The 56896-nt window shown below is 66.4% G+C and carries 53 protein-coding genes (1 of these 53 running past the window's edge); 23 read left to right on the top strand and 30 right to left on the bottom strand.

All coding sequences use genetic code 11. The features are described from left to right. The first annotated feature begins 72 nt into the window (after window positions 1–72). The 5 genes from M2282_RS24835 to M2282_RS24810 all read left to right on the top strand — a co-directional run bounded on the left by M2282_RS24835 (window position 73) and on the right by M2282_RS24810 (window position 9980). Window positions 73–636 carry a putative glycolipid-binding domain-containing protein gene (locus M2282_RS24835; RefSeq protein WP_280811435.1) on the top strand — a complete coding sequence of 188 codons (564 nt, stop codon included), beginning with the start codon at window positions 73–75 and terminating at the stop codon, window positions 634–636. A 257-nt stretch (window positions 637–893) separates the two neighbouring features. Continuing rightward, window positions 894–3770, top strand: coding sequence for a type VI secretion system Vgr family protein (tssI, locus tag M2282_RS24830; RefSeq protein WP_280811434.1), 2877 nt, complete (start codon window positions 894–896; stop codon window positions 3768–3770). A gap of 1155 nt (window positions 3771–4925) precedes the next feature. Next, window positions 4926–8927 carry an RHS repeat-associated core domain-containing protein gene (locus M2282_RS24820; RefSeq protein ID WP_432422939.1) on the top strand — a complete coding sequence of 1334 codons (4002 nt, stop codon included), beginning with the start codon at window positions 4926–4928 and terminating at the stop codon, window positions 8925–8927. Next, on the top strand, window positions 8924–9418 hold the full coding sequence (locus tag M2282_RS24815; protein ID WP_280811432.1) for a hypothetical protein: 495 nt from the start codon (window positions 8924–8926) through the stop codon (window positions 9416–9418). Before M2282_RS24820 ends, M2282_RS24815 begins: the two co-directional genes overlap by 4 nt. A 244-nt stretch (window positions 9419–9662) precedes the next feature. Further along, a complete protein-coding gene (locus M2282_RS24810) occupies window positions 9663–9980 on the top strand; it encodes a hypothetical protein (protein WP_280811431.1) in 318 nt (105 codons plus the stop codon). Between the two features lie 190 nt (window positions 9981–10170). Here M2282_RS24810 and M2282_RS24805 read toward each other — a convergent pair whose 3' ends face one another. Together M2282_RS24805 and M2282_RS24800 are read right to left on the bottom strand one after the other, a co-directional pair. Next, window positions 10171–11178, bottom strand: a complete 1008-nt coding sequence (locus M2282_RS24805; protein WP_280811430.1) for a Bug family tripartite tricarboxylate transporter substrate binding protein — start codon at window positions 11176–11178, stop codon at window positions 10171–10173. Then, the gene (locus M2282_RS24800) at window positions 11175–12095 is read right to left on the bottom strand and encodes a LysR substrate-binding domain-containing protein (protein WP_280811429.1); all 921 of its coding nucleotides are present in this window, start codon (window positions 12093–12095) and stop codon (window positions 11175–11177) included. Before M2282_RS24800 ends, M2282_RS24805 begins: the two co-directional genes overlap by 4 nt. Window positions 12096–12259: 164 nt before the next feature. Here M2282_RS24800 and M2282_RS24795 point away from each other — a divergent pair, with 164 nt between their 5' ends. Then, window positions 12260–14980, top strand: a complete 2721-nt coding sequence (locus tag M2282_RS24795; protein WP_280811428.1) for a tannase/feruloyl esterase family alpha/beta hydrolase — start codon at window positions 12260–12262, stop codon at window positions 14978–14980. Further along, window positions 14977–16323, top strand: a complete 1347-nt coding sequence (locus tag M2282_RS24790) for a hypothetical protein (protein ID WP_280811427.1) — start codon at window positions 14977–14979, stop codon at window positions 16321–16323. Before M2282_RS24795 ends, M2282_RS24790 begins: the two co-directional genes overlap by 4 nt. A 31-nt stretch (window positions 16324–16354) precedes the next feature. Here M2282_RS24790 and M2282_RS24785 read toward each other — a convergent pair whose 3' ends face one another. After that, on the bottom strand, window positions 16355–17068 hold the full coding sequence (locus M2282_RS24785; protein ID WP_280811426.1) for a FadR/GntR family transcriptional regulator: 714 nt from the start codon (window positions 17066–17068) through the stop codon (window positions 16355–16357). Window positions 17069–17307: 239 nt separating this feature from the next. On the opposite strand from M2282_RS24785, the gene M2282_RS24780 reads away from it, so the two are divergent. From M2282_RS24780 to M2282_RS24735, 10 genes are all read left to right on the top strand, one after another. After that, a complete protein-coding gene (locus M2282_RS24780) occupies window positions 17308–18381 on the top strand; it encodes a porin (protein ID WP_432422938.1) in 1074 nt (357 codons plus the stop codon). Window positions 18382–18417: 36 nt separating this feature from the next. Then, window positions 18418–19185 (top strand): SDR family oxidoreductase, encoded by a 768-nt coding sequence (locus M2282_RS24775; protein WP_280811425.1) that lies wholly within the window; start codon window positions 18418–18420, stop codon window positions 19183–19185. Window positions 19186–19210: 25 nt separating this feature from the next. Next, window positions 19211–20086, top strand: coding sequence for an amidohydrolase family protein (locus tag M2282_RS24770; protein ID WP_280811424.1), 876 nt, complete (start codon window positions 19211–19213; stop codon window positions 20084–20086). A gap of 7 nt (window positions 20087–20093) precedes the next feature. Next, window positions 20094–21605: a sugar ABC transporter ATP-binding protein gene (locus M2282_RS24765; protein WP_280811423.1), complete on the top strand. Its 1512-nt coding sequence runs from the start codon at window positions 20094–20096 to the stop codon at window positions 21603–21605. Window positions 21606–21622: 17 nt separating this feature from the next. Continuing rightward, window positions 21623–22651 carry an ABC transporter permease gene (locus M2282_RS24760; RefSeq protein ID WP_280811422.1) on the top strand — a complete coding sequence of 343 codons (1029 nt, stop codon included), beginning with the start codon at window positions 21623–21625 and terminating at the stop codon, window positions 22649–22651. Window positions 22652–22689: 38 nt separating this feature from the next. Beyond that, entirely contained in the window at window positions 22690–23643 is a 954-nt protein-coding gene (locus M2282_RS24755; RefSeq protein WP_280811420.1) for an ABC transporter substrate-binding protein, read from the top strand. A 24-nt stretch (window positions 23644–23667) separates the two neighbouring features. Continuing rightward, on the top strand, window positions 23668–24948 hold the full coding sequence (locus tag M2282_RS24750; RefSeq protein ID WP_280811419.1) for an L-fuconate dehydratase: 1281 nt from the start codon (window positions 23668–23670) through the stop codon (window positions 24946–24948). Window positions 24949–24983: 35 nt separating this feature from the next. Next, on the top strand, window positions 24984–25763 hold the full coding sequence (locus M2282_RS24745; protein ID WP_280811418.1) for an SDR family oxidoreductase: 780 nt from the start codon (window positions 24984–24986) through the stop codon (window positions 25761–25763). Between the two features lie 34 nt (window positions 25764–25797). Next, complete coding sequence (locus M2282_RS24740) at window positions 25798–26127, top strand: L-rhamnose mutarotase (protein WP_280811417.1); 330 nt, start codon at window positions 25798–25800, stop codon at window positions 26125–26127. A 137-nt stretch (window positions 26128–26264) separates the two neighbouring features. Next, window positions 26265–26606, top strand: coding sequence for a hypothetical protein (locus M2282_RS24735; RefSeq protein WP_280811415.1), 342 nt, complete (start codon window positions 26265–26267; stop codon window positions 26604–26606). On the opposite strand, the gene M2282_RS24730 is transcribed toward M2282_RS24735, so the two are convergent. The 3 genes from M2282_RS24730 to M2282_RS24720 form a co-directional block, all read right to left on the bottom strand. Beyond that, window positions 26600–27934, bottom strand: coding sequence for an MFS family transporter (locus M2282_RS24730; RefSeq protein WP_280811414.1), 1335 nt, complete (start codon window positions 27932–27934; stop codon window positions 26600–26602). The two genes, M2282_RS24735 and M2282_RS24730, sit on opposite strands and share 7 nt — an antisense overlap. A gap of 125 nt (window positions 27935–28059) precedes the next feature. Then, window positions 28060–29217, bottom strand: a complete 1158-nt coding sequence (locus M2282_RS24725; protein WP_280811413.1) for an alpha-hydroxy acid oxidase — start codon at window positions 29215–29217, stop codon at window positions 28060–28062. 138 nt (window positions 29218–29355) lie between these two features. Then, window positions 29356–30231 carry a LysR substrate-binding domain-containing protein gene (locus M2282_RS24720; protein WP_280811411.1) on the bottom strand — a complete coding sequence of 292 codons (876 nt, stop codon included), beginning with the start codon at window positions 30229–30231 and terminating at the stop codon, window positions 29356–29358. Window positions 30232–30364: 133 nt separating this feature from the next. On the opposite strand from M2282_RS24720, the gene M2282_RS24715 reads away from it, so the two are divergent. Beyond that, entirely contained in the window at window positions 30365–32026 is a 1662-nt protein-coding gene (locus tag M2282_RS24715; RefSeq protein ID WP_280811410.1) for an L-lactate permease, read from the top strand. On the opposite strand, the gene M2282_RS24710 is transcribed toward M2282_RS24715, so the two are convergent. After that, on the bottom strand, window positions 32004–32615 hold the full coding sequence (locus M2282_RS24710) for a TetR/AcrR family transcriptional regulator (RefSeq protein WP_280811409.1): 612 nt from the start codon (window positions 32613–32615) through the stop codon (window positions 32004–32006). The two genes, M2282_RS24715 and M2282_RS24710, sit on opposite strands and share 23 nt — an antisense overlap. An 87-nt stretch (window positions 32616–32702) precedes the next feature. Between M2282_RS24710 and M2282_RS24705 the strand changes: the two genes are divergently transcribed. Continuing rightward, complete coding sequence (locus M2282_RS24705; RefSeq protein WP_280811408.1) at window positions 32703–33125, top strand: nuclear transport factor 2 family protein; 423 nt, start codon at window positions 32703–32705, stop codon at window positions 33123–33125. 186 nt (window positions 33126–33311) lie between these two features. Beyond that, window positions 33312–33755 carry a cyanase gene (gene cynS / locus M2282_RS24700; protein ID WP_280811407.1) on the top strand — a complete coding sequence of 148 codons (444 nt, stop codon included), beginning with the start codon at window positions 33312–33314 and terminating at the stop codon, window positions 33753–33755. A gap of 22 nt (window positions 33756–33777) precedes the next feature. On the opposite strand, the gene M2282_RS24695 is transcribed toward cynS, so the two are convergent. Then, the gene (locus M2282_RS24695; protein ID WP_280811406.1) at window positions 33778–34527 is read right to left on the bottom strand and encodes an SDR family oxidoreductase; all 750 of its coding nucleotides are present in this window, start codon (window positions 34525–34527) and stop codon (window positions 33778–33780) included. 154 nt (window positions 34528–34681) lie between these two features. Next, window positions 34682–35047, bottom strand: coding sequence for a glutaredoxin domain-containing protein (locus M2282_RS24690; RefSeq protein WP_280811405.1), 366 nt, complete (start codon window positions 35045–35047; stop codon window positions 34682–34684). A gap of 179 nt (window positions 35048–35226) precedes the next feature. On the opposite strand from M2282_RS24690, the gene M2282_RS24685 reads away from it, so the two are divergent. Beyond that, window positions 35227–35622 carry a YbaN family protein gene (locus tag M2282_RS24685; protein ID WP_280811404.1) on the top strand — a complete coding sequence of 132 codons (396 nt, stop codon included), beginning with the start codon at window positions 35227–35229 and terminating at the stop codon, window positions 35620–35622. A 66-nt stretch (window positions 35623–35688) separates the two neighbouring features. Further along, complete coding sequence (locus M2282_RS24680) at window positions 35689–36231, top strand: nucleoside 2-deoxyribosyltransferase (protein ID WP_280811403.1); 543 nt, start codon at window positions 35689–35691, stop codon at window positions 36229–36231. Here M2282_RS24680 and M2282_RS24675 read toward each other — a convergent pair. The 9 genes from M2282_RS24675 to pbpC form a co-directional block, all read right to left on the bottom strand. Then, entirely contained in the window at window positions 36225–36815 is a 591-nt protein-coding gene (locus tag M2282_RS24675) for an NADPH-dependent FMN reductase (protein ID WP_280811402.1), read from the bottom strand. The two genes, M2282_RS24680 and M2282_RS24675, sit on opposite strands and share 7 nt — an antisense overlap. A 19-nt stretch (window positions 36816–36834) precedes the next feature. Next, on the bottom strand, window positions 36835–37170 hold the full coding sequence (locus M2282_RS24670) for a DUF1161 domain-containing protein (RefSeq protein ID WP_280811401.1): 336 nt from the start codon (window positions 37168–37170) through the stop codon (window positions 36835–36837). A gap of 159 nt (window positions 37171–37329) precedes the next feature. Further along, entirely contained in the window at window positions 37330–39567 is a 2238-nt protein-coding gene (locus tag M2282_RS24665; protein WP_280811400.1) for an NADP-dependent isocitrate dehydrogenase, read from the bottom strand. Between the two features lie 137 nt (window positions 39568–39704). Further along, entirely contained in the window at window positions 39705–40349 is a 645-nt protein-coding gene (locus tag M2282_RS24660; protein WP_280811399.1) for an ABC transporter ATP-binding protein, read from the bottom strand. A 37-nt stretch (window positions 40350–40386) separates the two neighbouring features. Next, complete coding sequence (locus M2282_RS24655; RefSeq protein WP_280811398.1) at window positions 40387–41703, bottom strand: CynX/NimT family MFS transporter; 1317 nt, start codon at window positions 41701–41703, stop codon at window positions 40387–40389. After that, window positions 41700–42380, bottom strand: coding sequence for a FadR/GntR family transcriptional regulator (locus tag M2282_RS24650; protein ID WP_280811397.1), 681 nt, complete (start codon window positions 42378–42380; stop codon window positions 41700–41702). Before M2282_RS24650 ends, M2282_RS24655 begins: the two co-directional genes overlap by 4 nt. Before the next feature lie 102 nt (window positions 42381–42482). Then, a complete protein-coding gene (locus M2282_RS24645) occupies window positions 42483–43403 on the bottom strand; it encodes a hypothetical protein (protein WP_280811396.1) in 921 nt (306 codons plus the stop codon). 87 nt (window positions 43404–43490) lie between these two features. Then, window positions 43491–44960 carry a TPM domain-containing protein gene (locus M2282_RS24640; protein ID WP_280811395.1) on the bottom strand — a complete coding sequence of 490 codons (1470 nt, stop codon included), beginning with the start codon at window positions 44958–44960 and terminating at the stop codon, window positions 43491–43493. 50 nt (window positions 44961–45010) lie between these two features. After that, window positions 45011–47254 (bottom strand): penicillin-binding protein 1C, encoded by a 2244-nt coding sequence (pbpC, locus tag M2282_RS24635; RefSeq protein WP_280811394.1) that lies wholly within the window; start codon window positions 47252–47254, stop codon window positions 45011–45013. A gap of 262 nt (window positions 47255–47516) precedes the next feature. On the opposite strand from pbpC, the gene M2282_RS24630 reads away from it, so the two are divergent. Then, window positions 47517–47720, top strand: a complete 204-nt coding sequence (locus M2282_RS24630; RefSeq protein WP_374684683.1) for a thrombospondin type 3 repeat-containing protein — start codon at window positions 47517–47519, stop codon at window positions 47718–47720. 258 nt (window positions 47721–47978) lie between these two features. On the opposite strand, the gene M2282_RS24620 is transcribed toward M2282_RS24630, so the two are convergent. From M2282_RS24620 to M2282_RS24565, 12 genes are all read right to left on the bottom strand, one after another. Then, on the bottom strand, window positions 47979–48380 hold the full coding sequence (locus M2282_RS24620) for a GFA family protein (protein ID WP_280811393.1): 402 nt from the start codon (window positions 48378–48380) through the stop codon (window positions 47979–47981). Window positions 48381–48455: 75 nt separating this feature from the next. Further along, window positions 48456–48734: a DUF2277 domain-containing protein gene (locus M2282_RS24615; RefSeq protein ID WP_280811392.1), complete on the bottom strand. Its 279-nt coding sequence runs from the start codon at window positions 48732–48734 to the stop codon at window positions 48456–48458. Between the two features lie 35 nt (window positions 48735–48769). Next, on the bottom strand, window positions 48770–49264 hold the full coding sequence (locus tag M2282_RS24610; RefSeq protein WP_280811391.1) for a GNAT family N-acetyltransferase: 495 nt from the start codon (window positions 49262–49264) through the stop codon (window positions 48770–48772). Window positions 49265–49393: 129 nt separating this feature from the next. Then, the gene (locus M2282_RS24605; RefSeq protein WP_280811390.1) at window positions 49394–50743 is read right to left on the bottom strand and encodes an amidase; all 1350 of its coding nucleotides are present in this window, start codon (window positions 50741–50743) and stop codon (window positions 49394–49396) included. Beyond that, window positions 50743–51456, bottom strand: coding sequence for a DUF2848 domain-containing protein (locus tag M2282_RS24600; RefSeq protein WP_280811389.1), 714 nt, complete (start codon window positions 51454–51456; stop codon window positions 50743–50745). The genes M2282_RS24605 and M2282_RS24600 overlap by 1 nt, the downstream gene beginning before the upstream one ends. Before the next feature lie 7 nt (window positions 51457–51463). After that, on the bottom strand, window positions 51464–52774 hold the full coding sequence (locus M2282_RS24595) for an MFS transporter (RefSeq protein ID WP_280811388.1): 1311 nt from the start codon (window positions 52772–52774) through the stop codon (window positions 51464–51466). A 46-nt stretch (window positions 52775–52820) separates the two neighbouring features. Beyond that, window positions 52821–53498 carry a DUF4286 family protein gene (locus M2282_RS24590; RefSeq protein WP_280811387.1) on the bottom strand — a complete coding sequence of 226 codons (678 nt, stop codon included), beginning with the start codon at window positions 53496–53498 and terminating at the stop codon, window positions 52821–52823. 143 nt (window positions 53499–53641) lie between these two features. Next, on the bottom strand, window positions 53642–54559 hold the full coding sequence (locus M2282_RS24585; RefSeq protein WP_280811386.1) for a LysR family transcriptional regulator: 918 nt from the start codon (window positions 54557–54559) through the stop codon (window positions 53642–53644). A gap of 51 nt (window positions 54560–54610) precedes the next feature. Next, window positions 54611–55477: a class D beta-lactamase gene (gene blaOXA / locus M2282_RS24580; RefSeq protein ID WP_280811385.1), complete on the bottom strand. Its 867-nt coding sequence runs from the start codon at window positions 55475–55477 to the stop codon at window positions 54611–54613. Window positions 55478–55606: 129 nt separating this feature from the next. Then, a complete protein-coding gene (locus M2282_RS24575; protein WP_280811384.1) occupies window positions 55607–56062 on the bottom strand; it encodes a GNAT family N-acetyltransferase in 456 nt (151 codons plus the stop codon). A 5-nt stretch (window positions 56063–56067) separates the two neighbouring features. Continuing rightward, window positions 56068–56433 (bottom strand): nuclear transport factor 2 family protein, encoded by a 366-nt coding sequence (locus M2282_RS24570; protein WP_280811383.1) that lies wholly within the window; start codon window positions 56431–56433, stop codon window positions 56068–56070. A gap of 106 nt (window positions 56434–56539) precedes the next feature. Then, window positions 56540–56896, bottom strand: partial view of a VOC family protein gene (locus M2282_RS24565; protein WP_280811382.1) — the 3' portion only. It continues 33 nt past the right edge of the window; only the last 357 of its 390 coding nucleotides appear in the window; its start codon lies off the right edge, out of view; it ends in the stop codon at window positions 56540–56542.

Genomic DNA, 56896 nt, shown 5'->3' with positions numbered 1-56896 from the left:
ACCTGACCGCCACCTGCGGCGCCCGATGGCCGGGCTTGCGCACCGCAGCATGCCGGTGCCATCATCCGCGCCATGCAAACCGTCGCCTCCATCCTCTGGCGCAGGCTCGATGCGCCGGGCCACGACGCATGCCGGCTCGAACGCAATGCCTCGGCCTGGCAACTCGACGGCGCCGCGGTGTTCCGGCAGGAGGACGGCCGCATCGCCCAGCTGCACTACCGCGTGCGCTGCGACCTGCACTGGCACACGCAGTGGGGCATGGTGCGCGGCTGGCTCGGCGACTCGGCCATCGAGCTGTCGATCGCGCGCGATGCGCATGGCCACTGGAAGCTCAACGACGAGGCCGTGCCCGACCTGTCGCACTGCGTGGACCTCGACCTGGGGTTCACGCCCGCGACCAACCTGCTGCAACTGCGGCGGCTCAATCTCTCGCTGGGCGAGTCGGCCGACGCGCCGGCCGCGTGGGTGGACGTCGATGGCGGCGGCGTGCTGAGCGAATTGATGCAGCGCTACGAGCGCCGCAGCGAAAACGAGTACGGCTATGTGGCGAAGCGCTTCGACTACGAGGCGGTGTTGAAGGTCACGCAGGATGGTTTCGTGAGCGACTATCCGCGGCTCTGGGTTGCCGAAAGCTAGCAACCCAGGCGGTAGCGGATAGAGGTGCCGCGGCGCACCCTTCCTTGGGCCAGACGCCTGCCATTCGCAGTGCCACCGGGTGCGCAGCAGCGAGTCACGCATCGCGCTGGAGCCGGGCGTTGTTGAGCCCGGCGCCCCAAATTTTTCACACCTCGCTGAGCCCGTTGCACGCTTGAGCCCTGGTTGACCATTGTTTGCAACGGTGCAGTTCCAGCTGCCAGAGACTGCCGGACCGTCGTTCACCCGAGGTCCAGCCGATGTCTCGAACCCTTGCCGTTGCCAGCGCCGCCGTTCCCGATTCACTGGAGCCGGTGCGGCTTTCGGGCCGCGAGGGCGTCAACAGCCTGTTCGAATACGAGCTGCTGCTCAAGACCCCCGATGCGCTCAATTTCAGCTTCGGCGCCGCAGCGAACATCGATCTGGACAGCTTCATCGGCCGCGAGATCAGCTGCCGAATCGAACTGGACGGCGCCGGTGAGCGGCAGATCAACGCCCTCATCACCGAAGCCCAGCTCTGGGGCGAGGAAGGCCGCCACGTCCAGTACAGGCTCACCCTGCGTCCCTGGCTGCACCTGGGCACGCTGACCACCGACTGCAAGATCTACCAGAACAAGACCGTCGTCCAGATCCTGGATGAACTGCTTGGGGACTATGCCTTCCCCGTCGACAAGCATCTGAGCGAGACCTACCCGCCCCGGGATTTCCAGACGCAATTCAACGAGAGCGACTTCGCGTTCTTCGAGCGCCTGTGCCAGGAGTGGGGCCTGAACTTTCACTTTTCGCACAGCGAAGGCAAGCACCGCCTCGTGCTCACCGACAACATGGGCGCGCACGCGCCCATGGACAGCGCTGCGTACCGGGAGGTCGAGTACCGCGCACCCGGCTGGAAGGTCGATGCCGAATACATCAGCAGCTTCGTTCCCCACCACCAGCTCACCAGCGGACGCTACGCCAGCCGCGACTACGACTACACCCGCCCCAAGGCCGACCTGAGCGTCAAGCGCGCCGATCCCCGCCCGACCGGGCAGGCCGATCAGGAGGTCTACCAGTGGCACGACAGCCAGGCTGGCAGCCACTACGTGCAACCTCGCGCCGGTGCAGGTACCAACGAACCTCTTGCAGAAGGGGATCGCATTGCGCTGCTGCGCATGCAGGCACTGCGCACTCACGGCGCGCGCGCCAAGGCCAGCGGGAGTCTGCGCGGCATGGTCCCTGGCTTCACCTTTCAATTGCAGAAGCATCCCCGCGAAGCGGCCAATATCCAGTACCTCGTTCTCGACAGCCAGTTCCTCATCGAGAACGTGGCGCAGGAGAGCCAGGGCCCAGAGGCTGCAGTGCACCGCAAGCAGCAGTGGCGTGTCGAAGTCGACTTCACGGCCCACCCCATCACCGAGCCGCTTCGTCCTCAGCTGTCGCGGCACAAGCCGCACACGCAAGGCCCCCAGGTCGCGCTGGTTGTCGGCCCCGAGGGCGAGAACCTGTGGACGGACGAACTGGGCCGCATCAAGGTCCAGTTCCCCTGGGACCGGCTCGGCCAGAAGAACCAGCATTCCACCTGCTGGCTGCGCGTGAGTTCGCCGTGGGCAGGCAACCAGCTCGGTGGCGTGCATGTGCCACGTATCGGCCAGGAAGTGATCGTCGATTTCATCGGCGGCGATCCGGACCTGCCCATCTGCACCGGCCGGGTGCACAACCAGATGAACCTGCCGCCCTGGAGTCTTCCCGGTCAGGCCGCGTTGTCGGGCTTTCGCAGCCGCGAACTTGCCAAGGACGGTGGCAACAGTCCGGGCGGCCGCTCCAACCATCTGATCCTGGACGACACCGACCGGAAGATCCAGGCGCAGCTCAAGAGCGATCACCAGAGCAGCTCATTGAGTCTTGGCCACGTCACGCGCATCGACGGCAACGCCGGTCGCCAGGATGCACGTGGCGAAGGTTTTGAATTGCGTACCGATGCGCACGGCGCCATCCGGGCAACACAAGGCCTGCTCATCACCACCGAGGCGCGCCCCAATGCCCGCGCGCATCTGCTCGACAGCGGCGAGACCCGCCAGCGCCTGGTCGAGGCGCGCGATCTGCATGACGCAGGGGCGCAGGAGGCGCAGAAGAACAAGGCGCAGGAAGGCAACGACCAGGCCGAGGTCGCCAAGTCCCTGAAGGCGCAGAACGATGCGGTCCAGGGCGAAGGCGCCGCCGATGTCGAAGCCGGGTGCTTCCCCGAGCTGGCCCAGCCGCACCTGGTTCTGGCCAGTCCGGCGGGCATCGAGACCACCAGCCAGTTCAGCACGCACATCGCCAGCGTGGAGCACACGGCCATCACCAGCGGCAAGCACACCAGCATCACCAGCGGCGACAGCCTCCTGGGCGTAGCGCTGCAGGCCATCAAGCTCTTTGCGGCGCAGAAGGGCATCAAGGTCGTTGCGGCCCAGGCCGACATCGACATCCAGGCGTTGAAGACCTGCATCAACCTGCTGGCCAAGGACGAGATCACGATCCGGGCCGACAAGATCAGGATCGAAGCCAGGACGGAGTTGGTGATCAGTGGCGGCGGCAGCTACGCCGGCTACAAGGGCGGCCGCATCGAGAGCGGCACCACCGGCCCGCATGTCCAGCATGCGAGCGTGCACAGCATGGTCGGCCCCGGCAGTGCCAGCCGGCCGGGCCTGCCGGATGGCTTGAAGCCGGGCAAGGGGCAACTCGAGCTCACGCACCGCTATGCCAACAACCACGGCTTGAAGGGCGCGGGCTACAAGGTCATCGACTCGGCCGGGCAGGTCAGGACCGGCACGCTGGACGACAAGGGCTTTGCAGCCGTCTCGGGGCTGGCGCCGGGCGGGGCGCGCATCGAGCTGGGAGAGGACCCGCGCAATCCATGGGATCGCGCCAGCTATTTCGGCAAACCGACGTGGCCGCCCAAGACAACCGACAGCGACGCGAACGCGGTCACTGTTCCTGCAAACGACACGCTTGCCGGCCTCATGAGTCAGGCCGCCAGCACAGCCATTGGCGGCCACCTCGACGGCATCGCCAAGTCCGCTGCGGCATCTGTCGCAAGCAGCGCGATGGGCCACATCGCCGGCAAGGCCGCGGCGCGATTGCCGCCAGGCGTGTTGTTGCCTCACACCACGGTCTGAAACCACAGGCGTGCGCAGCGCCTGTCCGTACGTCAAAAAAACAGCAAGGGCCAGGTGGCTCAGGGAGTTCCGGCATGGCCGAGATATCGCAAGCAGAGAGAGAGCAGAAGGCAAACGAGAGGGAGGTGGTCGTCAAGCCGCTCGACCAGATCGATCCGGCCGAGCTATCGGTCGCCAAGAAGGCCGTCAACGACTGGCTGATAAAGATCAGCAACGGTCATGTCACGCTGGACAGGGTCGTGACCGTCGCCAGCGCCGTTCCGATCCTCGGCAACATCCTGGCGGCCATTGATGCGGTGTGCGACATCGTCATCCTCGTCGAGAACAAGGCTGCGAACGTCGGGGAGAAGGCCCTCAACTGGGTCAGCTTCGGCATCAACCTGATCGGCATCATTCCGTTGCCCCCGACCATGGCCGCGGCGCGGACCAGCCTGCGACCCGCACTGCATCTGGTGCGAAGCAAGCTCCGTACCGCCGGTCACGGACTCAGCGATGCGCTCGTGGTGATGCTTGTGGACCACCTCAATGCGACGCTGGCCGGCGAACTCGAAAAGTTCGTGGATGAGGCCAGCACCAAGCTCAAAGACATACTGAAGTCGGCCGCCACCATGGCGCACGACCTGCTCTCTGGGTTGAGCAAGGTCTTGCGCAAGCTTGCATCGGGCACGCCCTTCGATACCAGCAGGCCGGCGCCCGCGGAGCCTCCCAAACGCGATCCGGAGACCACCTACGAGAGCGGTGTCTGGGGCGCCATCAAGGGAATTTCCGGTGACATCAAGGAGGGAGTCGAGGACGGTGCCAGCTATGTGGGCGAGAAGGCTGCACACGGCGCCAAGGTGACTGTCAATGCCGGGGCTGGCCTGGTGATGCGTCACACCGATGCTGGCGAGAAGGCCGCGAAGCTGATGAACGCCTATGCCGGCTCATTGGACAGCTTGGCCGCAGATGCGAAAACGAAGATCGAAAGATTGGGCGACGCGGGCGTCGACATGTCCATCGCCTGGCTCCTCCTGCGGCTCAAGGATGCTGTTTTGCGTTATCGCGCCAAGGGCAAGGCGGGAGGTTCCACCGTCAATCCGACAGCAACCGCGAAGCATGATCGGAAGAAGACGAATGCAGAGTTGGACAGGCTGAGCGCGGGAGCGCGTGAAGGGGGTGAGCAATGCCAACCCCTGCAAGAACTGCGCGACCCGTGCTCAAACGAACAACTCCATCAGCTTCGCAACCGGCAGCGAGACGTTCGTTCATACCGACTTTGCGTTGCCGGGCCACATGCCCATCGTCTGGAGCCGCACATACCACTCGCGCCTGGCGGCCTACGACCATTCGCAGGCTGAGTCCGGCCATGCGGGCACCAGCGCCTGCCTTGGCGCCCGATGGACCAGCGCCTACACCACCCGCATCGATCAGGCCGCGGACGGAAGCCTGAGCTACTTCGCTGCCGATGGCCGCGAGCATCGCTTTCCAAAGCTGGCGGAGCCCGAGGATGGCCGCACGGGCCAGACGCACCACAACGCCATTGAAGACCTCACCCTCGGACGAGGCCATGGCGGCCTGCTCGTCTTGAGCCACGGGCGAGACTACATCGAGACCTTCGAGCTCGCACCCCGGTTCATGCACGGGGGCCGAGGACGCGCAAGGAGCAAGGTCGTGCACTACCGTCTCGCAAGCCAGCGCACGCGCACCGGCCAGACCACCGAGTTGGCCTACCGCCACGAAGGCGGGCAACTCTCGGACATCGTCAGCGGCCAGGTCCATGTGAGCACCGCCATCGACGCCCAGGGCCGCATCCAGAGCCTGTGGCTCGTGCAGGACGGACGGGCCATGCGTCAACTTGCCGCCTACACCTATCGGGCGCTGGCCGATGGCAGCAGCGACCTCATCGCTGCCCAGGATGAGAACCAGCAAAGCTGGCGCTACGAATACCGGGCCGCAGGCGAGACGGCCAGCACCCACCTGATCTCCAGATACGCGGACCGCACGGGCCGGGGTATTCATCTTCAATGGGAGCACGAAGATGGCAGCGCAGTGGATCTGCATGCGGGCAACAGCGCCCGGGCCAGGGCCTATCGCGAGTACGCCGACGACGGCAGCTTCGACACCACCATCGTCTGGAACAACCACGTCCGTCTGGCCACCGTCATCGATGCGCTGGGGGCGCAGACCCGCTACTACTTCGATTACCTGGGCTACACCTACCGCATCGTTCATCCGGAAGTTCGCGGTGCGGACGGCATGCTCTATGCGCATGAAGAATGGTTCTTCCGCGATGCGCTAAAGAACATCACGCGACATCTGCATGCCGACGGCAGCAGCGATCACTACACCTACGACGCGCACAGCAACCTCGTGAGCCACACGCGTGGCGACCACAGCACGGTGCACTTCGCCCATGACGAGATGGACAACCTCACCGGCATCCGCGATGCCGAAGGCCACGCCTGGAGGCGAACCTACGAGGGCGTGAACCTCATCGAGGAGATCGATCCGCTGGGCCACAAGACCGAATACGCCTACAACGCGCACGGCCTGCCCGTGGAGATCACCGATGCCAGGGGCGGCAAGAAGCAACTGGCATATGACGATGCGGGCCAGTTGACGGCCTACACCGACTGCTCGGGCAAGACCTCGCGCTGGACCTACGACGACCGCGGGCGCCTGCTCGAGGCAACGAATTCGGCTGGCGAGACGACCCAGTACCACTACGAGCGCGGCCAGCTGACGCGCATCGTCAATCCCGACGGCACCCAGGAGCAGTTGGCGCACGATGCCGAAGGCCGCCTGCTCTCGCACCGCGATGCCTTGCAGCGCGAAACCCGCTACGAATACAACGCCGTGGGCCTCATTGCCCAGCGCACCGACGCCAATCGCCACACCATCGACTACCAGTGGGATCGCCGGGGGCGGCTGGTGGCGCTGCGTAACGAAAACGGCCGCACGCACAGCTTCAGCTACGACCCGCTGGGCAAGCTGCTGTCCGAAGTGCAGTTCGACGGCAGCAGGACCGTGTACGGCTACACCCCGGCGACCGGCGTGCTGCGCCAGGTCACTGAAGGCGATGCGGTCACCCAGTTCGACTTCGATCCCACAGGGCGCCTGACGAGACGCACGGCAGGGATGTACATCGAGCCCAGGGACCCGGACGGTCGCCCCCTCGGACGCTCCTTGGATCCGCAGAGCATCCAGACCGACAGCTATGCCTACGACGGCAACGGGCAGCTCATCGATGCGAGGAATGCCAGCATCCACTTGCAGTGGTTCCCGGATGCCGTCGGCAATGTGAGGACCGAGCACCATCATTACCTGATCGACGAACAAGGCAGGCCGAGCAGCCAGCCGCTGACGGCCGTCTGGCAGCACCGCTACGACGAGTTGGGCAACCGCATCCGGACCACGCGCCCCGACGGCCACACCACCACCTGGCTCACTTATGGCGCAGGCCACGTGCACGGCCTGATGCTCGACGACACGGAGGCCCTGCAGATCGAGCGCGACGACCTGCATCGGGAGGTCAGGCGGATACAGGCCAACGAGGTGGCCCAGGCGCAGCAGTACGACCCCGCAGGGCGCTTGCAGGCCCAGGTGCTCAGCCGCGTGGAGAGACTGGGCCAGAGCCGGGGCGGCCCCTCTCCTTCTGCCCCGAACGCCGGCGCGTTGGGCATCCAGCGCAAGTACAGCTACGACCGCGCCGGCCAACTCACCGACATCGGCGACAGCCGCCGAGGCAGCCTGAGCTACCGCTACGACCCCGTCGGTCGTTTGCTGCAAGCCCGGAGCCGACTGGGCACCGAGACCTTCGCCTTCGATCCGGCCAGCAACATCCTGGACCCGATGGCGCCAGAGGCCCGGGAGGCCGGGACGGTCCACAACATCCCGGCCATCCTGAACAACCTGGTGAAGGACTACGCCGGCACGCACTTCAAGTACGACCGTCGGGGCAACATGGTCGAGCGGCTGCACCAAGGCCAGCGCACGCGCTTCGCCTGGGACGCGTTGGGCCGCCTCTCCGAGGCGCGCACGCAGGACACGCGCACGTCATTCCTGTACGACCCGATGGGTCGGCGCATTGCCAAGCGCAGCGAGCCGATCGTCATCACCAGTTCGATGGACGGCAGCCAGTACCACGCCGCCGAGTACCGGCGCCAGATGCAGGCGCGTGGCCTGGGCATGGTGCTCTTCGGTTGGGATGGGGACCAGATGGCCTGGGAGTCGGACTCGGCACGCAACCGGACGGTGCATTACGTATTCGAGCCCGACAGCTTCGTGCCGGTGTTGCAGGCCAGCGCGCGAGGGCGAATCACGCAAAGCTTCCTGAGGCGGCCGGCAAGTGCGACAAGCGCGTACACCGATGCACAAGGCAACTACGACCTGAACCGGGACCCGCTGTACAACGGGATGTACGAGCCGGGGCTGGGGCAGGACGGGGAGCCGCCAGCGCCACTGGAGAGCATTCACTACTACCAGTGTGACCACCTCGGAACGCCAATGGAGCTGACCGATGAGGGCGGCAACATTGCGTGGGAGGCGAACTACAAGGCGTGGGGTGAGGCCAGGCTCACGATCAGCGAGGCGGCCAGGAAGGCGGGGCTGAAGAATCCGATCCGGTTCCAGGGGCAGTATCTGGACGAGGAGACGGGGCTGTACTACAACCGGTTCAGGTATTACGACCCGGTGGTGGGACGGTTTGTATCCAAGGATCCGATCAGACTGGCTGGCGGGATCAATTTACTGCAATACGCGCCAAATCCAATTAATTGGATTGACCCATTGGGATTGACGGAGGTCTGTCCAACAGATCTTCATGCCTTTGGGAATGCAACACAACCGCGGGCGCCTCGAATTGCAGGGTACAACTTAAAACCAGGACAAAAACCGGACCTAGCAGCAGATGCCGAAGGAATGGTTGGACCGACTCGTACACAAGGTGCTTCTACCTATGGAAATCCTCAAAAGAGTCCAATCAGTGGGACCTATCATCAAATTCCGGCGGGAACCAATATGCCGGATGGTCTTGGTATCGAAGCCGATGGTAAGGATGTTGGGGGCGCACACGGAGAGACGCATCATACGATTTGCCCGATAAAACGAATGCCTGCGGAGGAATTTGTGAAAAAATATCAAACCCTTCCATGGACTCCTGGGGGAAAGAAAAAATGACCGTTTCAAACTTTGATCAATGGAAAGAATTGGATGAGGCGTACGCGCAATTCTCCAATGCGAAGGCTCAGTACTTCAAGCTCCGAGAAGTTGCAAAACAGTCAATTGATGTGGCGGAGGAATTTAGATTTGGAAGCCCGGGGATTTCAAGGGAAATTGCATTCGAAAAGGCAAAAGATCTTTCAATCGAGGAGAGAAAAAATATATTTCCGGATATTGTTGCGTATGCAAGCTATGTGCATGGCTTTACAGAGGCGAGCAGGGATTTAATTCTTGGCCTGCCCCGTGAATGGGTTTTGTTGAATATAGAAAAAGTAGCGGACCCGATTTTGAAAAATGGCAGTCATGAAGAGTACTCGGCGCTTCTTGACTTGTATAAATTAATTTCACCTTCTCTTTTTGATTCTCTGATTCGCCGTTGTGCAATGAGTGATGATTTGGAAATTCGAGAGATTGCCTTTGATTACGCTCAAAAAACAAAGCCAAAATAAAAACAAGAATTTTGTTGGGAATTTGAGATATTTGATCATGGCGCCTGGAAGTGGCAGACTGGCATCCCTCTAGTTGGCCGCCGTTGAAGGGATGCATAAGTTGGGATCAACAAGTCTTGCGGAAAAAGCTTGCTGACAAAAACGTACACATCCCTTTGAGACGCCCATGATAATTTTCAATTTCGGGCCATTTAGCAAAGATGAACTGACGATCAGATTTGATCGAGAAGGGGCGGCGATATTCTTGAGCGTCGTCTCCAGTTTTTTGAATCGGAGAAATGATCGAATTTCAATTGATTGTTTGCAATACTTGGGGGCTGCAGTCGATGCAGCGAAAATTGAGATAAGGCGGGAAAATAATAACCAACTCGAGATACAGGGAAAAAAATTGATCCTTTGCATGTCGGATGAGGCGCTTGAATATGCAAAATTCCTTTTGGAAAAATTTATTGCTGACGGAGATTTTAGTCCTCCGGAGTTTTGCAGTTTTTCAAGGAAAAATAGAAAATACGACACGCAAATATTTTTCCTCAAGTTTTCTTCGATTGAAAGTGATTTCTAGCGATGGCGTCAGCGTTAATTTTAATTAAGAAGCGATGGCGCCTGAATTTTTCAGATGGAAGGCCCAAAGACGCCCATTAATATGATTAAAATCTTGCGAGAGATGAGGGCGAAGATGTCGCGAGTACCGCAATATTTCGGTCGGGCGATTAAAAATATCAATTGCCGGCGTCAGATCGCCGCACAACCGCTCAGTCAAACTGCCCCCGATCCCCCGCCACCAGCGCCCGATTGCGCCGCCGATCAACGGCAATCTCATGCGCAAATTCCTCGATGCTCCCCCCGGCCGGCAGGTTGTACGCCTCCCGCAGCCGCGTCCTCACCGTATCGCTGCGCAGCACGCGGTTGATCTCCGCGTTGAGCCGCTGCACTACCGCCGCGGGCGTGCGTACCGGCGCGAAGATCCCGAAGAGCGAATCGCGATTCGCCCGCTCGTACCCCAACTCCGCAAACGTCGGCACCGCCGGCAGCGCCTCGATGCGCGCCGGCGCCCCCACCGCCAGCGCCTGGAACCGTCCGCCCTCGATGTACTGCAACTGTTGCGCCGCGACGTTGGTCGACAGCACCTCGAACTGCCCGCTGAGCGCATCGTTGAGTTGTGGGCCGCCGCCCGCATACGGGATGTGCGTGATGTCGGTGCGGCTTTGCATGCGCACCTGCGCGAGCACCAGGTGGCCGATGGTGGCCACGCCCGAGGTGGCCCAGCGCACCGCGCCGGGCTGGCTGTGGGCGCGCGCGATCAGGTCGGCGAAGCCGTGTCCCGTGAAAGCCGGTGTGCCGACCACGAGCACGGGCGTGCGCATCACGCTCGCCACCGGCGCGAAGGCGCGCAGCGGGTCGTAGGGCACGCGCGCGATCAGCGGGTGCAGCGTGAGCGGGCTGATGGCGGAGAAGGCGAGGGTGCAGCCGTCGGGCGTGGCGCGCGCGAGCGCATCCATGCCGATGCTGCCGCCCGCGCCGGCGCGGTTCTCGATGAGCACCGGCACGCCCAGCGCCTGCGAGAGCGGGTCGGCCAGCACGCGGGCCATGCCGTCGCTCACGCCGCCCGGTGGATAGACCACGATCAGGCGCACGGGGCGGTTCGGCCAAGGCGATGAGGATGGCGCGGCGTGCAGCAGGTGCGGCATGCCGCAGGCAGCGGCCAGCGCGATGCCCGTACTGCGCACGAAATGGCGACGGTGCAGCAAGGCAACGCTCATGACCCGGGGTGCTCGCTCGCATGCCTGCGCAGCAGCGCGGCGAAGTGCTGCGCGGGCAGGTTGTCCTCTTCCACGCGCGACACCAGCGTGAGCGGCGCGTCGAGCTGGCCGCCATCGGCCAGGCGCGTGTAGGCGATGGCATGCGCGTGCACGCCGGTCATCGAGGCCGGCACCACCGACAGGCCGACACCCGCGGCCACGAGGTTCAGGTTGGTCATCATGCGGTCCACCTCGGCCACCACGCGCGGGCGCAGGCCCTTGGCATGGCACAGCGCCAGCAGTTCGGCATAGAGGCCCGGCGCGCCCGGACGGCGCACGAGGATGATGCCTTCCTCGCACAGCCGCGCGAGCGGCAGCGGGCGCGAGGCCTTGCTGCGCGCGAGGGCAAAGCGGTGATCGCTCGGCATCGCCACCAGTACCGGCTCGCGCAGCAGCGTCTCGAACAGCAGGCCGTCGGGCCGCGCCACCGGCACGCGCAGCAAGCCGCAGTGCAGCCGGCCGGCGGCCAGCGCATCGGTCAGCTCGGCGGCGTTGTTCTCGCGCAGTTGCAGTTCCACGCCCGGGTGTTCGCGGCGGAACGCGCGCAGCGCCTCGGGCACGAAGCGATGCGCCGCGGCCGAGCTGGTGAAGCCCACCGCGAGCGTGCCAACCTCGCCATTGGCCACGCGTGCCATGCGCTGCTTCATGGCCTCCATGTCCTGCAGCATGCGCAGCGCTTCCACCTGGAAGAGGCGCCCCGCATCGGTGAGCGCCACGCCGCGCGGGTGGCGCCTGAAGAGCTGCACGCCCAGTTCGCGTTCCAGCGACTTGATCGCGAGGCTGAGCGGCGGCTGCTGGATGCCCAGCCGCTCGGCGGCGCGTGTCATGTGGCCGGTCTCGGCGACGGCCACGAAATAGCGAAGCGGCCTCATCTCCATGGGTATCTCCATATTTTTAAAGTATTGAGAAGGCCTCTTTATTTTATTTGACCCTAAGTCACCTCGAATCTATCGTCCGGCCGCCCATTCAAAAAAGCGGTTCACCGAGGCCGCATGCTGGAGACAAGACCATGCGCACACCGCGCCCCCACCCGACTCTTTCGATGATTGACGTCGCCCGTCGTGTCCGCCGTTCGTTCGGCCCCGCGATCGGTATTTCGCTGGTTTCACTCGTTCTGGTCGCTTGCGGGGGCGGAGGAGGAGGCGGCGCCGGCTTCTTCCCGATCGTGCCGAACAACCCGCCGGTCGACGGCGGCCCGCCAGACAACCCACCGCCCCCGCCCGTGGTGCCGGTCGTGGCCTGCGCGGACCTCGCGGGCAAGAGCCTGCCCGCCTCGCTGATCAGCCTGCCCACGCAAGGTGCCACCGTCACCAGCGCCACGCCGGTGGCCGCGACCGACGCCGGCAACCAGCTGGGCGACTACTGCCGCGTGCGCGGCACCATCCAGCCGGTGGACCCGGCCTCGCAACTCATCAACTTCGCGGTCAACCTGCCCGAGAAGTGGAACCAGAAGACCATCCACTTCGGCGGCGGCGGCTTCGACGGCGTGCTGATCGACGGCACCGAGGTCATCCGCTTCGGCCCTGTCGGCAAGCCCGCGCCGCTCTCGCTGGGCTATGCCACCTACGGCGATGACTCGGGCCACCAGTCGAGCAGCATCACCGACGGCAGGTTCGCGGCCAACGACGAGCAACTGGCCAACTACGGCGGCCAGTCGCTCAAGAAGACGCGCGACGTGGCGCAGGCACTGGTGTTCGCCCGCTACGCCGCGAAGCCCAAGCACGCCTACTTCCTCGGCACTTCGACCGGCGGGCGCGATGCGCTCAGCTACATCCAGCGCTGGCCCGAGGACTACGACGGCGTGATCGCCAACGAGCCCGCGCTCAACTACACCGGCACGCGGCTGTCGAATGTGGCGGTGGGGCGGGCGCTGTACAACAACAACGGGGCGGGCTGGATGAACGTGGCCAAGACGCTGCTGGTGCAGAAGGCCGCGATGCAGGCCTGCGACAAGCTGGACGGCGCGGCCGACAACATCGTGAGCAACGTGGAAAGCTGCCGCCTGCTGAACACGCAGATACTGGCCTCGCTGCGCTGCTCCGGTGGCGTGGACACGGGCAACACCTGCCTCTCGGACGCGCAACTCGCCACTGTGCGCACCATCGAATCGCCGCTCGACTTCACGACCTACGCGCTCGCCAATGGCATCAAGCGCGCCGGCGGCTACAACATCCTCGAAGGCGCACTCGTCGCCGGCCCGTACACCACGCGCGACCTCGGCACGCGGCCGGTGCCGGCGAATCCGGCCACCTCGGCCGACGCCAACATGTACGTCACCGGCGACCAGTGGGTGAAGTACTTCGTCACGCGCATCGCGGGCTTCGACGCGCTGAGCTTCGACCCGCTGGACCCGGGCACCTACACCGCGCGGGTGACCGAGGTCTCCAACCTCACCGATGCGACCAACTCGAACCTCGCGCCCTTCTTCGCGCGCGGCGGGCGGCTCATCATGCTGCACGGCCTGGCGGACGAGGTGATCAGCCCGAACTCGACCATCGACTACTACAAGCAACTCATCGCCACGGTCGGGCAGTCGGCGGTCGACCAGAACGTGCGCTTCTACACCGTGCCCGGCATGGGCCACGGCACCGGCAGCTTCATTCCCAACTGGGATTCGCTCGCAGCGCTGGAAGGTTGGGTCGAAGGCGGTCTCGCGCCCGCCACCGGGGTGGCGGTGGATGCCGTGGCCGGCAGCTATGGCCGCACGCGCCCGCTGTGCCTGTTTCCCTCGTGGCCCAAGTACCGCGGCGCAGGCAGCCTGGATGCGGCCGTCAACTACAGCTGCGTGACCGAGGTCGGCGACCCCTTGGCGTGCCCGAACTTGCCTGCAGCTGTCACCACCTACAAGGGCGGCGACAGCTTCGGCGAGGAGCTCAGCGTACGGATGGACCCGGCCACGATGGCCTACACCGTGACCATCGATGCGAGCCTGCAGCGCTCCGCCGGCACGGTGCGCACCGGCTCGCTGGTGGCGCAAGGCAGTTGCAGCTACACGAGCGGGGAGGGCGGCGCGGTCTTCAGCTTCGCGCCGGGCGGCGTGCTGCTGGGCGGCGTGAACGCGCCTAGCGGCGGCGGCTTCTCGCCCTTGGTGGCGTTCCAGAACACCTTCGAGAACACGGCCTCGCCGGCAGTCTTCAATCCGGTGGCGAACATCTTCAACACGGTGGGCGTGCAGCAGGGCACGGGCACCGCAGCGGCCTACGCCGGCGCGGTGCGGCTGCGCAACGCGGGCACCTTCCAGTACTGCCGCAGCGCGGCGGGCAGCGCTGGCAGCTTCATGGTCTACGACGCCAACTGCGCCGAAACCGAGAAGGGCTACATCACCTACAACACCACGCGCGGCGCCTTCGACGTGCGCACCACCTCGCCGACCGGCGGCGCCGTCACCACCGGCGGCACGCTCAGCGGCTCGATGGTGATCGGGCTGGTCAACGGTGCCGCGGTGCCGCTGCACCTGGTGCGCGACTCGGCCGCCACCGCGGGGCTGCGCATCTTCGGCCTGCAGCAAAGCCTGATGTCGGGGGCAGCCGACGGCAGCTACGCGATGGCCAGCGCGAAGGGCGAGAGCCGCGAGGCGACGGTGGCGGGCAGCGGCTTCAACCTCGGCGGTGCAGCGGCATCATTGAGCTACGACACGCCGGTGCCCGGCGTGGTGCAGGCCGATGCGGGCCGGCCGGGCAATTTCATATTCAACAGCGGTGTCCTTGGTTTCGTCACCACCGATGGAACGAACGCCGCGCTGGAACTCGGAGTACGCCATTGAAAAAGCAACTGTCCCAACTCGCCGCATTCGCTCTGCTCGGCACGGCACCGCTGCTGTCCGCGCACGCGGCCCCGAGCGCGCCCAAGCCCGCGACCTGTCCAGCCCCCATCCCCGACGCTGCGCGCTGCTACACAGGTGAAGACAGCACGGGCGCGCTCTACTGGATCGCGATCCCTAAAGACTGGAACCGCGTGCTCGTGATGCACGCCCACGGCGGCCCCGAGACCGGCCCGCCCAAGCTCGCGCGCAGCGAGGAAGACCTGAAGCGCTGGGCCGTCACCGTGAAGGCCGGCTATGCGTGGGCTGGCTCCACCTACCGACGCGGCGGCTACGGCGTGACCATGGCCGCCGAAGACACCGAGCGCCTCCGCCAGATCTTCGTGCGCCACTTCGGCCAGCCCAAGCGCACGCTGCTGCACGGCCAAAGCTACGGCGCAGGCGTGGCGGCGAAGGCGGCCGAACTCTATGCGCCGCCCGGCGATGCGAAGAGCCCGTATGACGGCCTTCTGCTCACCAGCGGCGTGCTCGGCGGCGGCAACAGCGCCTACGACTTCCGGCTCGACCTGCGCGTGGTCTACCAGTACGTCTGTCGCAACCATCCGCGGCCCGACGAGCCGCAGTACCCGCTGTGGATGGGCCTTCCGATGGACTCGAAGCTCACGCGCGGCGAGCTGGCGGAACGCGTGAAAGCCTGCACCGGCGTCGGCATGCCCGCCGCGCAGCGCACGCCCGAACAGTCCGCGCGCCTGAAGACCATCCTCTCGGTCGTGAAGATCCAGGAGCGCTCGCTCGTCGGCCACCTGAACTGGGCGACCTGGCTGTTCCAGGACCTGGTGCAGAAGCGCCTCGGCGGCCGCAACCCCTTCGGCAACATCGGCGTGGTCTACAGCGGCTCGGCCTACGATGCGGCGCTCAACGCCGGCGTGCTGCGCTACGCGGCCGACCCGCAGGCCAAGGGCGCATTGGCGGCCGACAGCCAGCCGACCGGCCGCACCTCGCTGCCCACGGTGGGCCTCCATGCCATCGACGATCCGACCGCCTTCGTCGAGCTCGAGAATTCCTACCGCCGCATCCGCGAGGCGGCCGGCACAGGCGGCAACCTGGTGCAGAGCTTCAGCGCCGAGCGCGAGCACAGCTACCTGAGTGATTCGGAATACCCCGCGCTCTTCGGCGCGCTGATGGACTGGATCGACAAGGGCGAGAAGCCCACGCCTCAGAGCCTGGCGCAACGCTGCGCATCGCTCGCGCCGCGCTACGACACCGACGGCAAGAACGGCTGCCACATCAAGCCAGAGTGGCAACCGCCCGCGCTCGAGAGCCGCGTGCCGACGCGCGAGCCCTGAATATTTTTGGCCTGGCCGGAGCGCGACCCGGTCAGTCCGCGGCCGGCGACGTCGATTCTTCAGTCCACCGCGCATGCGAGGCATGCAGGTGATGCAACATCGCCGCCACCGCCGCCTGCGGGTCCCGCGCCTCCAGCGCGCGGTAGATCACCTCGTGCTCCACGAATGCGGCCTTCCAGGCGTGCGAATTCTCGGTGCGCGCGCTCATGCGCGAGAGGATCGGGCTGTGCCGCCCATCGAACAGTTCCCCCACCAGGCGCACGAGCACCGAGTTGCCCGTCATCTCCGCGATGGCGAGGTGAAAGCGCCGGTCGTTCTCGGTCTGCGTGCGGCCGTTGAGGCCGTCCTGTCGCATGCTTTCCAGCGTTGCCTTCACGCGCTCCAGATGCTGCGGCGTGACGCGGGCCGAGGCCAGCGTGACCACCGAGCCTTCGAGCATCGCGCGCGCCTGCATCATTTCTGAAGGGCTTTCGCCCACAGCCGGCGTTGCGCGCTCCGAGGCGTCCGGCGACGCGCAGACATAAACGCCCGAACCCATCCGTATCTCGATGCGTCCGTCGATCTCCAGGGCGATCAGCGCTTCGCGCAGTGAGGGCCGCGACACCCCCAACTGCAAGGCCAGCTCCCGCTCCGGTGGCAGCCGCGCGCCGGCGGGCAGGTTGCCGTCGCGGATGAAAGCCCGGATCTGGTCCGCGATCTGTTGGTAGAGCCGGCGGGTGTCGGTGGGTTTGGCGGGGGGCTGCATGGATCGGTGCGGGGGCGGAGGCTATCTGGTCATGCCAGTTTGACACTTTCAAACGCCTACTTTTCGCTTATCGCGCCTGCTTTTGCTCGGGAAAACCCGCAAAGGGTTTGTTCTGGTAAGGCCAATTAACTCATGTGGCAAAGTGGTCATACCAAACTGGTAAGGCCAAAAATGCAGCCATGCGCAAAGGCCTGTTCCGCTTGGCAGTCCCCATTCAGAAAACAGCAGGAGACAAGAAGATGACGATGAAGAACCGCCGGACCATCGCCGCGGCGAGCGCCTTGTGCGCCTGCCTTGGCTTCGGTGTTGCGAGTGCCCAGGCCCAGAGCAGCGTGACCCTCTACGGCCGCGCGGTCGCGGGTGCCGACTACCAGAACAACATTGCCAACGACGAGGGCAAGGGCCGCGGCCATCTGTGGCGCCACGCCGGCAACCAATGGGGCACCAGCATGCTCGGCGTGAAAGGCACCGAAGACCTCGGCGGTGGCCTGACCGCCCTGTTCGTGCTCGAAGGCGGCTTCGACCTGCCTGCGGCCAAGCCCAATGGCGCCGACCTGCTGCTCAACCGGCGCTCCTACGTCGGCCTGCAGGACTACTGGGGCAAGCTGGTGCTGGGCAAGAACCTGGCGATCTCCAACGATGTGTGGTTCCTCGACCCCACGGGCCAGCAGTTCATCGGCACCGCGACGCTGGTGCGCGGGCGCAACTGGCAAGGCAATGACAACGGCATCGAGTACACGACGCCGACCTGGGGCGGCTTCAGCGCCACCGTGCAGACTGGACTGGGCGAGCAGACCGACGGCTTCACCAAGCTGCGCAAGGACGGCATCTCGATGTCGTACATCGCGCCCGCGTTCGAGCTGCGCGCCATCTACGACGTGGCGCGCGACAAGGACGGCAAGTACACCGACCTCTTCAACACCTCCAAGGAACTCACGCTCGGCGGCACCGCCACGCTCTGGGACGACCTGAAGATGTTCGCGGGCTACCAGCGCCTGTCGGCGCCCGATGCGCCGCTCAACGCACCGAGCAAGGCCAACCACTACTGGGTCGGCGCCAACTACAAGGTCACGCCCTGGCTGACGCTGATCGGATCGATGTTCCGCGTCACGCAGAACCGCGACGCCGGCAGCGCCAACCTGTACATGCTGGGCGCGAACTACGCGCTGTCCAAGCGCACGCTGCTCTATGCATCGGTGGGCAAGGTCTTCAACAGCGCGAATGCCAACTTCTCGGTGGAAGCGACCAACAACAACCCGGCTGCGGGTGGCAAGCAATCGGGCACGTACTTCGGCATGAGCCATACGTTCTGAGGCCAGTCCGGCGCCGCCGCCTTTCATCGAATTCGAATGACCACCTCCAGCAGACTCCGGAACAAGACGATCCTCGTCACCGCGGCGGCGCAGGGCATCGGCCGTGCCACCGCGCTGGCTTGCGCGCGCGAAGGCGCGCAGGTGATCGCGACCGACATCAACGCCGCGCTTCTCGACAAGCTGGCGCATGCATCCACCGGCATCCGGACGGCGGTGCTCGACGTGCGCAGCGCGGAGGCCATCGCCGCGCTGGCGGCCGAACTGCCGGCGCTCGACGGCCTCTTCAACTGCGCGGGCTACGTACACCACGGCAGCGTGCTCGATTGCGACGAGGCCGCGTGGGACTTCAGCTTCGACCTCAACGTCAAGAGCATGTACCGCATGGTGCGCGCTTTCCTGCCGGGCATGCTCGACAAGGCGAAGAGGCGCGAAGGCGGCGGCACATCGATCGTCAACATGGCGTCAATGGCTTCGTCGGTCAAGGGCTTTCCCAACCGCTTTGCCTACGGTGCTTCCAAGGCCGCGGTGATCGGCATGACCAAGGCCCTCGCGGCAGACCACGTGCAGCAAGGGCTGCGCTGCAATGCGCTGTGCCCCGGCACGGTGGACACGCCTTCGCTGCGCGAGCGCATCGCCGCCGCGCCCGACCCGGCGCAGGCCGAGCGCGACTTCATCGCACGCCAACCGATGGGCCGCCTCGCGGTGGCGGAAGACATCGCGCCGCAGGTCGTGTACCTGCTGAGCGACGAGTCGCGCTTCGTCACCGGCCAGGTGGTGCTCGTCGATGGCGGCGTTACCATCTGACGAGAGACGAAGGGTGCCAAGCAGAATGACACAGCGCATCGACTCGCATCAGCATTTCTGGCGACCCGCACGCGGCGACTACGCGTGGCTGCGTGCCGACGTGCCCGCTCTTGCGCCGCTGGTGCGCGACTTCCTCCCCGAGCATCTCGCCCCCCTTCTGCAAGCGCATGGCGTCGAGCGAACGGTGCTTGTGCAAGCCGCCGACTCGGAAGCCGAAACGGATTTCATGCTCGAACTGGCCACCGCACACGACGTGGTGGGCGGCGTGGTCGGCTGGGTCGACCTGAGCGCTCCCGATGCCGTGGCTTCGCTCGAACGCATGGCACGGAACCCCAGGTTCAAGGGCGTGCGGCCGATGCTGCAAGACCTGCCCGACGACGACTGGATCGCGCGCATGCCTCGCCCCGAGGCCATCCAGGCGCTGGTGCGGCTGGGTTTGCGCTTCGATGCCCTGGTCAAGCCGCGGCATCTTTCATCGTTGGTGCGCTTTCTCAAGGAATGGCCGCAGCTGCCCGTGGTGATCGACCACGCCGCGAAGCCGCCGGTCGGCGCACACGATGGCGAGGCCTTCGCGACCTGGCGCAGGCAGATGGCCGAGATCGCCGCGCTGCCGCAGGTGCACTGCAAGTTCTCCGGCCTCTGGGGCGAGGCGCCGCAGGCTGCGCACCATGACGTCGATGTGGCGGTGCGCGCCGTGCGCCCGGTGTGGGATCAGCTGCTCGAAAGCTTCGGCCCCGCGCGCCTCATGTGGGGCAGCGACTGGCCGGTGCTCACGCTGGCGGGCGACTACGCGGGATGGATCGCGGTCAGCGAAGCCTGCATCGGCGGCCTGTCGGCCGGCGAGCAGTCGCAGCTCTGGCGCGGCACCGCGCAACGCTTCTATGGCCTTCCAACGAACTGAACGCGCCATGCCATCCATCGTCACCATCCGCGACCTGTGCAAATCCTTTGCCGGCGTGCGCGCGCTCGACAGGGCGCAGTTCGATCTGCTGCCCGGCGAGGTGCATGCGCTCATGGGCGAGAACGGCGCGGGCAAGTCCACGCTCATGAAAGTGCTGGCCGGCGTCTACAGCAAGGACTCAGGCGACGTGCTGATCGACGGCCAGCCGGTGGACATCGCGAGCCCGCGCGCCGCGCAGGCGCTGGGCATCGGGATCATCCATCAGGAGCTGAACCTGATGAACCACCTGAGCGCCGCGCAGAACATCTTCATCGGCCGGGAGCCGCGCGGGCGCTTCGGCTTCTTCATCGACGAGGACGCGATGCGTGTGGAAGCGCAGCGCATCTTCGACCGCATGAACCTGCGGCTCGATCCGCACACGCCGGTTGGCGAACTCACGGTGGCCAAGCAGCAGATGGTGGAGATCGCCAAGGCGCTCTCGTTCGATTCGCGCGTGCTCATCATGGACGAGCCCACCGCCGCGCTCAACAACGAGGAGGTGGCCGACCTGTTCCGCATCATCGGACAGCTCCGGTCGCAGGGCGTGGCCATCGTCTACATCTCGCACAAGATGGATGAACTCAAGCGCATCGCCGACCGCGTGACCGTGATGCGCGACGGCCAGTACATCGCCACCGTGTCGATGGCCGACACGCCGATGAACACGCTCATCGCCATGATGGTGGGCCGCCAGCTTACCGAAGTGGAGAACGATTTTCCCGACACCGCGGGCAACGAGATCGTGCTGGAGGCCCGCGGCATCACGCGCGGCTCGATGGTGCGCGATGCGAGCTTCGTGCTGCGCAGGGGCGAGATCCTGGGCTTTGCGGGGCTCATGGGCGCGGGCCGCACCGAGCTCGCGCGTGCCGTGTTCGGTGCCGACCCCATCGATGCGGGCGAGGTGCGCGTGCGCGGCAAGAAGGTGTCGATCAGGTCGCCCGAAGATGCCGTGTCGCACGGTATCGGCTACCTCTCCGAAGACCGCAAGCACTTCGGCCTGGCGACCGGCATGGACGTGGAAACCAACATCGCGCTGCCGAGCATGAAGAAGTTTTTGTCGATGGGCGTCTTCATCGACCAGGCCGCCATCGAGGCGGCCGGGGTGCGCTATGTGAAGCAGCTCAACATCAAGACGCCCTCGGTGCGCCAGCAGGTGCGACTGCTCTCGGGCGGCAACCAGCAGAAGATCGTCATCGCCAAGTGGCTGCTGCGCGACTGCAGCGTGCTCTTCTTCGACGAACCCACGCGCGGCATCGACGTGGGCGCCAAGGCCGAGATCTACCGCCTCCTCAACGAACTGGCCGCGGAGGGCAAGGCCATCGTGATCATCTCTTCGGAACTGCCCGAGATATTGCGCGTGAGCCACCGCGTGCTGGTGATGTGCGAAGGCCGCATCACCGGCGAACTCGCGGGGCGCGAAGCCTCGCAGGAAAAGATCATGCAGCTCGCCACCCGGCGCGAAGCTGCAGCCACCGCTTGACGATTGGAGACCACGCCTTGACCACCCCCACTGCCACCACCGCCGCCGCCACACCCGGTTTCTCGCTGAAGGCGCGGCTGTTCCGGCCCGCCACGCGGCAGAAGCTGCTGGCCTTCGCCAGCCTCATCGCGCTGATGGTGTTCTTCAGCTTCGCCTCGCCCCAGTTCCTGCAGACCGACAACCTCGTGAGCATCCTGCAGTCGACCGCGGTGAACGGCGTGCTGGCCATCGCCTGCACCTTCGTCATCATCACGGCGGGCATCGACCTGTCGGTGGGCACGCTCATGACCTTCTGCGCCGTCATGGCCGGCGTGGTGCTCACCTACATGGGCATGCCGCTGGCGCTGGGCATCGCGGCCGCGATCTTCTTCGGCGCGCTGGCCGGCTTCGTATCGGGCGTGCTGATCGCCAAGCTCAAGGTCCCGCCGTTCATCGCCACGCTGGGCATGATGATGCTGCTCAAGGGCCTGTCGCTGGTGATCTCGGGCACCAAGCCGATCTACTTCAACGACACGCCGGGCTTCACCGCCATCTCGCAGGATTCGCTGATCGGCGACCTCGTGCCCTCGCTGCCGATTCCGAACGCAGTGCTCATCCTGTTCCTGGTCGCGGTGGCCGCGAGCATCCTGCTCAACCGGACCATCCTCGGGCGCTACACCTTTGCGCTCGGCAGCAACGAGGAGGCGGTGCGCCTCTCGGGCGTGAACACCGATTTCTGGAAGGTCGTGGTCTACACGGTGAGCGGCGGCATCTGCGGCATCGCGGGCTTGCTCATCGCCTCGCGCCTGAACTCCGCGCAGCCGGCGCTCGGGCAGGGCTACGAGCTCGATGCGATCGCGGCGGTGGTCATTGGCGGCACCTCGCTCAGCGGAGGCACCGGCACCATCGTCGGCACGATCATCGGCGCCTTCATCATGAGCGTGCTGACCAACGGCCTGCGCATCCTTTCGGTCGCGCAGGAGTGGCAGACGGTGATCACGGGCGTGATCATCATCCTGGCGGTGTACGCGGACATCCTGCGCCGCCGCAGCAACAGCAAGCACTGATTCGAATTCCCATTTCTACAACCACAGGAGACTTTTGCATGATTCAACGAAGAGCAGTCACCACCGCACTCGGCGCGGCCCTCATCGGCCTGTCGGGCTTCGCGCAGGCGCAGCAGGCGCAGGAGATCTACATTCCGCTCGTGTCCAAGGGCTTCCAGCATCAGTTCTGGCAGGCCGTGAAATCGGGCGCCGAACAGGCTGCGAAAGACCTGAAGGTCAAGGTCACCTTCGAAGGCCCCGAGTCGGAGGCGATGATCGACAAGCAGATCGACATGCTCTCCGCCGCGCTGGCCAAAAAGCCGCAGGCCATCGGCTTTGCTGCACTTGATAGCCAAGCCGCCATTCCGCTCCTGAAGAAGGCGCAGGCCGCGAAGATCCCGGTGGTCGCGTTCGACTCCGGCGTGGATAGCGACATTCCCGCGACCACCACCACGACCGACAACAAGGCGGCTGCCGCACTCGCCGCCGACAAGATGGCCGAGCTGATCGGCAAGTCGGGCGAGGTCGCGCTGGTGGTGCACGACCAGACCAGCCGCACGGGCGTGGACCGGCGCGATGGGTTCGTGAACCGCATCAAGTCGACCTACCCGAACATCAAGATCGTGAGCGTGCAGTACGGCGGCGGCGACCAGCTGAAGTCGACCGAGATCACCAAGTCGATATTGCAGGCCTCGCCGAACCTCAAGGGCATCTTCGGCGCCAACGAGGGCTCCGCCATCGGCGTGGTCAACGGCGTGAAGGAGATGAAGCGCAACGGCAAGGTCGTGATCATCGGCTACGACTCCGGCAAGCAGCAGAAGAACGCGATCCTCGACGGCAGCATGGCCGGCGCGATCACGCAGAACCCGGTGGGCATGGGCTACAAGACCGTGGAGATGGCGGTCAAGGCGATCAAGGGCGAGAAGCTGCCCAAGATCGTGGACACGGGCTTCTTCTGGTACGACAAGACCAACATCGCCGATCCGAAGATCGCCGCTGTTCTGTACGACTGATCCCTTTCGCCGAAGAGCCTGTTCATGACCATCGTTCGATCCATGCGCGTACTGGACGTGCGCTTTCCCACCTCGCAGCAGCTCGACGGCTCCGACGCGATGAACCCCGACCCGGACTACTCCGCGGCGTACGTCGTGCTGGAGACCGACCAGCCGGGGCTCGAAGGCCACGGCCTGACCTTCACCATCGGCCGCGGCAACGAGATCTGCTGCGCGGCCATCGAGGCGATGCGTCATCTGGTCGTCGGGCTCGACCTGCAGTGGGTGGCCGAGGACATGGGCCGCTTCTGGCGGCACATCACCTCCGACAGCCAGCTGCGCTGGATCGGGCCCGACAAGGGTGCGATCCACCTGGCGACCGGCGCGGTGGTCAATGCGATGTGGGACCTGTGGGCCAAGTCCGAAGGCAAGCCGGTGTGGCAATTGGTGGCGGACATGAGCCCCGAGGAACTGGTGCGCTGCATCGACTTTCGCTACATCACCGACTGCATCACGCCCGAAGAGGCGTCGGTGTTGCTGCGCGATGCCGCCGTAGGCAAGGCCGAGCGTGTCGCGACGCTGCAGGCCGAGGGCTACCCCTGCTACACCACCTCGGCCGGCTGGCTTGGCTACTCCGACGAGAAGCTGCGGCACCTGGCGCAGGAGGCGGTCGATGCGGGCTTCAACCACATCAAGCTCAAGGTGGGGCGCGACCTGCAGGACGACATCCGCCGCCTGAGAGTGGCGCGCGAGGTGCTCGGGCCCGATCGCCATCTGATGATCGATGCCAACCAGGTGTGGGAGGTCGACCAGGCCATCGACTGGGTGCGGCAGCTTGCATTCGCCAAGCCCTGGTTCATCGAGGAACCCACGAGCCCCGACGACGTGGAAGGCCACCGCAAGATCCGCGAAGGCATTGCACCGGTGGTGAAGGTGGCCACGGGCGAGATGTGCCAGAACCGCATCATGTTCAAGCAGTTCATCATGCGCGGCGCCATCGACGTGGTGCAGATCGACTCATGCCGGCTCGGCGGTGTGAACGAGATCCTCGCGGTGATGCTGATGGCCGCGAAGTACAAGCTGCCCGTGTGCCCGCACGCGGGAGGCGTGGGGCTGTGCGAGTACGTGCAGCATCTGTCGATGATCGATTACCTCTGCATCTCGGGCACGCGCGAAGGCCGGGTGATCGAGTATGTGGACCACCTGCACGAGCACTTCGTGGAGCCTTGCGAGATCCGCGATGCGGCGTACATGCCGCCTACGGGGGCGGGCTTCTCGATCACGATGAAGCCCGAGTCGCTCGAGCGTTATCGCTTTCGCGGGTAGATGGAAGAAGAGACAAGGAAAGGCATCGCGCAGTCATGGATCTCGATTTGAAGGACAAGGTCGTGCTCGTCACCGGTGGCGGCAGCGGCATCGGCGCGGCCATCTCGCTCACGCTCGCGCGTGAAGGGGCCGTGCCGGTGATCTGCGGCAAGAACCCGCTGGATGCCGCGTTCGAGGAAGAGCTGCGCGGGCTGCAGCCGCAGGCGCGGTTTCTCCAGGTTGAACTGATGGAAGAGGCGGCTTGCGCCAAGGCCATCGAAAGCACCGTCGCGGAGTTCGGGCGCATCGACGGGCTGGTCAACAACGCGGGGGTGAACGACAGCGTGGGGCTCGAAGCAGGGCGCGAGGCTTTCGTCGCATCGCTCGAACGCAACCTCGTGCATTGCTATGTGATGGCGCATTTCAGCTTGCCCCATCTGAAGGCCAGCCGGGGCGCCATCGTCAACATCTCGTCGAAGACCGCGGTGACCGGGCAGGGCAACACCAGCGGCTACACGGCGGCCAAGGGCGCGCAGCTGTCGCTGACGCGCGAATGGGCCGCTTCGTTGCTGGAGGACGGCGTGCGCGTCAATGCGGTGATTCCTGCCGAGGTGATGACGCCGCTGTACCAGCGCTGGATCTCAGCCTTCGACGAGCCCGACCGCAAGCTCGCCACCATCACCGACAAGATCCCGTTGGGACGGCGGATGACGACATCGCAGGAGATTGCGAACGCCGTGGTGTTCCTGCTTTCCGACAAGGCGTCTTCGCACACGACGGGGCAGTGGGTGTTCGTGGACGGCGGGTATACGCACCTGGATCGGGCGTTGACCTGATCTTTTCTCTCAACGATTCTGGATTGAACGACCCATGCGCCACTGCCTTGCCCTCGACCTGAAAGACGACCCGGCGCTGATCGCGGAGTACGAGGCGCATCACCGCAACATCTGGCCCGAGGTGCGCGCGCACCTGCATGCGCATGGCGTGACGGGGATGGAGATCTATAGGCTCGGCACGCGCATGGTGATGCTGATGGAGACGGACGATGCGCGGTATGACGCGGAGGCGATGGCGGCTGCGACGCGGGGCGATCCGAAGATTCGGGCGTGGGAGGAGTTGATGTGGAAGTTTCAGGCGCCTACGCCTTGGACGCCTGAAGGGGAGAAGTGGGTGGCCATGGATCGGATCTTCTGCTTCTAGATTCGATCCCGGCTCGCACTACAGCCTCAGCCCAACCACATCGTTCCGCCTGCAGAGCGACGAATGGCGGCAGACCACGGAAATGATGCGCGGCATCCTCGGGGACACGCAGCGGCTCCGCGCTGGAGCGCCTGCGCATGCTCACGCATGCCTTCATTCGCTCAGAGTGCGAGGAAGCAGAGGTACGAACGGCGCCGGGTGACGCCGCGCCGTTCTATCGCGATGCACCCGAGGCACAGGAAGTGCGCGCCGACGGCGAGGAAATCGTTCGCGTGTTCATGGCAGAGGCCCTGCCAGCGGCTTTCGATGCCACGCGTGCCATGGCGGGCGACCTCATCGTGGCGACGCTCAGCGCGGTAAGGAAAGAGTTTTCAGAAAGCCCTCGAACCGACGCCCAGATCGAGGCCTGGGCGGACTCGATGGCCGACATGTTCCGCGTCTACATGGAGAGCCTCCAGAGACGCCCCACCCGTCAATGATCGTGATGCAGGTAGCTCGCCTGTCTTGGAAGGCGCAAGCTGACGAGGAACGCAATCACCATCATCCCGCTCACGTACCAGAAGAACGCCGACTCATGGCCAAGTGACTTGAGCCCCAGCGCCACGTATTCAGCCGACCCACCGAAGATCGCGTTGGCCACGGCGTAGGCCAGGCCAACACCCAGGGCCCGCACTTCCGGTGGAAACATCTCGGCCTTCACGATCCCGCTGATCGAGGTGTAGAAGCTCACGATCGCCAGCGCCGCGATGATCAGCACGAAGGCCAGCACGGGGCTCGTCGTGTATTGCAGTGCCGTCAGGATCGGCACGGTGGCGAGCGCACCAAGTCCACCGAACAGCAGCATGTTGGTCCGTCGCCCGATGCGGTCCGACAGCGCGCCGAACACCGGCTGCATGCACATGTAGACGAACAGCGCGCCGGTCATCACATAGCTCGCGGTCTTGATCGGCAGATGCACCGTGTTCACCAGGTACTTCTGCATGTAGGTGGTGAAGGTGTAGAAGATCAGCGAGCCGCCGGCCGTGTAGCCCAACACCGTGAGGAACGCCGGCGTGTGGTGCTTGAAGAGCCCGGCCATGCTGCCGGCTTCCTTGTTGGCCTTGGCTTCGGCGCTCTGCGTTTCATGCAGCGTGCGGCGCAGCAGCAGTGCGACCACGGCGGCGACGGCGCCGATCACGAAGGGAATGCGCCAGCCCCATGACTTGAGTTCGGCCTCCGTCAGCAACTGCTCGAGCACCACGATGACGAGCACCGCAAGCAGCTGTCCGCCGATCAGCGTGACGTACTGGAACGACGAGAAGAAACCGCGCTGGCCACGCAGCGCCACCTCGCTCATGTAGGTGGCCGTGGTGCCATATTCGCCACCCACCGACAGGCCCTGGAACAGCCGGCACACCAGCAGCAGGAACGGCGCCCAGGCACCGATCTGTGCATAGGTCGGCAGGCAGGCGATGACCAGCGAGCCCGCGCACATCATCGTCACCGAGATCAGCATCGAGGTCTTGCGTCCGAGCTTGTCGGCCACGCGGCCGAAGAGCCAGCCGCCGATGGGCCGCATGAGGAAGCCGGCCGCGAACACGCCAGCGGTGTTGAGCAGCTGCGCGGTGGGGTCCGACTTGGGGAAGAACGCCGGCGCGAAATACAGCGCCGAGAACGCATACACGTAGAAGTCGAACCACTCGACCAGGTTGCCCGACGAGGCCGCCATGATGGCGAAGATGCGGTGCCGTTTCTCTTCGGCGGTGTAGTGCGGTGGAGAAGACGAAGAGGCCGTTTGGCCTCCTTGAGTGGGCGTGACTGCGCTCATGGTGGCTTTGCCGCCATGCAGGGCGGCTATGTTGTTGTTGCCACGATATTTTGCCCCCGCACCGGGAAGGCTCGTGTCAGTAGGAACCGCATCTGCCTACCCCCGGAAGGGCCTTGGGGAGTGCCTTAGAAGGTGCCCGGCAGCAGGATGCTCGAATCGACGGTGTCGATCTGCGTGTGGCCGCAGAAGGCCATGGTGATGTCCAGTTCCTTGTGGATGATCTGCAGCGCGCGCGTCACGCCCTCCTGCCCGTGGGCGCCCAGGCCGTAGAGAAAGCTGCGGCCGATCATCGTGCCGCGGGCGCCGAGCGCGCGGGCCTTGAGCACGTCCTGCCCGCTGCGGATGCCGCCGTCCATCCACACCTCGATCTCGCTGCCCACGGCCTCGACGATGGCCGGCAGCGCCGCGATGGAGGAGGGCGCGCCGTCGAGCTGACGGCCGCCGTGGTTCGACACGATGAGCGCATCGGCGCCGCTGCTGGCTGCAAGGCGCGCATCTTCCACGTCCATGATGCCCTTGAGGATGAGCTTGCCGCCCCAGAGCTTCTTGATCCATTCCACGTCGGCCCAGCTCAGCGCGGGATCGAACTGCTCGGCGGTCCACGACGAGAGCGACGACAGGTCCTTCACGCCCTTGGCGTGGCCCGCGATGTTGCCGAAGGTGCGGCGCTTGGTGCCCAGCATGCCCATGCACCAGCGCGGCTTGGTCGCGAGGTTGATGAGGTTCTTGATCGTGGGCTTGGGCGGCGCGGTCAGGCCGTTCTTGATGTCCTTGTGGCGCTGGCCGAGGATCTGCAGGTCCAGCGTGAGCTGCAGCGCCGTCACGTTGGCGGCCTTGGCGCGTTCGATCAGGCGCTCGATGAAGTCGCGGTCCTTCATCACGTAGAGCTGGAACCAGAAGGGATGGCGGTCGGTGTTCTCGGCGATGTCCTCGAGCGAGCAGATGCTCATGGTCGAGAGCGTGAACGGAACGCCGAAAGCCTTGGCCGCGCGGGCGCCGAGGATCTCGCCGTCGGCGTGCTGCATGCCGGTGAGGCCGGTGGGCGCGATGGCCACGGGCATGGCCACCTCCTGGCCGACCATGGTGGTGCGGGTGGAGCGGCCCTCCATGTTCACGGCCACGCGCTGGCGCAGCTTGATCTTTTGAAAGTCGCTCTCGTTGGCGCGGTAGGTGCCCTCGGTCCAGGCGCCGGAGTCGGCGTAGTCGTAGAACATCTTCGGCACCCGCCGCTTGGCGATCACCCGCAGGTCTTCGATGTTGGTGATCTTGGAAAGGTCGGCCACGGGGCAGTCTCCTGGGTAGTCTCTGTTGTTCGTTTCGCGTGAGCGGCATTATGGGCAGGCCCCGCCGCGGGCCGAGTGTGGTGCCCGAGACGGACCCCGATCTGAAAAATACCCAGGCCGGACCTGAAAAGAATTCAGTCAGTCCCGCAGCGCCTGCCGCAGCCACTCGACGAAGGTCGCGCACTCCCAGCGCTCCATCGCCCCCGGCCGCCAGCACAGGAAGTAGGCGTTGGGCGAGGGCACGCTCTCTGCCGAGAGCCGCACGAGGCGCCCGTTCTCCAGCCAGGCGCTGCCCAGCTTCAGGTGCATGAGCACCACGCCGAAGTCTTCGGCCGCCGCATCGAGCGCCAGGCCCAGGTCGTTGAACTGGTGGCCCGTGGCCGGCTCGGGCAGGCCGATGCCGCAGGCCTTGAACCAGGTGCGCCACGATTCGAGCGGCGTGCGCAGCAGTTGCACACGCGAGACCTCGGCATCGGTCGCAAAGCCGTCGAACGGGCCGTGGCGCTGCAGGTACGCCGGGCTGCAGGCGGGCGCCACGTCGTCGGCCAGCAGCTGGCAGAACTCGCGGTCGTGAAAAGGCCCGGTGCCGAAGCGCAGCTCCAGGTCGGCCTCTTCGGCCGTCATGTTGCGCACCGGCATGGTCACCTGCAGCATCAGTTCGATGTTCGGATAGGCATCGCGAAACCGTGCGAGACGCGGCAGCAGCATCTGGCGGGAGAACGTGGGCGTCACCGCCACGCGCAGCCTGCGCACCTGCGATTCGGGCTCGCGGCCGGGCACCTGCTGCAGAGCGGCAATGGCTTCGCGCACGCGGGCGAGGTAGGCCACGCCGTCGGCGCTCAGGCCGAAATCGTTGCCGGCGAAGAGCTTGAGTTCGAGTTGAGTTTCGAGCTGCCGGATGCGGTGGCTCACCGCGCTGGGCGTCACGCTGAGCTCCTCGGCCGCGAGGTTCACGCTGCGCAGCCGTGCAACCGCCTCGAAGGCCTGCAGGCCCTGTGTCGAGGGAAGTCGCATGGAGGAAACCATCTGTTGTTGCCGAGGAGAGCGGGGTAGGATGTTAGCGAAACGCTCCCGGTCGCTCGCGGCGGACTTCGCATCGTCTCGTGTTGCCGACTCAAAAAGATTCCAACAAAGAGGAGACAAGCGCATGGTCTGGCAACAGGTCTACAACCCGTTCGGCAATATGGTGGTATCGACGGCACTGGCCGCGATACCGGTGGTGGTCATGCTCGTGAGCCTCGGGCTCCTGCATGTGAAGGCGCACTACGCGGCGGGGCTCGGCCTGCTGAGTGCGGTGGTCATCGCGGTCTTCGCCTTCGGCATGCCGGCCGACATGGCGGGCAAGGCGGCCTTCCTGGGCGGCATCACCGGCCTCCTGCCTATCGGCTGGATCGTGCTGAACATCATCTTCCTGCAGCAGCTCACCGAGCAGAACGGCAGCTTCAAGATCCTGCAGGACTCCATTGCCGGCATCACCGAAGACCGGCGCCTGCAACTGCTGTTGATCGCGTTCGCATTCGGTGCCTTCTTCGAGGGTGCGGCGGGCTTCGGCACGCCGGTGGCGGTGACGGCCGCGATCCTCATCGGCCTGGGCTTCTCGCCGCTGGCGGCCTCGGGCCTCTCGCTGATCGCCAACACGGCGCCGGTGGCCTTCGGTGCGCTCGGCACGCCGGTCATCACGCTGGCCAAGGTGCACGGCTACGACCTCATGGCGGTCACCGCGATGATCGGGCGGCAGTTGCCTTTCTTCTCGCTGCTGGTGCCGTTCTGGCTCATCTGGGCCTTCTCGGGGCGCAAGGGAATGATGGAGGTGTGGCCCGCCATCCTGGTGACGGGCCTGTCCTTCGCGATTCCGCAGTTCCTGGTGTCCAACTACATCGGCCCCGAGCTGGTGGACATCATCGCGGCGCTGGTGTCGATGACCTCGCTGGTGCTGTTCCTGCGCGTGTGGAAGCCCAAGACCATCTGGACCTCCGTGTCGCTCAAGGGCCACGAGAAAGACGGCGGCGAGGCCGGCCCCGTGGTCTTGCCGACGAAGCACCCGCGCGCCGACGTGATCCGCGCCTGGACGCCGTGGATCATCCTCACCGTGTTCGTGTTCATCTGGGGCCTGCCGGTGGTCAAGACCTGGCTCAACGGCATCTTCGCGCCCAGCTTTCCGATCGACGGGCTGAACAACATGATCGAGAAGGTGGCGCCCGTGGTGCCCAAGCCGACGAAGGAGGGCGCCGTGTACCAGCTGCTGCTGCTCTCTGCCACGGGCACCGGCATCCTGGCCGCGGCGCTCGTGGGCGGGCTGATCATGAAGTACAACCCGGTCCAGCTCGTTGCCGCCTACGGCCGCACGCTGTGGCTGGTGAAGTTCTCGCTGCTCACCATCATGCTGATGCTCGCGCTCGGCACGCTCACGCGCTACTCGGGGCTGGACACCACGCTGGGCCTGGCCTTCGCGAACACCGGCATGTTCTATCCATTCTTCGGCACGCTGATGGGCTGGCTGGGCGTGGCGCTCACGGGGTCCGACACCGCATCGAACGTGCTCTTCGGCGGCATGCAGAAGGTGGCGGCCGACCAGCTGGGCCTGAGCCCCAACCTCATGGGCGCGGCCAACAGCTCGGGCGGCGTGATGGGCAAGATGATCGATGCGCAGTCGATCGTGGTCGCCTCCACCGCCACGCGCTGGTTCAACCACGAAGGCGAGATCCTGCGCTACGTGTTCTTCCACTCCATCGCGCTGGCGTGCCTCGTCGGCTTCTACGTGACGCTGCAGGCCTACGTGTGGCCGTTCACGCTGATGGTCGTGAAGTAGCTTCTCCGGAGGAGGCCACCAGCGCCTCCAGCAGCCGTCGCAGATCGCCCGTGGCTTCGCGCGCCACGGCGGCATCGCCCATCTGGGCCTTGACGATGGCGCCGTCGACGCCGATGCTCGCGGCCTGCGCGAGCGCCATGCGTGCGGGCAGTTGCGAAGGCAGTAGGCCCGCGATCACCTCGACCATCTCGCGCTTGTGCGCGCGCGAGCGCTCCAGCGCGCCTTCGACGCTGCCGCCCACTTCGGCCGTCGCGTTGATGAACGCGCAGCCACGAAACACCGGGTCGGCAAACCACTCGGCCATCACGTCGGCCAACAACAGCAGGGCGCCGGCATCACCCGCGCGCTCGTGCGCGCCGCGCCGGCCCAGCGCATCGACGAACCACGCCATCCACCGCGTGTGGCGGTGGTCGAGAAACTCGCGCACCAGGTCGTCCTTCGAGGGGAAGTGCCGGTAGAAGGTGACCTTGGTGACGCCCGATGCGGCGATCACGCGGTCGATGCCTGTGGCGCGGATGCCATCGCGGTAGAAAAGGTCGTGCGAGGTGACGAGGATGCGCTCGCGCGCGGGCAATGCGGAGATGTCCATGCGGCGATTGTAGGCATGTAGACAGGTCTGTCTACTCGTGGCACATTGCGGGCCTTCGCCACTCCTTCAACGCAACGAAAGTCCCTCATGGAATCCCGCCCGCCGCTGCCGCCCTTCACCCTCGAGACCGCGACCAAAAAGGTCCAGGCCGCCGAAGACGCCTGGAACACCCGCGACCCTGTTCGCGTGAGCCTGGCCTACACGCCCGACACCGAATGGCGCAACCGCGCAGACTTCATCAACGGCCGCGAGCAGGTGGTGGAGTTCTTCACCCGCAAGTGGGAACGCGAGCACGACTACCGTTTGAAGAAGACGCTCTGGGCTTTCATGGACAACCGCATCGCGGTGCGCTTCGAGTACGAATGGCACGACGCCGCGGGCCAGTGGTTCCGCAGCCATGGCAACGAGAACTGGGAATTCGCCGAGAACGGCCTGATGCAGAAGCGCTACGCAAGCATCAACGACCAGCCCATTGCGGAGTCGGAGCGCAAGTTCCGCTGGGAGCGCTGACCGGTCTTGCTCCTTCCCCCTCTGGGGGAAGGTTGGGATGGGGGCAGGCCTTCGAGCAGGCGCAATGCTTTTTTGGAGGCCGCGTGCCCCCACCCCAGCCCTCCCCCGGAAGGGGAGGGAGCAAGTCAACTGGGCATGTCTGTTGCTTGTCCCGCCACATCCCTTTCACACCCAGGAACCCGCCGCATGAACCGCAACGACGTCACTGAAAAGATCATCACCGTGAAGGTGTCCAAGGGCATCCAGTGGGCCGACGTGGCCAAGAAGGTCGGCCAGTCGAAGGAGTGGACCACCGCAGCCTGCCTCGGCCAGATGACGCTCGACGACAAGCAGGCCAAGATCATCGGCAAGATCTTCGGGCTCACCGTGGAAGAGCAGAAGTGGCTCCAGGTCGTGCCCTACAAAGGCTCGCTGCCCACGCCTGTGCCGACCGATCCCCTGATCTACCGCTGGTACGAGATCGTGAGCGTGTACGGCACCACCATCAAAGAGCTGATCCACGAGGAGTTCGGCGACGGCATCATGAGCGCGATCGACTTCAGCATGGACATCCAGCGCCAGCCCGACCCGAAGGGTGACCGCGTCAACGTGGTGTTGTCGGGCAAGTTCCTGCCGTACAAGACCTACTGACGCGGCCGCTGTCTGTCGTCGATCACCACGCGTGCTCGGCCGGCCGGGAATGTGCGCCAGACCGCATCGGCGCGGTGATGCCGTACCCCTCGATCGCCCCGGCGATGGACCGCGCGACACCGTCGGCCGGCACCGCAAGACGCCGCCGCGTGAGCATGCGCTCGAAGCTGTAGCTCGCGGCGATGCGCTCCGACAGCGGATCGGAAAGCCCGCTCACGTCGGGGCTCACCACCGTGACGTGCAGCCGGCCCTCGTGCTCCTGCCGCAGTCCTTCGGAGATCGCGTTCACCGCGTACTGCGTGCCGTGATAGACGGCCGACTCCGGCGACACGCCCCGCATCGCCACCGGCGCCACGTTCACGATGTGGCCCCATCCCTGCAACTGCATCGTCGGCAGCACGGCCGCAATGCCGAGCAGCACGCCGCGCAGGTTCACGTCGATCATGAGCTCCCACTCTTCGATCTTGCGGTTCCACAGCGGGGACATCGGCATCACACCCGCCGCGTTGACCAGCACATCGATCTGCCCATGCGTGTCGAAGGCGAACTCGGCGAAGGCCTCCACGCTGGGCCGGTGCGTCACGTCGAGATGCTGGAAGCTCGCCGCGCCGCCCGTGGCATTGATCTCTGCGGCGAGGGCTTCGAGCCTGTCGGTGCGCCGCGCACCGAGCACCACGCTGGCCCCACGCCGTGCCAGCAGCCGCGCGGTGGCTTCGCCGATACCGCTGCTCGCGCCGGTGATGAGGACGACTTTTTCCTGGATTGCGCTCATGTGAAACTCCTCGTGCTGGTGGGTGGACCATGGCGCGAAGGGTGCGCCGGGCATGGGGAGAAGTCTCGCGTGGATGGGGCTGGAAGCGGTATCCGGATCGAACGGGGTTCTTGCCTGATTCTGCGAAAGTGAAGAGCGGTCCGGCGGCAACCGGTCAGCCGATAAGGCCCTTCAATTCGCCACCGTCGATGAGCTTCTGCAAATCCGAAGCACCCCCGACCAACGTGCCCTTCACGAACACCATCGGAAACGTAGGCCACCCGGTCCACATCTTGAGCGCATTGCGGTCGCGCCATTGGCTCAGGTAGTTGCCGTATTCGAGGTACTTGTGCGGCTGCTGGATCGCGTCGAGCGCCTTGCGCGCCTTCTTCGGATGCGGATTGATGCCCATGCCGACCACGACCACATCGTTGGATGCGACCGCAGCCATGACTTCGCGGACGATGGCCTGGCGGCTCTCGGCCACCTTGGTGCGGATGGCGGGGTGGATGCGGGCTTCTTCGAGGACGGGGCGGGGCATGGGGACCTTTCGTTGATTCGCGTGACTGTAAGGGCCCCGCGCTCCCGCGGCGTTCTTGCCTGTTTCTCGCGGCATCCGTTCGCTGGCACGTCGGCCGCAAGCTGGTGAAGAATGGACACTGGCGAAGGCACCGTCCGGTCCACCATTGCCGCCGTCCGATCCCTCCAGAGAATATTGCGTTGAACCCTGGTCCCAAGCCCCTGTCCCTGCTTGCACGCGTGCTGCTGCACTGCTTCGCGGTGCTGTGCCTCGTCCTCGGGCTCATCGGCGTGGTGCTGCCCGGCATGCCGACGACCGTGTTCATCCTGATGGCCGCATGGGCGGCCGCGCGCAGCTCGCCGCGCCTGCATGCCTGGCTGCGCAATCACCGAATCTTCGGCCCGCTGCTGCGCAACTGGGAGAACGGCCGCACCGTGAGCCGCCGTGCGAAGTGGAGCGCGACCATCACCATGGCTGCGTGCGCGGTCATCGTGTCGTACACGGCCCATCGCGCGTGGATGGCGGTGCTGGCCATCGGGTGTATGGCTGTCGTGCTGGGGTGGTTGTGGTCGCGTCCGCTGCCACCGCCGCAGTAAGAAAAACGGCGATGCAGTTCTTCGTCGCATATTGAGCTGCGCCCGGAAATCGGCGAAGCTGCTGCGATGGACCAGACCCCCGAAATCCCGACGCGCCCCCGGATCTACCTCGCGGGCCCCGATGTCTTTCGTCCGGATGCCAGGGACCATTTCGTGCGGCTCAAGCTCGCGTGCGAGGCCATGGGCCTGGCGGCGCTGCTGCCCGCCGATGGCGAAGAAGAGCCGACACCCGATGCGTTGGAAAAGCGGATCTACGAAGCCAACATGCAGCGCCTTCGCGGCGCAGACGGCGTCGTGGCAAACCTTTCGTCCTTCAGGGGGCTGGAGCCGGATTCGGGCACGGTGTTCGAGGTCGGTGCCGCGGTGGCGCTGGGGATTCCCGTCGTGGCCTATGGCGTACCCGAGGGCAGCTATGCCGACCGTGCCCGCATCGCGCTGAAATGCACGCATGACGCGGGCGGTGTCCTTCGCGAGAGCGAGACCGGCATCGCCGTCGAAGACTTCGGCCAGCCGCTGAACCTCATGCTGGCTTGCTCGATCCACATCGAGCCGACGCCGGAAGCAGCGTTGCGGAAGATGGCCGAAGTGCTCGCCGCCCGGCGTCAGTAAGGCGGCGCCTTGCGCGCCCGCTGCTCGCGCGCAGCCTCGGTCCACCAGGCCAGGTCGTCGGCGAACCGGGGGAAGGCTCGCGCCAGCGATTCCCCTGCGCTGCCGATCGGCTTTCCATCCGCATCCAGCGTCTGCGAAATCGGTCCCACCGCCAGCGTGCTCGACACCACCACCATTCCCATCTCCGACAGGATCGAATGCCAGGCTGTCCCCGACCGGACGCCCGAGAAGCGCCCCGCCGAATAGCTCGCGACGGCGGCCGGCCGCCAGAACCACTCCTCGAGAAAGTGGTCCGTCAGGTTCTTCAAGCCGGGCTGCGGGCCCCAGTTGTATTCGCCGGTCACGAAGATGAAAGCGTCCGCCGTGCGGATCTTCTCCGCCAGCGCTTCCATTGCCGCAGGCGCCGTGCCTTTGGGATATTCCTTGTACATGCGGTCGAGCATCGGCAGGTCGACGGCCTTCGCGTCGATCAGCTCCGCGTCTGCGCCTCGCGCGCGGAGGCCCGCGACGATGTAGTCCGCGAGCCGCACGCCCATGCGGTCAGAGCGGTACGAGCCATAGAACACCAGGATCCTGTCAGCCATCGTCGAGCCCCTTGAGTTGTCAGCGCCTGCAGTCGCCGCCGACGGACACCGTGCCGTCCTTGCATTCCGTCAGGATGTCGTCGTCTTCGGGCGAGCGGGCTGGCGCCGGAACCGCGGCAGGGGCCGACACGTCGCCCTCACGCTGATAGACGATCTTCCGGGTGCCCAGCTCGCAACTGCCCACGACCTGTCCGGCCGCTGGTGCGTTGGCATCGACGACGAGCACCGCAAACCGCGTGACACCTGCCGCGCCGATCTTTGCTTCGATCTGTGCGCGCAGCACCTCGCAGCTCTCGGCGGCGTGGGCCGCGCCGGCAACTGCGGCAAAGGCGAAGGGAATCAACCAGAGTTTCATGAATGGCCTGCCTTTCGCAGCGTGATTGACGGGCGAACAGTCTAGCCCCGTGACATCGACTGCGGCCCACAAGCGCCAACGGCCTGCCGCGTGTGCGGCAGGCCGTTGTCGAGGCATGCATCAGGCTTCAGCAATGAAGCGCAGACGCTGCCGGTTTCGTCAGGCTTGCGCCGATGCCAGCACCGCGTTCAGCGTCGCGCTCGGGCGCATCACCGCTTCGAACTTGACCGGGTCGGCGAGGTAGTAGCCGCCGATGTCCGCAGGCTTGCCCTGCACGGCCGCGAGTTCGTCGACGATCTTCTTTTCGTTGGTGCTCAGCGTCTCGGCCAGCTTCTTGAACTTGGATTGCAGCGCCGTGTCGTCGGTCTGCGCGGCCAGTTCCTGTGCCCAGTACATGGCCAGATAGAACTGGCTACCGCGGTTGTCGAGCTGGCCGGTCTTGGGCGACGGATTCTTGTTGTTGTCCAGCAGCTTGCCGGTGGCGGCGTCGAGCGTCTTGGCCAGGATCTTGGCCTGCGCGTTGCCGGTCTTGATGCCCAGGTCTTCCAGGCTCACGGCCAGTGCGAGGAATTCGCCCAGCGAGTCCCAGCGCAGGTGGTTCTCTTCGACCAGCTGCTGCACGTGCTTGGGGGCCGAGCCGCCCGCGCCGGTCTCGTACAGGCCGCCGCCGGCCATCAGCGGCACGATGGACAGCATCTTGGCCGAGGTGCCCAGCTCCATGATGGGGAACAGGTCGGTGAGGTAGTCGCGCAGGATGTTGCCGGTGGCGCTGATGGTGTCCAGGCCGCGCACGACGCGCTCGAGCGTGTAGCGCATGGCGCGCACCTGGCTCATGATCTGGATGTCCAGGCCCGAGGTGTTGTGCTCGTGCAGGTACATCTTGACCTTGGTGATCAGCTGCGCTTCGTGCGGGCGGTAGGCGTCCAGCCAGAACACCACCGGCATGCCGGAGTTGCGGGCACGCGTGACGGCCAGCTTCACCCAGTCGCGGATCGCCGCGTCCTTGACCTGGCACATGCGCCAGATGTCGCCCTGTTCCACGTCTTCGCTCATCAGCACTTCGCCGGTGTCCAGGTCGGTGATGTTGGCAACGCCGTCTTCGGGGATCTCGAAGGTCTTGTCGTGCGAGCCGTACTCTTCGGCCTTCTGGGCCATCAGGCCCACGTTGGGCACCGTGCCCATGGTCTTGGGATCGAACGCGCCGTGCCATTTGCAGAAGTTGATGATCTCCTGGTAGATGCGGGCGAAGGTCGATTCGGGCATCACGGCCTTGACGTCCTTCAGGCGGCCGTCGGCGCCCCACATCTTGCCGCCATTGCGGATCATCGCGGGCATCGATGCGTCCACGATCACGTCGTTGGGCGAATGGAAGTTGGTGATGCCCTTGGCCGAGTCGACCATGGCCAGCTCGGGGCGGTGCTCGTGGCAGGCGTGCAGGTCGCGCTTGATCTCGTCCTGCGTGCTCTGGGGCAGCGTGGCGATCTTGTTGTACAGATCGACCATGCCGTTGTTGACGTTGATGCCCAGCTCGTCGAACAGCTTGCCGTGTTTCTCGAAGGCTTCCTTGTAGAAGATCTTCACGCAGTGGCCGAACACGATGGGGTGCGAGACCTTCATCATGGTGGCCTTCACGTGCAGCGAGAACATGACGCCGGTCTTGTGCGCGTCCTCGATCTCCTTTTCATAGAAGGCCAGCAGCGCCTTCTTGCTCATGAACATGGAGTCGATGACCTCGCGGTCCAGCAGCGCGATCTTGGGCTTGAGCACGATGGTCTTGCCGCTCTTGGTGATCAGCTCCATCTTGACGTTGCGCGCGCGGTCCAGGGTCATGGACTTTTCGCCGTGATAGAAGTCGCCGCCGTGCATGTGCGAGACGTGCGAGCGCGAGGCCTGGCTCCAGTCGGCCATGCTGTGCGGGTTCTTGCGGGCGTATTCCTTCACCGCCTTGGGGGCGCGGCGGTCGGAGTTGCCCTCGCGCAGCACCGGGTTCACCGCGCTGCCGGTGCACTTGTTGTAGCGCGCGCGGATGTCCTTGTCCTCGTCGGTGGTCGGGTTCTCGGGATAGTCGGGGATCTTGTAGCCCTTGCCCTGCAGTTCCTTGATGGCCGACTTGAGCTGGGACACCGAGGCGCTGATGTTGGGCAGCTTGATGATGTTGGCCTCGGGCTTGAGCGTGAGCTTGCCCAGTTCGGCCAGGTTGTCGGGCACCTTCTGCGCGTCGCTCAGGAATTCGGGGAATTCGCCCAGGACGCGGGCCGCCACGGAAATATCGCTCGTCGTGACGTTGATGCCGGCCGGGGCCGTGAAGGCGCGCACGATGGGCAGGAAGGCGTAGGTCGCCAGCAGGGGCGCCTCGTCGGTGAGGGTGTAGACGATGGTGGGTTGCTTCGTGCTCATGCGCTTGCTTCCGTAAAGCTGAGGGGGTCGGGGTGGCGGGAACTTCCGGCGGGATCTGGCCGCCGGAATCCGCGATTGTCGCCGGGCGGCGACCCGTCTGGACACCTGGCGGGGTTATCTCCCCGCGAGAGGCTCTGTCAATGCAGGGGCAGCTCGATGGTGGCGGCCAGCGGCACCTCGTCGATCCGCGCGGCGCTGGCGACGATGAAGGCCCGCCCGGGCTGCTTCGCCAGTTCGGCCAGGGCGCCCCAGAGGCAGCGGACCGAGCCGGCGTCCAGCGCGGCCGTGGGCTCGTCCAGCAGCACCAGCGGGCGCCCCGAGGCGAGGGCGGCGGCCAGCCAGACCTTGCGCCTGGAGCCGGTGGAGAGCATGTACATCGGCTTGTCGATGTGCGGGGGCAGGGAAAAGCCCTCGACCAGGGCCTGCCAGAGGGCTTCATCGAAGTGCGCATCGCCCTCGCGGAGGGTTGCGGTGCAGGCCCGCGCGGTGACTTGGTCGAAGCGGTCGGTGGCCGGGTCGACGAAGAACACGTTGCGGCGGTAGGCCTCGGGCGAGGCGCGGAGGCTCGTGCCTTCGACCGTCAATTGGCCTCGGGTCGCCGGCAGCACGCCCGCGATCACCTGGAGCAGCGCCGATTTGCCGGCGCCGGTGTCGCCGTACAGCAGGGTGATGCCGGGGCCGACGGATGCGTTCCAGCCGGCGGCGATGGCCGGCTGGTCGGGGTAGGCGAAGCCTACGTCCTGAAGGCGGAGGATGGGGGAGTGCGAGGGGGTGGTGTTCACGAGGCGAGGTTGTACCTCATCGGCTGCCGTCGCCAGCTCAGTGTTTCGGCACCGTCACCGCGCCCACGTACAGCGTGCGCCCCGCGCCCAGCCCCGCGATCACCAGCGCGATGCCCAGCCCGACGAAAAGCCACGCCGAGGCGCGGAAGCTGCCCGTCCACCCGTGCAGCAGCCCCGCCAGCAGCGGCCCGCAGGCGGCCACCGTGTAGCCCACGCCCTGCGCCATGCCCGAGAGATGCGCGGCGATGTGCGAATCGCGCGAGCGCAGCACGATCATCGTGAGCGCGAGCGCGAAGGTGCCGCCCTGCGCGATGCCCAGCATCACGGCCCAGAGCCACACGGCGCCAAGCGGAGCGAACAGCATGGCCAGCATCGCGCATACCGTCAGCAGCGACAGCACCACGCCCAGCCCCCGCTGGTTGCGCAGCTTCACGGCCAGCGCCGGCACCACGAGGCAGGTCACCACCTGCGTCATGACCGACAGCGACACCACGTAGCCGGCCGTCTCGCCGCCCAGCCCGCGCTCGCGCAGGATCGGCGCGAGCCAGCCCATCACGATGTAGGCGAGGGCGGACTGCAGCCCCATGAAGAGCGTAACCTGCCATGCCAGCTTGTCGCGCCAGAGGCCCTGCACCGTGAAGCCCGACTCGCTCGCCACCGGCTTGAGCGGCAACGCCTGCGGCGCCCAGAGCAGCGTGACCAAAAGGGCCGGCACGGCCCACATGGCGAGGGCGTAGGTCCAGCCGCCGCCCAGTGCATGTTCGAGCGGCACGGTGAGCCCCGCGGCGCTTGCGGCGCCACCGCAAACAGCCATCGTGTAGAGCCCCATCATCAGCGCCGCCTGCCTGGCGAAGTCGCGCTTCACCAGGCCCGACAGCAGCACGTTCGACACCGCGATGCCGCTGCCCGCGATGGCCGAGGCCAGGAACAGCAGCGGGATGTTGCCCGTGCCGCGCAGCACCGTGCCCACCAGGATCAGCACCATGCACCCCAGCAGCGTGCGTTCGGTGCCGAAGCGCCGGCCCAGCCAGGGCGCGAGCGGCGCGAACACGCCCAGGCACAGGATCGGCAGCGTGGTCAACAGGCTCGCGGCCGTGGCCGAGAGACCGGTGGCCTGGATGATCTCGGGCAGCACCACCGAGAGGCTGGCGAACACCGGCCGCAGGTTGAACGCGATCAGCACCACGCTCGCGCCGAGCAGGATGCGGCGGGCGAGGCTGGGTGTGGGGGTAGGGCGCGGCGGCGGCTGGCTGTCGACTTCGGCGTCGATCAGCAGTTCCTCGGCGGTGCCGGTCGCTGTCTGCGGATTGCGATGGATGGCGCCGGCCTGCGCCTGAAAAGGAATTGCGCTCATGCCGTCCCCAGCGCCAGCGTGTTGAGCATCGGTGCCATGAAGTCGCGCACGGCAGTGGCGGCGCGATCGGGGTCGCGGGTCGCGATGGCTTCGACGATGGAACGGTGCGCGGCCTCGTCGGGCTCGGGCAGGCTGGTGCCCATGCTGCTCGCGATGGTTTCCTTGATGTAGCCGGTGATGAAGCGGCAGGTCTCGGCCAGCGCGAGGTTGCCCGAGATGTCGACGATGGCCAGGTGGAAGGCCAGGTCGCGTTCGATGAAACCTGCGCCGCCGTCGGCCGCATCGGGCACGCCGCGCTTGTCCAGCAGGGTGTGAAGGCGGCGCAGGTCGCGGGCGGTGTGGCGCACCGCGGCGAGCCGGACGGCCTCGACCTCGAGCGCGCGTCGCACCTCGAACTGGTCGCGCAGGCTGGCCAGGCGCATCTTCTGCAGGCTGGCCGAAGGGTCGTAGCCCGAGCGCACATAGGTACCCGAGCCCTGCCGCACTTCGAGCAGCCCGCGCGAGACCAGCGTTTTCACCGCTTCGCGCACCGTGCCGCGGCTCACGCCCAGCAGTTGGGCGAGCTGCGGTTCGATGGGAATGCGCGCGCCGATGGCCCAGCGGCCTGCGGAGATTTCGTTGCGGATACTGTCGGCGGCGGCATCCGCCAGGGAGGTTCGGGGGGCTTGGGCCAGCATGTCTGGTGAGTGCCTATTCATTGAATCATTGGATGAATTCTGGCAGCCGCGCAAAGTCGCAGTCGGCCTCATGGGCTCTTCGCCCTTCGGCCCTCCCCGAGGTCAGCGGTTCTCGAGACTGGCGGGCTTCGTCCGCGGCGGCGCCTGCCTCGGATCGTCCAGTTGCGCCATCAGCTCGGCGACGGCGCCCGCCACGCGGTCCTGCTGCTCGGACACGGCGTCCGCATAGACATCGATCTGGTTGTCGATGTTCAGCTCGCGCCGGATCGCGACCATGATCGGCTGCATCTTCGTGTTGATCGCCTGCAGCCCCAGCATCAGGCTCTTGACGAACTCCCCGTGCAGCGCATGCCGCTCGACGTGCAGCGCCTGGCGCATCTCGCTGTGGTCGCGCAGGAACTTGGTCTGCGTGTCGAGCGCGAGGTCGAGCGCGCGGCGCCTGGCCTCGTCGCTTTCGGCGTTGCCGGACGGAACGAACTGGTCGATGGCCGAGAGCGCACGCTTCTGCTCGGCCACCGCGCCTTCGCAGAGCGTGGTGTAGAAGTCGATCTCGCTGAGCACCTGCTGGATCGGCTGGGCCGCGCCGATCAGCTTGAAATGCAGCGCGCTGAAGGTGCCGATGAGGTCGGACACCAGCGCGGAGGTCTTGGCTTCCGACACCATCTGCAGCTTGGCGGCCGCCGCGAAGAAGCCCTGCAGCGGCTGCGCGGCGTCGGACTTGTTCAGGTCCGCGATCGGCAGCGAACTCAGGTAGGAGCTGGCGTGCACGAACTGGTCGATCGCGTGCAGGTACACGTCGCGGCGCAGGTCCGCCAGCCGCTGGGCGGCCTTCTCGTCCTTGTCGTGCCGCAGCTGGCGCATGAAGTGCCGGGCGTTGTCCCGGTTGGCCACTTTCACGCCCCACAAGGCCAGTGCCGCCGCGATCAGGGCGGCCCAGAAGACGTCGGGCACTTTCCGCAGGATGCCGAAGATGACGCCCGCGAAGACGAGGAAGTCACCCCAGAGTGCGGTCAATGAATCCATGAGGAGGCCGTGGGAGTGGGAGGCGGGGCCATCCTAAGGCACTCGCAGGGCGGTGGATAGCTGGCGTTTGACCGGGTGGGTACCCTGTTACCAGCTGCCCGATGCCCCGCCGCCGCTGCTGGAGCCGCCCTCGCCGCTGTCAGAAGACGAAGAGGACGAGCTGTCCGACGAACTGCTGCTGCTTGAAGAACTGCTGCTGCTCCATCCGCTGTCGCTGCCGTCGTTGTCATCGCCACCCCCGCCGCCGCCCTCGAACGGCAGGAAGGCGAACAGCAGCGCAAGGAAGGTCGCCAGCGCGGCGGGGATCCAGCTCTCGTCGGGCACCGGGCCCGGGTTCGTCTCCATCAGCATGAAGCCGAGGATGCCGAGCACGATGACCCACCGGATGAAGAAGCCCAGCTGGCTGCGCTGCCAGCTCTTCCGGTTGCCGATGACGATGAGGCTCGTGAACAGCAGCGCGACGCCGCCGCACATGGCCCAGAGCAGGCCCCAGAAGAAGCGGTCCGCGCCGAGGTAGACGCCGAGGGCGACCAGGCCCGCGATCACCACCGCCAGGCCGATGAAGAACCGGCGTGCGCCCTTGAACCGGCCCGACAGGTAGCCGACGCCGTACACCAGGCCGGTGGGCGTGAGGAGAAAGAGCGGCAGTGCGAGATTCATCACCGCCAGCGCCGCCGCCGCCTGGCCGGCGACCACCAGTCCCAGCACCGTGAGCCGGCCTGGCCGCTTGCGGGGCGGCGTTTCCTGCGTCTGCAGGTCGGCCCACAACGCTGAGCCCACCGCGGCTTCGCGTTCGGCGGCGCGGCGCGCCTTGCGGACCCGCTTGCCCGTGCCGCGCACCACCACGCGCGGCCCGGCCCCGTCGGTGGGCGCGCTGCGCCCGTACCAGATGCCGATGGCCAGCGTCCAGAGCATCGCGCCGAGCACGGCCCAGTTCACCTGCATGTCTTCGAGAGGCTGCATGAACGCCGCGAGCGGGTGTTGCTTCTCTTCCTCCGGCGCGGGCGCTTCGGATTCGATCGGCAGCATCGCCGTGGGCGCATCGATCAGCTCCGACAGCGACTGCACGGCCGCCTGAATGCCGCCGGCGTAGTCGTTGTCGCGAAAGCGCGGCTTCATCTGCTGGTCGATGATGCGGGAGGCCTGGATGTCGGTGATCCTGCCCTCCAGGCCCGTGCCGACTTCGATGCGCATCTTGCGGTCTTTCAGCGCCACCAGCAGCAGCACGCCGTCGTCTTCGCCCTCCCGGCCGAGCTGCCACTCGGCGAAAACGCGGGTGGCGTAGTGCTCGATGGAGTCCTCGCCCGTGGTCGGCACGATCAGCACCGCGAGTTGGGCCTGCGTGTTCTGCTCGAGGCCACGGATGTCGCCGCGAAGCGCGTCGGCCTCGCGCGCGCCCAGCGTCTTCGTGAGATCGACCACGCGCGAGTCCATCGCGGGCACTGGGACAGGCCTGGCCTGTGCGCCGCCATGCCAAGTCAGCATGGCGATGAACAAAAGCCCCATCCACAACTGCAGCCATGGCCAGGCTGTCTTCGGCCCCTTGCGACACAGCATCGGAATCGGCCCTCCAGTTGCGATTTTTGTTGTCGTGGCGCCGTGCATGCTTATCGGCGCGCGCTCTTCGTCACCACGCCCGCGCCGCGCACTTCGAGCTTGCGCTGATCGACCACCTTCCCGGAGGCATCCACCAGTTCGATCACATGGCGCCCCGGCCAGGGCAGCCATTGCGCGCTGTTGCCCCGCGCAAAGGGCTTGCCGTCGATGCGCCACTGCACGCCGCGCCCTTCCGACTCGAAGCGCACGCGCTGGCGCAGCGGCGGAATGTCGGGGTCCAGCGCGATGATGGTGCCGTCCGAAGGGGCGGTGATGCGCGCGGCGAAGGCATCGGTCGCCATGCCGGTGTCCAGCGCGAAGAGCGGCTGCTCGGTGCCCTGCAGGAACCACTCGCTGCGCGCCGCCTCGATGGCGTTGCCGTCGGCGGCCGGGCCGAATTCGACGCGCGCCTCGACGAGGCCGGCGGGCGGCGCGGGCGCGCGGCTGGGTTCGCGCGCGTGCAGGAAGCGCATCACCTCGGCCCACACGGGCGCCGCGCCGCTGGTGCCGCTCACGTCCCACATCGAGGCGCCGCTCGCGTTGCCGACCCACACGCCCACCGTGTAGCGCTGCGACCAGCCCACGGCCCAGTTGTCGCGCATGTCCTTGCTGGTGCCGGTCTTCACCGCGGTCCAGAAGCGGGTGGAGAGGATGCTGTCCAGGCCGAAGGTGCGGGTGCGCGCGTTCGGGTCGGAGAGGATGTCGCCGACGATGAAGGCGGCGCGCGGGTCGAGCAGTGGCGCAACGGCCGCGGCCTTCGCCTTGTCGGCGGGAGATGCCGGCGGCTGCGCGGTCATCGTCGTCGTTCCGTAGCGCCCGCCGTTGGCCACCATGCGGTAGGCGTTGGCGAGCGACAGCAGCGACACCTCGGCGCTGCCGAGCGCGAGGCTGTAGCCGTAGTAGTCGCCGCTTTCGCGCAGCGGCAGGCCGGCCGCACGCAGGCTGCGTGCGAACGACTCGGGCGACACCATCACCAGCGTGCGCACCGCCGGCACGTTCAGCGATGCGGCCAGCGCCGTACGCGCGGAGACGGGGCCCTTGAACCGGCGGTCGTAGTTCTGCGGAATGTAGAGGCCGCTCGCGGTGCTGATCTGCGCCGACGAATCTTCGATCAGCGAGGCCGCGGTGATCCGCTTCTCGGCAAGCGCCTGGCCGTAGAGCAGCGGCTTGAGCGTGGAGCCCGGCTGGCGCAGCGCGGTCACGCCATCGACCTCGGCCGCCTGGCTCAAGGGGCCGGAAGAGCCGACCCACGCGAGCACCTCGCCGCTGGCGTTGTCGAGCACCACGAGCGCGCCGTCTTCCACATGCCGGTCGCGCAGTTCGCGCAGGTGGCGCTGCAGGGAGTCGAGCGCAAAGCGCTGCAGCGGTGCGCGCAGGGTGGTGCGGACGCTGTTTTCCTTGCCCTTCGGCGGGGCGGCCGGAGCGGCGCTTGCCGCATCCCGCATCTCGCGCAGCACCCGCCGCGCGGCATGCGGCGCAATGCCTTCATTGGCATCGAAGGCGCGCCGCTGCACAGCCGCGCTGGTGAACATGTCGATCGCGTCGCAATCGACTTTTTGCTCGGGCTCCATCGCGCGCAACACCTCGCAGGCGCGCTGCGCGACGAGCGCGGGCTTGGCATTGGGCGCGCGCACCAGCGCCGAGGCCACGGCCGCCTCGCGTGCATCGAGGCCGCTGGGCGCCTTGCTGAACAGCGTGCGCGAGAGCGCATCGATGCCCACGATCTCGCCGCGGAACGGCACGGTGTTGAGATAGGCCTCCAGGATCTGGTCCTTGCGCCAGCTGCGCTCCAGTTGCGCGGCGGCCACGGTCTGGCCGATCTTCTGGGTGAAGCTGCGGCCGCCCGACGCGCGGCGCAGCTCGTCGTCCAGCAGGCCGGAGAGCTGCATCGTGATGGTCGATGCGCCCCGGGTGCGCGTGTTCCAGAGGTTCCCCCAGGCGGCGGACGACACCGCGCGCCAGTCGATCCCGCTGTGTTCGTAGAAGCGGCGGTCCTCGCTCAGCACCATGGCCGTGCGCAGCGCCGGCGACACGTCCGCCAGCGCGATCCACTGGCCGCGCCGCACCGTGGCATCGGTGCGCACGCGCTGCAGCAGCTCGCCGTTGCGGTCGAGCACTGCGGTGTCGGAGGAGCGGAAATCGCGCTTCACTTCGTCGAAGGTGACGAGCGCCCAGGCCGGGTGCGCGCAGGCCGCGGCAAGCACCGCCACGGCGAGGGCCCGGCGGGAGGGCGTGAAAAGCACAGGCAGCTGCATCGAAGGCGAGGGGGTTGAGGACGGTCGGCCCCGCATTCTCTGCGATGCACCACGGGATTCACGCCTACTCCGGAACGGGCGGCTTGCCGCCTTGCCCGGGCGGGCGCTTCGGCCCAGAGTGACAGCAGATTCCACATCCGGTAACGAACTTCACGCAACGGCTTCGATGCAGAAACCCAAGGCGTACCGGCGTGGCCTTCAATGCCATACCGGCTCGCTGGAGGGCGAGCCGGTTCCATAACCACTCCAAGGAGAACACATCATGATGATCAAGACACTGACGATCGTGCTCGCCGCATCGGCCGCCCTGGCCGGTTGCGTGGTCGCACCGTACGACAACAATCCGCCGCCGCGCGCCCAGCGCGACCGCGATCGCGACGGCATACCGAACCGTGCCGACCGCGACCGCGATGGCGACGGCATCCCCAACCGCTACGACCGCGCGCCGAACAACCCGAACCGCTGACCGTAAAAAAGGCCGCGAAGCTTTGAGCTTCGCGGCCTTTTTTACATGGGCGCCCCGGATGCGCCTCTTTCCTTCCTTATCCCGGCCGACGCGCCGTCGGCGCCCAGATGTCCGCTGCGCTCAGCAGCGACCCCCCCGTGAGATTGAAGCGCCGCTGCGCGCGCGGGCGACAAGAGCAGCTTGCGCGCGAAGCCCGCGAACACCGCGAACACCGCGAACACCGCATGCAACGTCTTCACGACCGTGACCAGGAGGCCATCAGGTGTCGATAGCCGTGCGCGCAACGTGCCAGGTGCCGCGGTGCCCGTCCACGTAGCTGATCGGCGAGTTCGCGAGGTCGTCCAGTTCCACGTCGTCCAGGCAGGTCACGTTCACGCCGTAGGCACTCGCACCGGTCTCGGGCGAATGGCCCATGCCGAAGGAGCGCACGCTGCAGTGCCGGCACACGATGTAGTGGCTGTTGCGGGTGTCCAGCATCTGGTCGCTGAGTTCGGATTCGCCTTCGAGCAGGCGGAAGGCATCGGTCGCGACGATGGCTGGCCAGAAGCGCGTCTGGGTGCAGATCGCGCAGTTGCACCGCAGGGTGCCCAGGCTCAGGTCGATGTCGGCTTCGAATCGCACGGCGCCGCAGTGGCAGCCGCCGGTGTAGGTCTTTTTCATGTGCTTGTCGGTTGCATCTGGCAACACGCAAACACGATATCAAACGCGTGCCGGCCCGCGTCGGCCAGGGCTTTTTCAGGCAGGCGTGGTGCCGAACCGGGCGGCCGAACGGGCCTTGGCGCGCTCGGCCTCGACGGCGCGGTCCTTCGGCTCGGCCGTGGTGACGAGCGAGTCGATCAGGCGCGCCGCGGTCGCGGCCACCTCGTCGACCGCGCGCTCGAAAGCTTCTTCGTTGGCCTTCGACGGCACGCTGAAACCACTGAGCTTGCGCACGAACTGCAGCGCGGCGGCGCGGATCTCCTGCTCGGTGGCGGGGGGCTCGAAGTTGTAGAGGGTCTTGATGCTTCTGCACATGAGCGGGGCTCTCCGATTGCAGTGGATATCCCAGTCTAGCGAAGCAGGGCCATCCTGAAGGCATCGTGGTAGATGCCGTCGATCAGGCTGGCGCGGCGCGCGAGGCCTTCGTGCTCGAAGCCCAGCCGCTCGTACAGTGCCTTGGCGTTGACGTTGTCCGCGCGGACTGCCAGTTCGATGCGGGTGAGACCGCACGACCATGACTTGTCGATGGCGGCCTGCAGCAACTGTGCGCCCAGTCCGCGGCCGCGCGCCTCGGGCAGCAGCGCGATGCCCAGGATGCCGATGTGGGCCCGCGAGTTTCCGAAGACCGGCGACACATCGCACCAGCCCACGACCTTGCCGTTGCCATCGACCGCCACGAAATGCGGGAAGCCCTTGGCGAGCACGTTGCGATAGAAGGCGATCGATTGCTCCAGCGGTGGCGCCTGTGTCTGTGCAAGGTACTTCTTTTCGCGCGCCACGATGTCGAGTGCCTGGTGCAGGCTCTCGAAGTGGCGCTCTTCGGTGGCGACGACGGAATGCGTCATGTGTGAAGCCTCGCTTCGGACGCGAGCAAGGGGCGCGGAAGAATGCGCGCGCCAGTGAGGGTAGGTTGCGAAAGCGGCATCGCAAGACGATAGCCGAACCGGGGCCGCCCCCGGCTCGGCCTCGTCCGATCAGGCCAGGCGCAGCACGGGCTCCATCGCCAGCGCCGCGGCCGCGAGCCGTGCGTCGTCGCCGCGCACCGACGAGAGCATCAGCCCCACCGGCAGTTCGTCCGGTGCATGGCACGGCAGGCTGAACGCGCACCCGTCGAGGAAATTGATCGCAAAGGTGTTGCGCAGCAAGAGGCCGTTGGCCTGGAAGAAGGCCGCGTCCTCGGCCAGCGATGCGATCGGCGGCGCCACGATCGGCACGGTCGGGCAGATGAGCGCATCGAAGCCTTCGAGCGCATGTTCGACACGGCCGATCCAGTCGCGGCGGCGGTCCTGCATGACGATGTAGTCGGCCGCGCGCACCTCGGTGCCGAGCGCGATGCGGGCGGCCACGCGCGCGTCGAAACCCTCGCGCTTTGCGGCGAAGCGCTCGCGATGAACCGCCGATGCTTCCACCGGCGAGAAGCCGCCGGGCGCATTGATCGACGCGATCTCCGCCAGCTCGGCCAGCGTGATGTCGACCACCTGCGCACCCGCCGCCGACAGCGCCTGCACCGAACGCTCGAAGGCGCGCGCGACCGCGGGCTCGATGCCGTCGAACATCAGCGTGCGCGGCACCGCGAGGCGCAGGCCCTGGAGCGGACGCCGGCGCACCACCAGCGGTGCATCGGCAATGGCCGCATCGGCGACCAGGCAGTCTTCGACGCTGCGCGCCATCGCGCAGACGGTGTCCAGCGAACGCGCGAGCTCGAAGGCGCCCGTGCGCGGCACGCGCGACTGCGTGCTCTTGAAACCCACGAGCCCGCAGAGCGCGGCCGGAATGCGGATCGAGCCGCCCGTGTCCGAGCCCAGCCCCGCGACCGCAAGGCCGAGCGCCACCGACACGGCTGCGCCCGACGACGAGCCACCCGGAATGCGCGGTGTGCCCGCATCGGCCGGGTTGTGCGGCGTGCCGTAGTGCGGGTTGATGCCCACGCCCGAGAACGCGAATTCCGTCATGTTGGTCTTGCCGACGATGGCCACGCCCTGCGTGCGCAGCCGCGCCACGGCCACAGCGTCGCGCGTGGCCGATGGCTCGCCTTCGCAGACGGCGGAGCCGGCCATCGTGGTTTCGCCCGCGATGTCGTACAGGTCTTTGACCGACACGGGCAGGCCCGCGAGCGCGCCGAGTTGCACGCCGGCCTTCTGCGCCGCGTCCGCATGACGCGCTGCCGCGAGCGCCGCATCGGCGTAGGTCTTCGTGAACACATGCTGCGCCGACGGCAGCGCGGCCGCTTCGAGCACCTGCTGGATCAGCGCTTCGTGCGACAGCTCGCCGCGCGCAATGCGTTCGCGCAGCGCGGCGATGGTGAGGTTGCCGGTGCCGCGCATCACGCCACCACCGGCAGTGCGGCCACCGCGTAGCGATGCACGATGCGCCGCTGCAGGCGCGGGTCGCGCAGCTCGATCTCCATCTGCGCGGCGGGACGGATGCCTTCGCCTTTCGCATTGGGCAGCGCGCCCAGCGTGCCGCAGGTCATGAACAGGCCCTCGGGCGCGGCGCTCGTGCCGGGCATGCCGTCGCGCAGCGCGGCCAGCGGCCGGATCGATGCGAGCGTGCCGCGCTGGTAGTCCACCCAGCGGCCGTCCTCGAAGATGCGCGAGTGCAGCTCGATCTCGTCCTGGTGCGTCTCCAGGTCGCGCCATCGCCAGGCCACCTGGGCCACGGGCTTGGCGCACATCTGCTTGGAGACGGCGACCGAGTAGCTCTCGACCTGGCGGTCGGTGTGGTCCGAGGCCACGCTCAGCCACCACTCGCCTTGCGAGAAGAAGAACACGGGTTCGGCCTCGCCGGAGCTCTGGTCGCCCAGGGCTTCGATGGCGCTCGACTGGGTCAGCAGCTGTGCGGCCACCCGGTAGTACAGCGGCACGCTCGAAGGGCGCGGCACGCCGATGGCGGCCAGCTCCTCGATGTGGTGTTCGATGGCCGCGACGTCGCGGCCGGTCCATCCGGCCACCACCAGCGCGGTGGGTTCGACGGAACGCAGTTCGATGGCGCGGGCGCTGTCGGCGCTCACGGTTTCGCAGGCAAAACGCAGATGCATGTCGGTCTCAGGCTTCCAGGGGTTTCTTGGCGGTTTCGCGCGCAACGAAGAGGGCGATCAGCGTGACGCACAGCGCGCAGGTCACGTACAGCGATACGGCCAATGTGCTGCCCCATGACTTGAAAAGGCTCGCGATGATCAGCGGCGCGAAGCCGCCGCCGAGGATGCCGGCCAGCGTGTAGGCCAGCGACGAGCCGGCATAGCGCACGCGGCCCGGGAACTGCTCGGTCACGAAGGCGGCCTGCGGGCCGTACATCATGGCGTGGATCAGCAGGCCGACCACCACTGCCGCACAGATGGCGACCGGGTGTGCGCTGTCCATCAGCACGAAGAACACGAAGGCCCACGCCATGCCCAGCAGCGCGCCGGCCATGTAGACCGGACGACGGCCGATGCGGTCGGACAGGCTGCCGAACCACGGCACCGCAATCGCGTTGCAGGCCGCGCCGATCATCGTGGCGGTGAGCGCCAGCGGACGCGACAGGTGCAGCACCGTGGTCACGTAGGTCAGCGTGAACACCACGACCAGCGCGTACAGCACGTCGGAGCCGATGCGCGAGCCACCGGCCACCAGCAGGCTGCGCCAGTGCTGCGTGAACACCTCCTTGATGGGCGTCTTGGCGGTGGCCTTCTTCTGTTCCATCTCCAGGAACACGGGCGTCTCGTCCACGCCGCGGCGCAGCCACAGGCCGAACAGCACCAGCGCGACGCTGGAGATCAGCGGCAGGCGCCAGCCCCAGGCCTGGAATTCTTCCGGGCTCAGCCAGGCCGACACGATGGCGATGAAGCCGGTGCCGATCAGCGTGCCGCACGACGGGCCGACCTGCGTGAACGAGGCGTTGCGGCCGCGCTCGTTCGACTTGCCGTGCTCCATCGACAACAGCACCGCGCCGGCCCATTCGCCGCCGAGCGCCACGCCTTGCACGAAGCGCAGTGCCACCAGTGCCACGGGCGCCCAGATGCCCCACGTGGCATAGGTCGGCAGCAGGCCCATCAGGCCGGTGGAAACACCCATGATGACCAGCGTGGCCACCAGCACGAAGCGCCGGCCGAGCCGGTCGCCCAGGTGCCCGAACACCACGCCGCCCAGCGGCCGCGAGATGTAGCCGACCGCGTAGGTCGAGAAGGCGAGGATGGTGCCCGTGAGCGGATCGAAGGACGGGAAGAACACCGCGTTGAAGACCAGCGCGGCCATGATGTTGTAGACGGTGAAGTCATACCACTCCAGCGTGGTGCCGATGGAGCTGGCCATTGCGAGCCGGCCCATCTTGGGCGGTGCCGCGGCGGTGGCCGGGGCGGTGAGAACGTGTTCGGTCATGGAAATGCCCTTGTTCAATGGAGAGATGGAAAGAGGAGAGGCGTGGTCAGTTCAGCTCGGCCGCGCTCAGCTTCCAGCCGAGCGCGAGCAGCCAGCCGGTGGCCGGGTCGACGTCGAGCGCGGCGGCTGCCGCGGTGCGAGCGGCGCGCGCTGCGTTGGCGCTGCTGGTCTCGACGACCAGCATCGGCTGCAGCACGCGGCCTTCGGTGGATTCGCGCGGCAGCGGCGTGCTAAGCGTGGTGTCGGGTGCGAGCAGGTACGACTGCACGAAGCCTGCCTGCTCCGCGAGCTGGCGGCCGGCCACGGCGGCGCGCGCGATCAGTGCCTCGATGTCGCCGGCAACCGCGAGCGGCAGCACGATCGCGTGGCTGCCACTGCCGAAGCCCGTCACCGCACGCACGGCGCACACGCGGCGGATCGGCTGGCGCATGCGGTCGAGGTTGGCGATGGACCACGGCGTCTGCTTCTCGAACGCGGCGCGGTAGCCCGGCGAGCCGAACACGGCCAGCGATTCGGTGCGGTACAGCCCCAGGTACTTGCGTCCGCCTTCGAGCGAGAAATAGCGCGCGCCCGAGAGGAAGCCGGGGATGCGCACGCGCTCTTCCACATGCTCCCTGTCGTACCAGCGGTTGAAGTCGGCCTCGTCGGCCGGCTCCACGTCGGAGGCGACGAAGAGCATGCCGTTCGCGTTGGCTGAAGGGGAAGAAGAGTCAGGTGTGTTCATGGCGGCGGAAGAGGAGGCGGGCCTTCGAAAAATGAAGGCGCGATCTTCCGTCGCGGGGTCGGACTGTCACAAACGAGTTTTTCTGGGCGACAGCCACAAGAATTACTGGCCCCTTTTCGGGGCCGGATGCGCTGTTTTGAGGGTTAACCCTCTGAGGTCGCGCTCCAGGTTGGTGCGATCGCCGAGGTCGTGAACTGGTCGGAGGCCCTGCAGGCCAGTTCGGCCACGAGCCGGATGGCGTCGGAGTCGGCCGCTTCCAGATGGCTCACCACGATGCGCTGCGGCGAGATGAGCGCATCGCACTCGATGATCCGCACATCGCCGATGGCCACGTATTCGTAGCAGGGCGGCAGCGGCACCAGCGCATTGCCGAAGCCCGCCTTTACCAGCCGCGCGAGCGCCGAGATCGAGCTCACGCAGTGCACCTTGCCGAGCGGAATGCCCGCCGCGCGAAACAGGTTCTTGAGCGCCTCGTGCGGCTGCGAGCCGGGGCTCATGGTGAGCACGGGCTGGCGCAGCAGCTGGTCGACGGTTTGCACGGGCTCCGCGCCGGGCGGGCCGACCCAGCCCATCGGCATCGGCAGGCACGGCGTGCTCACGATGCCGGCGCCCGCGATGTGGTCGGTCTGCAGCGCGATGTCGAGCGCGCCTTCGCGCAGGCCCCGGTGCAGCGCGAGCGTGGTCTCGGACGTGAGCTGAACTTCGATGCCGGGGTAGGTGGAGCGCAGGTTGGTCAGAAAGCCCAGCAGCCAGGTGTGGACCACCGTTTCGATGGCGCCGATGCGCACCAGCCCGAGGATGTCGCCGCGCGGGCGGCCGAGCGAGACGATTTCGCGGCGCAGCTCGAGCAGCCGCTCGCCGTAGTCCATGAGCCGCACGCCCACCGGCGTGAGCCGCAGTTCGCGCGCGTCGCGTTCGAAGAGGCGCGCGCCGATGTCTTCTTCCAGCGAGGCCACGCGGTTGGACACGGCCGCCTGCGTGATGTGGAGCCGGTCGCTCGCCGCGCGAAAACTGCCCAGCCGCGCGGCCCAGAGGAAGGCTTCGACAAATCTTGTATTCATGAGGGCACCTGCGGGGCATTTTGCCCGCAACGCGCCCTGCGATGAGCGTTCCTAGACTGGAAGCAGGCCCATCTGCGCGAGCAGCTTGCGCCCGAGCGGGATGCGCTTGGCCACGTCGGCCTCGCCGTGCATGTCGATGTTCAGCGCAAAGCTCTGCACACTGCCGTTGGCCTGCGCAACCCAGCCGACCCACCAGCCGAGCGAGAAGCCCGGCGTTTCGTACCAGCCGGTCTTGCCGTGCAGGGCGTGGGTGGGCGTCTTCTCCAGCAGCGTGATCTCGTGGACCATGTCCTGCGTTTGCATCGACATCGGCAGGCTGCGCTGCGCGAGCCGCATCAAAAAGCGCACCTGCTCGGCGGCGGAAATCTGCAGCTTGTTGTTGACCCAGAACTGGTCGACCTCGGTGCCCAGGGTCTCGTTGCCGTAGTGCAGCTTCGCGATCCACTCGTTCATGCGCGCGAGGCCGATGCGGCGCGCCACCTCGCGGTAGATCGGCAGGTGCGAGACGCGGATCGCGTCGCGCAGGTTCATGTCGCGCTCCCATTCCTTGCGCTTGTAGGTGCCGCCGCCGTAGGGGAGGATTTCGTCGATGTCCTTCACCGCGCCCGTCTCCAGCGCGATCAGGCTGTTGGGAATCTTGAAGGTCGATGCGGGGCTGTAGCGCTTCTCGGCGCGGCGGCGGTCGACCACGGTGAGCTTCGAGGTGGCGCTGTCGAGCACCACCCAGGTTCCGCGTACGCCGACATCCTTGAAGTGGGTGGCGAGATCGGGCCGCTCCTCGACGTGCGCGACGGGCGTGGCCGCATCGGCGAAGCGCGCGGCGCCGAGTGCGGCGAGCAGGCCGCAGCCGGTCTGGGCGAGGAAGGTGCGGCGGGCGCCGGGCGTGCGGGTCGTGAAAGGCGGTGGAAGCAGGGGCATGTCGTGTGCTGCGTGTGATGGAAGCTGCGGATCATCTGGCGCACGCTGGCCTTTCACAACGCAGGCGGTCCTGCGCTTTGTCACGGGCGTAACGGCTGTCACGCCATCGGCCCGCGCTGCTTGGGTGGTTCAGCTGTCGTCGATCAGCCCGCGCTCGCGCGCCTGCTGCTCGTTGCCGAAGATCGCCATCGCGGTGCGCATGCGCTTGAAACCCAGCTTCTTGTAGAAGGGCTCCTTGCCCGCCACCGCATACAGGATGATCTTGCGGTGCCCGCGCGAGAGCTCGACGAGCTTCGCGACGATCGCCTTGCCAAGGCCCATGCCCTGATGGTCCGGATGCACCGCCACGTCGCAGATGTAGGAGCAGTCGAGGCCGTCGGCCAGCGCGCGGCCGGCGCCGACCAGCCGGCCCTCTTCATAGACCAGGCACTTGAACAGGCTGTTGGAGAACACGGCCTGCAGGTCGGCCGGTTTCTTGTGGCCCAGCGGGGCGATCTCGTAGAGACGGGAGAGTTCGTTCCAGTCGAGCGCTTCGAGCGTGTGGCGCCATTCGAGCGGCGCCGCAGCAACATTCCCGCCGTCCATCGTCTTCAGCCCATCGTGTAGAAGAATTCCTCGCGCACGATCTTGCCGTCCTTGACGGTGTAGAGCGCCATTTCTTCCATCGTGAAGCGTTGCTTGGTGGGCTTCATGGTCACGTCGAACTTGAAGCCGACGATGAAGCGGTCGTCATGCGGCCACGGGCCCGCGACCTGCATGGAATGCACCTCGTGGTTGGCGACCCACCATTCGCCCTTGGCCTTGATGGCCGCAAGACCCACCGCTTCGCGCGACTGGCCCGGCGGGCCGCCGGCCTCGACGCTGACGGCCTCGGGTGCATACAGCACCTGGGCCTCCTCGAATTTCCCTTCCTTGCACAGCGCCACGAGCTTGTTGGCGATTTCCAGGGTGTTCATGGGTTCTCCTAGGTATGAACGCAGGGTGATGACCGGAGGCGGGAGTGTAGGCCCGCGCCCGCGTCGGGTGTTGCCCCGGTATGTATTCGGGCGCTTTCGACGGGACCTAGGCGGGTTGGAGCAGGTCCCATTTGTTGCCGCAGAGATCCTGGAAGACAGCGACCGTGCCGTGCGGCTCATGCCTCGGCTCTTCGAGAAAGCGAACGCCGTGGGCCTTCATGTGCGCGTGGTCGGCGGCGAAGTCCTGCGTGTGCAGGAACAGGAAGACGCGGCCACCGGCCTGGTTGCCGACCGCCGCCTGCTGCTCGTCGTTCGCGGCCTTGGCGAGCAGCAGCGTGGCACCGGCGCTGCGCGACGGTGCCACCACCACCCAGCGCTTGCCCGGGCCGAGCGGCGTGTCTTCGACGAGTTCGAAGCGCAGCGCCCCGGTGAAGAAGCGGATGGCTTCGTCGTAGTCGTGGAC

Origin of the sequence: Variovorax boronicumulans, from assembly GCF_029892485.1 — a bacterium.
In the GTDB taxonomy this organism is placed as follows: Bacteria; Pseudomonadota; Gammaproteobacteria; order Burkholderiales; family Burkholderiaceae_C; genus Variovorax; species Variovorax boronicumulans_B.
This window is presented reverse-complemented; position numbering and strand designations above follow the sequence as displayed.

Coding starts and splice junctions, on each gene's coding strand:
- M2282_RS24835 (WP_280811435.1), top strand. CDS start 73: ATGCAAACCGTCGCCTCCATCCTCTGGCGCAGGCTCGATGCGCCGGGC.
- tssI (WP_280811434.1), top strand. CDS start 894: ATGTCTCGAACCCTTGCCGTTGCCAGCGCCGCCGTTCCCGATTCACTG.
- M2282_RS24815 (WP_280811432.1), top strand. CDS start 8,924: ATGACCGTTTCAAACTTTGATCAATGGAAAGAATTGGATGAGGCGTAC.
- M2282_RS24805 (WP_280811430.1), bottom strand. CDS start 11,178: ATGAGCGTTGCCTTGCTGCACCGTCGCCATTTCGTGCGCAGTACGGGC.
- M2282_RS24800 (WP_280811429.1), bottom strand. CDS start 12,095: ATGGAGATGAGGCCGCTTCGCTATTTCGTGGCCGTCGCCGAGACCGGC.
- M2282_RS24795 (WP_280811428.1), top strand. CDS start 12,260: ATGATTGACGTCGCCCGTCGTGTCCGCCGTTCGTTCGGCCCCGCGATC.
- M2282_RS24785 (WP_280811426.1), bottom strand. CDS start 17,068: ATGCAGCCCCCCGCCAAACCCACCGACACCCGCCGGCTCTACCAACAG.
- M2282_RS24780 (WP_432422938.1), top strand. CDS start 17,308: ATGACGATGAAGAACCGCCGGACCATCGCCGCGGCGAGCGCCTTGTGC.
- M2282_RS24775 (WP_280811425.1), top strand. CDS start 18,418: ATGACCACCTCCAGCAGACTCCGGAACAAGACGATCCTCGTCACCGCG.
- M2282_RS24770 (WP_280811424.1), top strand. CDS start 19,211: ATGACACAGCGCATCGACTCGCATCAGCATTTCTGGCGACCCGCACGC.
- M2282_RS24765 (WP_280811423.1), top strand. CDS start 20,094: ATGCCATCCATCGTCACCATCCGCGACCTGTGCAAATCCTTTGCCGGC.
- M2282_RS24755 (WP_280811420.1), top strand. CDS start 22,690: ATGATTCAACGAAGAGCAGTCACCACCGCACTCGGCGCGGCCCTCATC.
- M2282_RS24750 (WP_280811419.1), top strand. CDS start 23,668: ATGACCATCGTTCGATCCATGCGCGTACTGGACGTGCGCTTTCCCACC.
- M2282_RS24745 (WP_280811418.1), top strand. CDS start 24,984: ATGGATCTCGATTTGAAGGACAAGGTCGTGCTCGTCACCGGTGGCGGC.
- M2282_RS24740 (WP_280811417.1), top strand. CDS start 25,798: ATGCGCCACTGCCTTGCCCTCGACCTGAAAGACGACCCGGCGCTGATC.
- M2282_RS24735 (WP_280811415.1), top strand. CDS start 26,265: ATGCTCACGCATGCCTTCATTCGCTCAGAGTGCGAGGAAGCAGAGGTA.
- M2282_RS24730 (WP_280811414.1), bottom strand. CDS start 27,934: ATGAGCGCAGTCACGCCCACTCAAGGAGGCCAAACGGCCTCTTCGTCT.
- M2282_RS24720 (WP_280811411.1), bottom strand. CDS start 30,231: ATGCGACTTCCCTCGACACAGGGCCTGCAGGCCTTCGAGGCGGTTGCA.
- M2282_RS24715 (WP_280811410.1), top strand. CDS start 30,365: ATGGTCTGGCAACAGGTCTACAACCCGTTCGGCAATATGGTGGTATCG.
- M2282_RS24710 (WP_280811409.1), bottom strand. CDS start 32,615: ATGGACATCTCCGCATTGCCCGCGCGCGAGCGCATCCTCGTCACCTCG.
- M2282_RS24705 (WP_280811408.1), top strand. CDS start 32,703: ATGGAATCCCGCCCGCCGCTGCCGCCCTTCACCCTCGAGACCGCGACC.
- cynS (WP_280811407.1), top strand. CDS start 33,312: ATGAACCGCAACGACGTCACTGAAAAGATCATCACCGTGAAGGTGTCC.
- M2282_RS24695 (WP_280811406.1), bottom strand. CDS start 34,527: ATGAGCGCAATCCAGGAAAAAGTCGTCCTCATCACCGGCGCGAGCAGC.
- M2282_RS24690 (WP_280811405.1), bottom strand. CDS start 35,047: ATGCCCCGCCCCGTCCTCGAAGAAGCCCGCATCCACCCCGCCATCCGC.
- M2282_RS24680 (WP_280811403.1), top strand. CDS start 35,689: ATGGACCAGACCCCCGAAATCCCGACGCGCCCCCGGATCTACCTCGCG.
- M2282_RS24675 (WP_280811402.1), bottom strand. CDS start 36,815: ATGGCTGACAGGATCCTGGTGTTCTATGGCTCGTACCGCTCTGACCGC.
- M2282_RS24670 (WP_280811401.1), bottom strand. CDS start 37,170: ATGAAACTCTGGTTGATTCCCTTCGCCTTTGCCGCAGTTGCCGGCGCG.
- M2282_RS24665 (WP_280811400.1), bottom strand. CDS start 39,567: ATGAGCACGAAGCAACCCACCATCGTCTACACCCTCACCGACGAGGCG.
- M2282_RS24655 (WP_280811398.1), bottom strand. CDS start 41,703: ATGAGCGCAATTCCTTTTCAGGCGCAGGCCGGCGCCATCCATCGCAAT.
- M2282_RS24650 (WP_280811397.1), bottom strand. CDS start 42,380: ATGCTGGCCCAAGCCCCCCGAACCTCCCTGGCGGATGCCGCCGCCGAC.
- M2282_RS24645 (WP_280811396.1), bottom strand. CDS start 43,403: ATGGATTCATTGACCGCACTCTGGGGTGACTTCCTCGTCTTCGCGGGC.
- M2282_RS24640 (WP_280811395.1), bottom strand. CDS start 44,960: ATGCTGTGTCGCAAGGGGCCGAAGACAGCCTGGCCATGGCTGCAGTTG.
- pbpC (WP_280811394.1), bottom strand. CDS start 47,254: ATGCAGCTGCCTGTGCTTTTCACGCCCTCCCGCCGGGCCCTCGCCGTG.
- M2282_RS24630 (WP_374684683.1), top strand. CDS start 47,517: ATGATGATCAAGACACTGACGATCGTGCTCGCCGCATCGGCCGCCCTG.
- M2282_RS24620 (WP_280811393.1), bottom strand. CDS start 48,380: ATGAAAAAGACCTACACCGGCGGCTGCCACTGCGGCGCCGTGCGATTC.
- M2282_RS24615 (WP_280811392.1), bottom strand. CDS start 48,734: ATGTGCAGAAGCATCAAGACCCTCTACAACTTCGAGCCCCCCGCCACC.
- M2282_RS24610 (WP_280811391.1), bottom strand. CDS start 49,264: ATGACGCATTCCGTCGTCGCCACCGAAGAGCGCCACTTCGAGAGCCTG.
- M2282_RS24605 (WP_280811390.1), bottom strand. CDS start 50,743: ATGCGCGGCACCGGCAACCTCACCATCGCCGCGCTGCGCGAACGCATT.
- M2282_RS24600 (WP_280811389.1), bottom strand. CDS start 51,456: ATGCATCTGCGTTTTGCCTGCGAAACCGTGAGCGCCGACAGCGCCCGC.
- M2282_RS24595 (WP_280811388.1), bottom strand. CDS start 52,774: ATGACCGAACACGTTCTCACCGCCCCGGCCACCGCCGCGGCACCGCCC.
- M2282_RS24590 (WP_280811387.1), bottom strand. CDS start 53,498: ATGAACACACCTGACTCTTCTTCCCCTTCAGCCAACGCGAACGGCATG.
- M2282_RS24585 (WP_280811386.1), bottom strand. CDS start 54,559: ATGAATACAAGATTTGTCGAAGCCTTCCTCTGGGCCGCGCGGCTGGGC.
- blaOXA (WP_280811385.1), bottom strand. CDS start 55,477: ATGCCCCTGCTTCCACCGCCTTTCACGACCCGCACGCCCGGCGCCCGC.
- M2282_RS24575 (WP_280811384.1), bottom strand. CDS start 56,062: ATGGACGGCGGGAATGTTGCTGCGGCGCCGCTCGAATGGCGCCACACG.
- M2282_RS24570 (WP_280811383.1), bottom strand. CDS start 56,433: ATGAACACCCTGGAAATCGCCAACAAGCTCGTGGCGCTGTGCAAGGAA.